Consider the following 49759-nt stretch of genomic DNA (forward strand, 5'->3'; position numbering starts at 1 on the left):
ATAATAGGCTAAACAATCTTCTGTATGATTTGCCGGTTGGAAAGGAATGCTCACGCAACCGCCGAAACTAATCAAGTTTAAGATTATAATGATTCGGATAAATTTTGGATACATGATCTAACAGCTTCTAAGTTTGTTTCTTCAATCATTCGATGGAAGTTTCTGACTTTATAGAGTCCATACAGGAATTCATGAGTTTCCCCTTTTTTTGTAATGGTCTCTTCTTTCAGAAGGGATTTGTTTTTAAAAAAACTATATTTAAATTCGACTTTATATTCTGCCTCTCTGTATTGGATGGGCCAAATTCCTGTGAATGGCCACAAAACTGGCCAAGTGTACCACCAATTGTATTTGTCATTATAATGAGTTTTCATTTCTATATCAATGGTGTAAAAATCGGATGTTGTTTTGGGATCAAGTTCCGTTACAACATTTGAAAATAAACCTGAAGATGTTAGGTGACCTTTCAGAGCCATTCGCCATGCGTCTGTATACACTCCACGGTCGGCAGAAATGATTTCAAATTTACCAATCACTAAAGGAAGGTTTGTTTGTGTTCGGTTTGTATTTCCATTAGGCGAAGGGGGTGGCACCTGGCGCAAATCGACAGCGCAATGAAATAACAAAAGAAAAGGTACGTAATAGGCAAAAGATCTCATTATTCAGTTGTTCAGTGTAAGGGTTTTTTTGAATGGATCAATCAATTTTCCTTATGTTTATAGATTTGGATATGGTTTTCTATCACCATTTCCCATTTATATTCCTTTGGAAGTGCTACGGGCGGAGACTGATTTTGAAATTGATAGAAAACAAAATAATCGGCTGAATAATCCCTATTTGGTAAATAAAATTGAACTTCACTCCGGTTGGAAAGATACTGCGGTACATTCGAAACGACCGATTTATTAGGAAACAAATTACGAAGGGTGGCCACATCTTTTGTAGAAACACCGGGGTTCATATATTCTTTTTTATAGGAAAAAGATTTGGAAAAAGGACCAAAACAAAAAAATAGAGCTGTTGATACGAGTAAGGTAGTTCCACCAAATAAAAGTTTTGATTTATAAGAAAGCCGATCCATAACTTCGAGGAAGCTCATTATGATGATGGGAACAGCAATAAAAATATGGTGCGTGAATGGAGTTTTGTTCACTTCATAGGATGATAAAAGAGAATACAAGAGATAGGGAGCTAAACATAGTATTAGTTTATTCTTAAATTGAATAAATAAAAACGGCAAGTTTAGAAATAAAAAAAGATAGGGAAACAAATGTAAGTTTTGTAAAGCAGTGATTGGATTTTGATAACGTTCCCAGTGGGCAGGAACTTGACTACTCAGTGTCGGACTTCTTAACTCACTGAGTAGAAAAATACAGAAGAGAAAGTAAACAAAAGATACAACTCCGATCCAAAGACTTTCTTTCTTTTGTGATTTCGATTTAACCAAGGAAAAAACAATCCAAACCAAAGCACATTCCTCTTTGGCAAATAAACTTAAAATAAAGAAAAGGATCCAAAAGGGAGATTTTTGTTTCCAGAAATAATCGAACAAAAAAAATAAAGGAATCCAAATGACTTCAGGATGGAAATCAAAAATTTGAATCCAGTAAATCGGTAAAAATAGACCATATAACAAAGGATAGGTCCATTGATGGAATGTATCTTTTTTATACAGAGGTAGAATTAGAATGGGAAGACTCAAAACAAAAGATTGGAAGAAGAGTAAGGTTTCCACAAATGGGAAGATTCCATACAACAGAGATAAGGGATAGATATACCAATTGATATGGTCGGCAAAGTAATGGTGTAAATTGCCATCAATCCCAATAGAAGTGACTGCTTCTGCCTTATGGACTAAATTATAAAAAAGATTTTCAAAGAGACCAAGATCCACTCCCGCACCGATATGTTGATAACGAAAGATAGATCTTTCTGATAAAAAATAAAATACAAACATCCACAAAAGAAAGGATGGCAAGTGGTGCGGAATACGTTTCATTTTTACTTTGTAAAACTACCAGTGAGTGCAGCTTCCGCACATTTCATTCCATCAATGGCTGCAGAGACAATCCCTCCCGCATAACCTGCACCTTCACCGCAAGGAAATAATCCTTTAATACGTATATGTTCCAATGTGTCTGGATCTCTCGGAATTTGGATGGGAGAAGAAGTGCGTGTTTCTGGTGCATGGATGATGGCTTCGTTAGTGAAGTATCCTTTCATTGAGGACTCAAATTCTTGAAATCCTTTTTTCAGAGAGTCAGAGATGAGTGGTGGAAGTAAATCAGAAAGTGATACGGAGACAAGACCTGGTGTATACGAAGTTTTTGGTAGATCAGTGGAGATTCTATCCTTTGTGAAATCAACCATTCGTTGAGCTGGGGCTTTTTGTGTTCCCCCATTCATTTGGAAAGCTTTCTGTTCGATTGCCGATTGGTATTTTAGAGCAGAAAAGACTCCAAAAGATTCAAATAGTTTGAAGTCGTCAAATCGAAGTTCTACGACAATGCCGGAATTTGCTGTAGGACGAGAACGTTCCGCACTCGACCAACCATTAGTGACAACTTCTCCTGGTTTGGTGGCGCAAGGTGCAATCACTCCACCAGGACACATACAAAAGCTATACACACCACGACCATTAATTTGTTTCACAAGAGAGTATTCTGAGGCAGGTAATAATGGATTTTTGACATCACAATGGTATTGAATGGAATCGATCAAACTTTGTGGGTGTTCCACTCGAACACCAATGGCCAGAGGTTTTGTTTGGATTTCGATTCCTTTTTCGTAGAGAAGTTCAAACATCTCTCTACCAGAGTGGCCTGTGGCAATGATGATATTTTTTGCCATCCACTTATCCCCTGTGAGAGATTTCACTCCCGTGATGGAATTTCCTGATAGAATTAAGTCGGTGATCCGTGTTTGAAAGTGGATTTCTCCACCAGACGAAAGAATACATTCTCTTATATTTTGAATGATCCGTGGGAGTTTGTTTGTCCCAATATGAGGATGTGCATCCACTAGTATCTGTTTGGTGGCCCCAAAGGTTACAAGATATTCTAAAACCTTACGGATATTTCCTCTTTTTTTGGATCTAGTATAAAGTTTTCCATCAGAATATGTACCGGCTCCGCCTTCTCCAAAACAATAATTCGAATCTTCGTTTACGATATGATGGACATTGATCCCTCGAAGGTCTTCAATACGATCTTTGACATTTTTTCCTCGTTCCAGGATGATCGGCTTTTTCCCTAATTCTAATACACGTAAGGCGGCAAATAATCCTGCAGGACCAGCACCGATGATAAGCACAGGTTCTTCTAAACTTACATTGGGAAAACTAGGAATTGTATATTCCAAAGGAATAAAATCTTCGTTTATATACACATCCAATCGCAATTGGAAGAGAACATTCCTTTGTCTCGCATCAATCGAACGTGATGTGCATTCAATATGTTTAATGGATGTTTTTGGAATTTTATTTTGTTTGGAAACAAATTGTAAGAGATGGTCTGGGTTTGTAGCAATCTCAGGAGTCACTCTGACATTTAATTCTAGTTTCACGGGAGATTTTTCCTAATTTAGAAATTCAAACCAAAACCAAACAAAGCGCAAAGCCCTACAATGACCCAGGAAGGAAGTTTCCAATACATAAGTAAAACAAACCCAAGCGCAAATACAACAAAATCATATCGATTGAAGATGGCTTCTGTCCAAACAGGAGAATACAATGCAGCAAAAAGTAAACCAACAACAACAGCATTGATTCCTGCCATGGATTGTTTTAACCAAGTTTCCTTTCGAAATCTTTCCCAAATAGGAAGGACTCCGATGATGAGTAAATATGCTGGTAAAAAAGCGGCAACCAAACAAAAGATCCCACCCCAGATCCCATTCGGTGTTATTTGAGATACCGTTCCAAGATAAGCAGTAAAAGTAAACAGTGGCCCAGGGATGGCTTGTGCTGCACCGTAACCCACCATAAACATTTGGTTCGATACCAAACCTGTTGTGACTACCTCTTCTTTGAGTAGCGGCAGTACAACATGTCCTCCACCAAACACTAAAGAACCTACACGAAAGAAACTATCAAAGATTCGTAAGGACTGATTTTGTAGAAAGTTGGAGAGAAAGGGAAGAAAAAATAAGATTAGGAAAAAAATGGTAAGCAATGTGTAAGAGTAGAGATGAGAAATTTTAAATCCAGAAGGGGAATGAGGGAGACCAGCTTCGTTTTTTAAAAAGAAAAATCCGAAAATACCACCTAACAAAATAGGAAGTATCTGGCCAAATGTTCCACCAATGGCAACAGATAAAACCAATGCGAGCAGTGCCAAACTGATCCTTTCTTTATCGGGACAAAGTTTTACACCCATAGACCAAACCGCATGAGAAACCACCACCACGGCAGCAATTTTGAATCCATGTAAAACACCTTGGTTCCAAAATTCGGGATACAAACCAACACCTAACCCAAAAAGAATCATAAGGACTGCGGAGGGAAGTGTGAAAGCAAACCAAGCAAGGATCCCACCTGTAATTCCTCCGCGAATTTGTCCAATGGCAATTCCCACTTGGCTACTGGCAGGGCCCGGTAAAAACTGAGAAAGAGCAACTAAGTCTGCATAGGCGGAATATGTAATCCATTTTCTCTTTTCTACAAATTCATGTTGGAAGTAACCCAAATGGGCGATAGGGCCTCCAAAGGAAGTACATCCCAAAATCAAAAAAGTTTTGAATAGATCCCAATATAGATTCATAGATTTTTTTCAACTATCCGATACTAAAGTGTTAAGAGTTTAATTCTTATTTCCTAACTCAACTTGTCTTTCATTAATTTGGCAATGGCTCTTTCATTTTCGCCAGGTAACAATTCCAATTCCTTGATGACTAAATTTCTGCGTTCCTCGGAATGGTTTTGGCTTAGTTTTTGTTTTCCTTCAATATGAGTGATTCTGATTTCAAAAGGAACAATTCCTTTTTTTAATCCTTCGATGTATTGAGTATCTACCTGGTCCATTTTGTATTTTGAATCTTTAGATTCAAATTTTTTGACGAGAGCCTGTAAACTTTTATGTATTTTTTCTGGGTCCTCCACAATGTTTAGAATCCCTTTAGCGTGCACTGCTATAAAATTCCAAGTGGGAACGGACCGATCAGTTTCATACCAAGCCGGCGAAATATAACAATGAGGTCCAGAAAAGATACAAAGTACTTCTTTCCCGAAACTATTTTTTTGTGGATTTGGTTTTGCAAAGTGACCAATTAACGATTGTTTATCATCGGAAAGAAGTAAGGGCAAATGAGTGGCAATCATCTCTCCATTATCCTCAGAAACCAATATAGAAAAAGAATTCTCTTCAATACATTGGTAAATGAACTCAGTTTCCATTTTAAAATGCTCGGGAATATACACAGTTACAAACTCCTCTAAAAAATATCTAAACAGACTTCCAAAAATAAGTCAAAAATTCTATTTCTTCTACGAAAGCTTCTTTTGCATACAAAGCACGGGCTTCTTTGTTGTGTGTAGAAGTGGAAAGTTCCAAACCTTTTCCCGAATTGGTTTTGGTAAAAGACTTCGCTTCGGTTATTAATTGTTTGGCGATTCCTTGTTTGCGGAATTCCTTTTTTACAAAAAGATCGTTTAAGAGGTAAGATCTCTGCATGGATATAGAAGAAAACACTGGATAAAGTTGTGTGAATCCAGCAATTTCTTCTGATTTTGAGTCTTCTGCCAAAAAAATAACAGATTGACCATGTTCCATCCTGTCTTGAAGAAAACGCATAGCACCTGCTACATCAGAAGTCTGTCCGTAAAATTGTCTATATGCATCAAAAATTTCGGAGAGTTTGGAAACGTCTTTATAGTTAGCTTGTCTAATTTTCATATTTTGGTACCAATGAGAAACAAATTACCGATAAAAATGCCGTTACCGGTGTAGCCAGTAAAGTTTCTAAATTGGTGATGGCAACTAGATTCCCAATTGTATTGAGTAAAAAAATAATTCCAATGAAACCAAACACAAGTCGGATCCAGATGGGCACCAAACCTTGGTTTATGTATCGTATATACCGAATACAAGCCCAAAGAAAAAATGCATTTACTACAAGTGAGACTGTTTCCATCACATACATTTCTTCTACACTGCTAAGCCTTCCGCCCCAAAGGTATTGGTAAGGAATGAGCTGGAGTAGAGCAACCCCATGAAAAACCATGGTAATAGAAAACAAAACGATTAAAATTTTACTTGCGATGGTTCTAGTTTTTTTAGATGGGTTCCACATGTTATTTTCCTATTGTTTGAAGGTAATATACAAAATCGATTTCGGGAGATTTGCCACCTAATTGTGTTATGGCGGCTGTGATCTGCCCTCTATGGTGGGTGCGGTGGTTGAAGTTATGTTGAACCACATCGCTGAAAATTAGTTCTGCTTCAAACCCTCGCATTGTTTTGTAACGAAAGAGAGTAGGCCAAATAGAATTGTCTAGGCCTTGTAACCAGGTGTCCCACTTCTCCAAGGTTTGGACCATTCGTATTTCTAATGTTTGGCGGTCTGGTTCAATTTCTTCTGCGAGAGAAGCCGGCACATACACTTCGCCGACAAGCCTAGAATACCAAACTTTCTCCACTAGTAACAAATGATTCAGCGTTCCATGGATAGATTTAAAAAATAAACCCACGTCTTTTTTGTAATTTTCTTCAGAAATGTTTCCCAGTGATTCATATAATAGTTTTGTGGCCCAAATATGATAAGCGTTGTTTCGCAAGAAAAAATCTTTCATACAGAATGGTTTTTATTGTTACCAATGGAAATCAATGACTTAAATTAGGGCGCCTCGAAATTGTTAGTTGAGACAAATTTTTTTATGACACGACCGCGCCCTACGTTCCAATCTTTCCCTTTGGGAAAGGATTTCCACTGCGGTCGCTGGCGCGGGAAAAAAACTTACTTTCATTCAAAATTTTAAACTAATTGAAAGAGGGTATTCTTTTTCGGATCAGACAACAGGAAGTTTTTTTCCGGAAAATGATTCCATTTTTCTTGGGTTTGTTTTTGTTCTGGAAAGTTTGTGTATAGGATGTCAAAGGAAAAACGGTTCGAACCATAATTCCCTTTGTGAATCAGATGAGCAGAAAACACCAAAAGATCACCGGGATTGTGTGGGACAAGGATTTGGCTTTCTATGTCTTCATGGTTTTTCTTTCCCTCAAGTTCCAAACGAACTTCCCTTTCTTTCTCTGTATCCCAACGAATGTGCGAACCGGGAACAAACCAAATCCCAGGATCATTTTCTAAGGGAATACGAAAATGCCAAACATGGTCTTTATAAATGCGTTTTTTTTGTTCCTCTTCTGAAATGCCCAGGTATTGGATGTCCCGATGCCAATAAGGGAGTTTATTTGGATCCATAGGATTAAAAAAAATTTGTGTGTTGAGAAAATAGAAAGTATCTTTGAATATCAAATCACAAATATTTAGTAACAAATCAGATCCTATAAATTCAAATAGAGTTTTTCTATCATTTTTATCTTTTGTATATTTTATGGAAGTAAGATAAGCACTATTGACATTTTTAGGATTTTGAAATTCTTGTAACCATTGTTCATTAGAACGAACAAGAATTTCTTTTAACAATTTTATTGTATCAAGAGGAATCAAATTGGGAAACAAATAGTAACCCAAGGTTTCTATTTGTGGTTTCGCATTTGAAAGAATCATCTCATTCATTTGAATCGACTATATTTCTTTTTCCATATAGTGGTGGGAAGGAATGATCCCCTCCCAACCCAAAGGATGTCTTGTTTTTTTGATTTGAAAACCTAACTTTTGATATAGGGCGATGGCAGCTTCGTTTTCTGCTGATACATCTAAAGAAGCAGTTTTATATTTTGTCTCTTTGGAGATCATATAACTGATCAGTTCTTTGGCGATCCCTTTGTTTCGTTCTGTTTCTAATACGGCAATATGACCTAAATACAAACATCCTGATTTTGGTGGTTGGATGATGGTTTCTGTTTTGAGACCACGTGCCATCACTTTCGGAGCTCGAAGGCCGTAGACAGATAAGATGCGAAGAGCTGTACCTAACGTGAGACCTAAAAAACTGGGTTGCGAGTAAGAAAGAATAGACCCGACGACCCGACCCTCTATCTCTGCTACAAAATGATTAGTATACGAAACTGTGTTTCCCCGGCGAACATACGATGCATTCAAAAAATCAAAGGCAGTTTTTTCCCCTTCTTGGAATACAAAAGTCCATGCTTTGGGTCCTGAAGAATAGATTAGCGGAATAATGAAATCCTTATCAGATGATTTTGCTTTACGAATGGTTAGGTGGGTATTGGTCATGGGATGTGATGAAAAGTGAATCCTGAAATTTAGATAGATAACTATCCAAATATTTTTTGGATTGCTTTGATTCGTCAATAGAGAATTCAATCTCCCTGCGCCCCGGATCACAGCGGAAATCCTTTCCCGAAGGGAAAGATTGTAGCGGAGAGCCGGAGATGTGCGCCCCAAAAAAAATAATATTTTTAAATATTAAAATGTAAACGATGCAAATACATTGATGAGTTCTCTTGTTCCCAGTTGTGGTCCGTTTAGATTTTGATGGAAGGGTTTACCATATTCAAATCCAAACCGTGCCCCCTGAAAAATTCCGCCTGTGACAAGAAAGTTAACACCTATGAGTAGGTCACTGCGCATTCCACCTTGACGGTAAGGATCATTTTGTGGATCCATTTTGGGATCTAAGGTCGCATCCATTCCCTGTAAGTTGAACCATCTTTGTTTTGCTATGCGAACAGAAAGTGACATGGTTTCATGCACAAGAAAGGACAACCATCCAGAGATTTCGTAGCGATTTCCAAACCTGTAGTTGTTGTCATTTTTTCCAATTCGTAAAGTGGCTTGCGATTGGGCTCCCCAGGAAATTCTCTTATAATTTCCGTTATACGACAATTGTGGTAACAAACTATAGGTGCCTGTCCCCGGTTGCATATTATAAGGAACTTTTTGTTTTCCCATCATAGGCATATTGTCTCTTTCATCAATAGAACCCGTAGGAAGAGAAAGACCCATCCCTGTGAAAAAATTCTGATGTTCTGTTTTTATTAACCTATAGGCTGTACTAAAACTTACATCCCCAATTCCTGCAGAACTCATAGGAGCACGGTCAAAATTACTCGATGCCATGGTCATTTTATTTTTTACTGCCGGAACCATAAACATAATCATCCACTTGTCCGAAATGGATGTCATTGCACTTACCATATTCATTTCCATAACCATATCTGTTGGAACAGACATGTAATTATATTTGTTAGGTGAAAGAACTGGGATTGTTGTTCCTAGAGGTGAACTTGTAATTAAACTTCCTGTTGGCATTTGCACCGTGGGGTCTGTGAAAGGAAAATACATAGTGCCAAGATCGGATAAACCACTAGTCCCTGACTGTAAACCCCACATCTTCATTCCCATATAACGATAATCAATCATCCACTTCCCTTTTTCATGGATATGTGGATTCATGATTCCAGCAGGTGCTAAAGCATCAGCTCGGTTGTGTTGTTCATGCCCCTCGTGACCTGAATGATCATGATTCGAATGGTCTTCGTTAGATGATTCATTTGAATCATAAGTTGACATATCCGTTTCATCTGTTCCGATCAAAGAAGAGGATTCGCTAGTTTTTTCTGCATGAGATGAAGGTTTCAAGTTAATTTCTTTGTTAGGTGAATTAGATTCCACAGGAATATAAATCTGAATCTCCGATCCATCGGAAAATAGAAAACGAAAAGGTATGGATTCTTTTAATTTGAGCGGGGATTTGATTCCGAAAAGCATGATATGATAACCCTTCGGAGTGAGATGTACAGAACTATTTTTGGGGATAGGAATTTCGGAAACAGGAATCATTTTTGTTCCCGATTCCGTTGGTTTCATTGTGAATAACTCTACTCGATCCGCTATGTCTGATTTAGTTTCAATGAGGGTTTTTTCTTTATTGGATGTATTGTTTAAAGTCAAATAAACGACAGAAGTTCGTGAGGAAGTGTATTTGATATAAGCATTCTCAAGTTTTACCTCTTTAGAGAGAAGAGGAGTGGTCATAAGAAGTATAATAGTTAGAATTTTAAGTTTCATTTCTTTCATGGGTCCTTTCCCAAAAAATCATACTGGCTACTAAATTCACCAGTATGACAAGTGTTTGGAGAGAGAATTTACATTTCTGTGTTAGATACTATGGAACCGACTGTGAAAGAAGTGATGGTCACTCCATTCAATACAAAGCCTAATCGATTGCCACCTGTATACACGGGAACGTTCATCATTTGCATGATCGGATAGTAGGACATAGAACCCCTTTCTGTTTCGGTAAGTTCCGAACATGGTTTGTTAAAACCATTTAAGAATCTGGATCCACCTGGTGTGGATTGGAAATCTAGACAAAATGTATAACTGCTCCCTGCTGCTGGTATGGGTGCAACCACAGATCCACCTTTACCGGTATTGCCAAAAACACCCGCCGCATTTTTATACTGTGTTTGTGCGCCTGCAATCAAACGATAAGTTGGGCCGCTAAGGGGGTTTCCTGTCCCATAGGCGATCACATCTAAACTGCTAGTCGATGAGTTCAATGTAAAAGATACTTCAATATTAGTTCCTCCTTTGTTCGTTGCAAGCATCACATCATTGTTTGTAAACAAGACAGAAGTTCCAGTGGTTCCCGTTGCACCTTTGGTTACCTCTGATTGTGTTAAATCCAAATTCCGAAATCCTCCTTCATCACATCCATAAATCGAATATTTGGTTCGAGGTTTACTTTCTACTTGTGTGAGATTACTTGTGATTGCTGTAGTAGAAGAAATGGAACAACCAGGATTGATGTTTGCTGCAACAATGAGGGCCAGTAGATTCGAAGTATTATTCGAATCTGTTTTTTTAGCCATACTACAATTGAAGATGAACAAACACACGAGAGAAATATGAAATAGATTCTTAAACATAAAATTACCTTTGTATAAAAGTCCAAGGACTAAACTTTGGATTCAGTTTGCCTAATTGATTTAGTTACGGCTCCTAATGAGAGGAGCGAATTTTAGTGCGTCTTAGGTAAGGGTATGTCTTGGTGGTTTGTCAGGTGGGTGGGAAAATCCTGTCAAGAGGTGGAAGTGTATCTGGAAAGGTAGAATGATTACATCATAGGCAATTAGGTTATTTAGTTTTGTTTCTGTCGTAAAATTAGGATTCATCGATTGAGATTGAAGAATTTTGGTCGCAGATTTTTTTTTCGCGCAGGAACATTGGTGAGGACCACTACCTTTAGTTAGGTGGCAGGTAATCCTATGTGAAGGAGGAGAGTCCTCTTCTTTATGGATTTCGTTTTTAGAGCCATGATTACAATGGCATACCATAGAGAGTCTATACATAGATTGGGCAAGCAGTCCTGTTTCCAGAAATAGGATTTTACCTATAAAGGGAAGGAGGATCAAAACCGAAGCTATTTGTAACCAACGTTTCATGGTAGTTGAATTTCATTCTACTAAATCCATGTTGATCTTTCCATGATCTAAATCAAGTGAATTCATTATTTGTATGTATTTGGAATAAAAATTAGAAATTTCGTTTTTGGAATCGTTTAAAAGAAATCCAAAGAGGAATATTTACCCACAAGGATAAAAACAAAATAGTAATCCCTAATACACCCAAGAGGCCTAATTGTTTTAATAACAATGCTCCTGAAAAACCAAGTAATGCAGAAGAGCTTGTTTGTAGAATCAGAAGGATTCTAATTAAATCAATGGGATTTAGCAAGATAACGATAAGAGACGGGATTTCAATCGGATAATCACCCAAGTACAAACTGAAGATAAAAACTAATGCATCAAAAAAGATAAAAAAGTACAACCAAACTAAAAGAGAAACTGTTAATACAATTTCTCCTCTACGGATAAAAGATGAAATCAAAAATGCAATCGCAACAAAAATAGCAGTTAAAAAGATTCCAAAAATCAATAGTTCAAAAAATAAAAATAGAAACTTGGGATCGTTCATAAAAAGGATGAGTCCCGGAATTCCCAGACCAAAGAGTAAACCAAGGGAGAGTGATATGGTGATTCCAAAATACTTTCCAAAAAACAAAGCATTACGACTGACTGATTTGGAAAGTAATACTTCGGCAAAGGGCATAGATTCTAAAAACGACATTCCAGAAAAGGTAATCGAAAAGAGTGGAATCACGATAAGAGTTAAATTCATTGTGCTAACGAGCAAACGGATTCCGTTTTGATCCCCAAAAAAACTTAAGATCATCATCACGAGAACGAGAAGGCCCGAGTAGATAAACACCCAACGGCTTCGAATATTTTCTTTAATTTCAAAAAGTAAAATTTCTTTCATGGTTTTGTTTTGTATTCCTCATTCCAGAAGTTCATCAAAGCCTGATCCAGATCAGTTTTGTTGTTTTTTCGGAGGAAATTATCTGGAGAATCGTCGATTAAAATGGATCCTTCTGATAAAAGTAAAAATCGATCGGCTAACTCTTGTAACTCGGCAAGTATATGTGTAGAAAAGATCACAAGGGAGCCTTCTTTTTTCTTTTCTACCAAAAGAGACTTTAGTAAATGAGAGATGTAGGGATCCAAACTGGCTGTAGGTTCATCAATGACATACAAATCCTTTTTGGAAGAAAAACATTGTAGGATGCTGATTTTTTGTTTGGTTCCCCCAGAGAGAGATCCAATTTTTTTATCCATGTGGTGGTCCAACTCTAAAATAGAAAGGAGGTTTTGAAATCTTTCTTCTTCAACAGGTTCTAGTTTTTTAAAAAAGGAAATCAGTTCTTTCACTTTGATGTTTGTTGGAAAACGAGGGGTTTGTGGCATATAACCGATCGTATGTGGTTCCTCATTTTTACTTGGAAACAGAATTTGTCCAGAACTGGGTTGAACGAGTCCAAGAATTCCTTTGATGAGAGAACTTTTTCCTGATCCATTGGGACCAATGATGGATACAATATTTCCCGATTCTGTTTGAAAGGTTACATCTCTCACGGCAACAGAGTTACCACCGTAATTGATGGTAAGATTTTTTACTTCTATCATATTCTTTCCTTCATCCTTGGATGTTGGTCTTCAAACTCGATTGGTGTTACAATGGGGAATGCTTTTTCAATTCCTTGTAAAAATAATACCACTGGGGATTCATAAAGTACCATCAGGAAAGGATACACGGCAATCCAGTAACCAAAAAAGTGAATGGTTTTGTGGGGAACATCTCCAATATGATCCTTGTTCAAATCATAACCTTCATAATGATCCCAGTAGTTATTTAGAAATTCATTGGTAGTAGATTTTGTATTGGTGCTGATATCAAAAACATTCTTTATAAAATTATTATTTATAATTTTGTTATAATCAGTATTTCCTAGGATTTTAATTCCCCAACCATTATTGATAAAATCATTACTTTGAAACTTTATATTGGTAATCCCATCCGCAAACACAGCAATTGTATTTCCTTCGAATCGATTTTTAGATAAAGTACTATCTGCAATATCTTTTAAAAGAATTCCATTCGAACTTTCTCCCCAGTTATCTAAAAACTCGTTTTCTTCCATGATGATGTCTTTACTATACATCACGGCAACACCGGCAGAATTATTTTTAAAAACATTTCGATTGAATTGGTTGTGGCTGGAAGACATAAAATGCATTCCGTAACGAATGTTTTCTTTGGCTTCATTACTTTGAATGTCTAGGTTTTCTGAAAATTCTAAATAAATTCCGTCCCGGTGTTTTTTTAGTTTGTTTCCAATGATTTTGTTGTGACTTGCAGACCAAAGATGGATTCCATTTCCACCGAGGACTTCATTTTCTGCGTTTCCTATGGAAACATTATTTTTAAGAGTGCAGTTGGTTGTTTCTGCGAGATAAAAACCATATACATTATCTTCTAAGTTTAAGTTTTCAAAATGGCAGTTTTTGACTTTATCAGCATAAACTCCTGCAAATTCGGTTAAATCAGAGATTCCACTTCCAATGATTTTTAAATTTTCGAGACGAACTCCATCGGAATATATTCCAAATACATGTTTTTCTTTGAGTCCGTCGATCACAACTCCCGCTTCGCCTACGATGGTAATGGATTTTGTAATGGGTAAAAATCCTTCTTTGTAGATTCCTGATTGGATTTGGATTTTGTCTCCATTTTGCGCAAGAGAGATGGCAGATTTAACTGATTTTACCGTACAGTTTGTACAAACTGAAATGGTTTTTGCTAACAAGGGATAATTTGGAAAAATGAAAAAAAGTATAAAGATAAGGATAAAAACGAACCTTTTCCATCTAAGAAGGATATGGTGGTGAATTTGATGATGTTTATGATTCAATTTGGTTCTTGGATCAACTCTTTTACTTTTGAAATGGGATAGAGTCTTCATGAGTTTTAAAAGCAGCAAGTCCTGCTCCCATCGGTGAACGGATTTTGTCTGAATGGATGATGATGGCCTCGTCTTTCGAGAGAAACTCTTTTGTATCTAAGTAGTTAGTGACCCATATTTTTTGTGTTTTTAAGTCTTTGTCTTTTTGAAATTGCTCCATACATTCAATGGCATCGAAGTGGTATCTTTTTCCTTTATAAGTGATGAGTTGTGTGTGAAATCGCATATCTACAATATTCATAGAACAATGACTGCATTTCATTTCCCCAACTGTCAATCGTTCGGGATGGACTTCCCCACAGTTGATAAGACCAACTGTGAGGAAGATACAAATTAGTTTTAAATTTTTAAACCACATTTGATTTTTTCCTGCGATTTTCATCCCAGAGAATATAGATCAATATGACGAGACTAAGTCCTAAAATCATACCACCATACGAAGGATAACTACAGGCAGTAATGTTTAACATTTCTTTACAGCCAAGTAGTGGCGGTTGGTAAGCCATACCTTCGACAATGATAGGAGCTTCTGGATTTAAGTTGTGTCCATAGTTATATTCCCATCTCCAAAAATCAGAAAGTCCCACAAGCCCTACAAGGATCAAGTTGATGATCCCAAGAATTGCCATCCCCACTTTGGGATAGAGTTCTGTGATAAATGCACCAAAGATCAAATAAGCAAGAACATACGGCATAAAAAGAAGTTCTGGAATGGATTCCGAAACTATCTCTTGCATACCTATGTAATGATTCAGAAGATTGATGTTTTTTAAATCATAGGGTGTGGCGCCTGTAATTTTACTAATCCAAATTTGCATTCCGAGTCCCTCTGGGTACTGCGGTGCTGAAATGGATATGGACCAAATGGGAATGAAATAAACTAATACCAGAACCAAACCGACCCCTAAGATTAGGAGTCGGTTTCTTTTACTTAACGTTTGGAAAAGTAAAGTTTTCATATAAGTTATGGACTAACTCGGATGTACTGTTGCATCTCTTGGTGTAGAGCAGAACAGAAATCTGTGCAGTAGAAAGGATACACTCCTGGTTTTGGAGCGACCCACTTAAAGGTTCTAGTTTCACCTGGCATGATTAGGAGGTTTGTCATGTTAGGTGCGCCACCGATTGCAAATCCGTGAGGAATATCGTAATCTTGTTCCAAGTTGGTTACGTGGAAGTATAAAGTTTCCCCAGTCCTTGCTTCAATGATGTCCGGTTTGAAGTGGGAACGAATCGCAGTCATGTAGATATGGACAGTACTTCCGAGTCTTACAATTTTTGCGTCATTCTCATTTTTGGTCGCGTAAGGATGTTTGTTTTCTTCCAAAGGAAAGAGTTTTACAGTTTTATCCATAAGCAGTTTCGCCGGAATCATCTGTGAATAGTGTGGTTCTCCCACTGTAGGGAAATCTGACAACAATTCGGCTTTACCAGAAGAGATATCATAGAGCTGCGCACTTTGCGGTAACTCCATACCAACTGGTAGATATCTGTCCTTAGTAATTTTGTTCATAGCAATCAGATACTTACCATAAGGTTCAGTGGAACTACCACCAACGATTGATAAGTGACCTACACTATAATAAGCAGGTAGATGTTGAACCACTTCCCATGTTCCGAGTTTCCATTTTACAACTTCCGAACTTACGAAACAAGATGTATAAGCATAACCTTTTCCGTCGAACTCAGTATGTAATGGACCAAGGCATGGTTTTTGTACTTCGCCAGCAAGTGTAGATTCGTATTTAAGAACTGGAATTCCTTCGATTTCGGTCGAGTGGTGTTCTTTTTTGTCTTTCACTTCCATCATTTTACTAAAGGAGTGAACTGGAATTACGGATGCTAATTTTCCACCACCAACAATGTATTCTCCTGTAGAGTCAACGTCAGTTCCATGTGGACTTTTTGGTGTTGGCATGTAATACATCATACCTGGACAATCCTTCGGATTTAACATCTTCACACCGCTTAACTTAGTTGAGACGGCTGGTTTGTTTTCATCGTGGAAGTTGTTTACGTATTCACCACCAAAGTTATAAGCTTTTCCTTGGTCTTTACATTCTTTAGCACGCACCCAGTTGAATGCTAAGATAAAGTCTTTATCTTTTTTGGAAGCACCAACTTCTAACATTTTGTGAGCTTGTTCCGAGTTGTAACTACTGAAGAAACACCAGTCATGGGATTTCTTTTTACCACAATGGGATAAGTCATAGTTAAACCCAGGAACAAGAACTTGCAATTCAATGGAAAGTCTTCCTGTGTTTTTATCCACTTTCACCATAGTGACAGTTCCTTTGAACCCACCTTTGGAGAAACTGTCGATAGCAACGCTTGCTTGCGGAACAGGAACCGAGAATCTAGTTGCTGCCATCAAATACTCTGTATTTTCTGTTGCAAACGGAGATGCGTGGTTACCGGCAGTGTTTGGGATTTCTAAAATCTCTTTGGTCTCAAAAGACTTTAGATCAATCCTTGCAAGCCTTGGTGTGTTGTTTGCATTTAAAAACATCCAACGACCATCTTGTTTTCCATCAGTCATAGATGCTTCTACGTGGTGGCTATCATCCCACGGCACATAACCATGAGTTGTTTTTAACATGTCTTTGGTTTCTTCATCAAACCCATATCCGTTTTCTGGAAACACAGAAAACACTGGAATGATCTTGAACAACCGTGCAGATGGAATTCCGTAAACGGACATCTGACCACTAAACCCACCAGATAAAAAGGCGTATACTTCGTCCTTTTCACCTGGAGCCACATACACTCTAGAAGCAGCATCGGAAGCAAGTGTTGCCGTAGCTGCACCCTTTTTGCAATTCGGAACGAATGCCATAAGGGTGATTCCAAGTGTAACGAGTATTAAATTTGATTTTTTTAACATATAGTTACCTATTTTAAATCCATCTTGCGGAAGTACTCGAGGATCTCTCGTGCTTCTTCTTCCTTAATATTTTGAAAAGTCATTTGAGTTAAGTGTTCACCGAGTAACTCTTGTCCGATGGGATCTTTTTGAGTCATCTCCACTGGATTTAGGATCATATTCATAATCCATTCGGGAGTTCTGCGGAGTGTAACATCTTGAAGAGCAGGTCCTACAACCTTTTCTTCGAATTTGTGACAAGCGGAACACTTGGCTTCAAATTGTTTTTTTCCACGATCTGCCATTGACTGGTCTAAAGCTCCCAAGGTGACAGATTTTACTGGTCCTATCCCTTTGGAACCCGCATTAGATGCTGGTGCTTCTTCTGTTTTGTCTCCTCCACAGGATATGATTGTCATACTGATTAAGAGTCCTACTATAAGTCCGAATTTGATTCGGTAGTGCACTCCGGTTAATATTGAAAGGTTCATCTTAAATACTCCTTAGTATTTTAGTATTTATCATTTCTTTGCAGGAGGTAGTAACACTGTGTCTACTACGTGGATGATCCCGTTAGTTGCAGGAATGGATGCGACAATGGTGGCACCATTGATCAAAACCTTTCCATTTTTTAAGGAAACTTTAGTGTGACCTCCATTTGCCATTCCGAGTTCGTCATCTTTACCTGTGAACTCAGACTTCAAAATGGATTCGGTTAAGTTACCCACTACAACATGGTATTCTAATATGTTCTTCAATGCATCTTTTTGGCTTGGCTTTAGAAGATCATCTACAGTTCCTGCAGGTAACTTTGCAAATGCATCGTTTGTTGGTGCGAACACAGTGAACGGTCCTTGGTTAGCAAGGGAATCCACGAGGCCCGCAGCTTGGACAGCTGCAACCAGGGTAGTATGGTCTTTTGAACCTACTGCAATTTTTAGTACATCTTGTTGTGATTTGTCATCGGCAACTGCAGAAATTCCTTTGCCGGCATCGGAATCATCCGATTTTCCGCAAGAAACACCAGCTAGCGAAAGACAGGTGACAATTGTAATCATGGTTAATTGAAAAATTTTTTTGTTCATTGGATACCGCCCACTCATTGGTTCACTTACCATTTAATGCCAGATCGTCTGAATATGTATTGATCTAAATCAAGATGGCAGGAATCATAAACATTGATTTTTATCAATACCTAGATCGGTTGTCAGTAACTTTTTGGGGTTTGGTTATCGAGAAAGCGGTTCAGACTGCTTTGAATCCCCAGAACGATTCGTTCTATAAATTAAATTATAATGATTCTAATTCTAATCATGACTTAGGGAAACCTTCACTTTCCTTGTTGTCGGGATTAATCACTTGTCCTCTTTGGGCGCTGCAAAATCCTGAAAGAACGAGGCTCTTATGATAGCGCATTGGGATTCGAAGTATGAAACGAATATTTCCGAGATTGATTCTCAACATAAAAAACTCTTTCGGTTGATTAACAATATCGAAACGGTTTACGAAGAAAACAAACACCACCTTTCAGGAAAATCGAAGGTGTTACTCGATGCAGTTTCTGAACTAGAGGATTATACTCTCAGTCATTTTTTGATTGAAGAACGTGTGATGGAACTCAACCAATATCCGAATCTAGAAGCACATATCAACCAACACAATAAGTTCACAGATAAAATATTGGATTTAAAAAATCGTTTGGGTCAGGGGAATTTACTTTCCAATGATGAATTATTGGATACTTTCTTTAAGGACTTAATTGATTTTTTACGGGCGTGGCTTACCAATCATATCTTGAAAGAAGATTTAGATTACAAACCTTTCATTAAGTTTAGTATATAATCATTTTCTTTTTGAATTTACTTTGTTCATTCAAAGTATAATGAATGTTTGGATATTTTTTCGATGAGTTCTGATTTTGCTTTTTTGGCCAAATCGATATCGTTTCCTTTCATTATACGCACTTCCTCTAATAATAAATTTATATAATTATGTAACTCTTCATGTCCTTGGCCTGACATTGTACAAGAGGATTGGATTTCATTGATAATGGATAAAATTTGATCAGCTTGTTTATGGTAGTCCTCTAGTGATTCAAGAGAATTAGCATGATGAAATTGTTCGTCCATCTTCTGAAATCCCAACCTTGTAGATTTATCTGCCACCCAAACTTTGCCATTGTTCAGTTCTGGAAGTTTTGAACCCGTATGTTCATGGCACGAGAACGTAATCGTTATTAGGAATAAAATAAAACCATGGAAAATAGACTTGGAAAACTTCATGATACAAATTACCACCCTTGTTTCAGGAAGGAATTGATCTAAATCAATAGAGAATTTTTTTCTGAAGGGATTTGGTTTTAAGTGTAGGAAATGATTCTCACCCAAGCGAGTCTCATAAATGTTAGTAAACCGAAAAAAATTAGGCATTTTCCGAGTAGAGCGAAGGAATCGATTGGGATAAAAAATTTTGTAATTAAATATAGAATCAAACCAAGATTGTAACTAGAAAACATCAACCATGCCTGCTTACTGGATCCCCGGGGATGTTCTGAAAGAAACTTGGGAAACATCCAATAAGCCGTTCCCATAATTAGTTGAATGAAAAATCCCCAAATTAGAATCGAATAATGCAGTGGTAGGAATTTCCAAATTTCAGGATTCCATCCAAAGGCTTTGTGAAACATAAGAAGAGACCCTAACAAGGATCCGAGGATTAAGTAAATTAAGGAAATTCGAATGAGCCAAACGGATTGAATGGGTAACATAGATTTTATTTTCTACTTTGCGGTTCTAATCTTGGCCAAATTTCCAATACAAAACAAAGGATTCCTGCAAATTGCAAAAAGATAGAAAAAGCAAAAGGTACAAGGGAAAGGTCTCTATTTAAATACAAAAAAGGTTCTGAACCAATGCGAAAGATAAGCCCTAAATTTAAACAAAAATAAGCCATCCAAGAAAGATTGGATCCATTTTTCGGAGCTGGATTTTTTCCCTTAGGATACATCCAAAGAGAAACTCCCATAATGATTTGAGTGATCCAACCAAGGGCTATCATGTGCCAGTAAACAGGCATTAGATGAATATCCCATCGAGATCCTGGAAATTCAGAGAAAGCATAAACTAAAATTCCAAACAACAAATACAACATTCCAGACTTAATAAAGTATCTTGAAATCTTTGGCATAAATAATCCAGTTTGTTATTAGATTATTTTTTTTCCAAGTCGAGTTCTATTTTGTAACTAGCATGGCAAACAACACAATTACGTGTGAGTTCATCCATTTCTTTTAGTAAGTTATGGATATCTTGTTTTTTGCGAATTTTTGCAGCAATTTCATCAAACTTTTCATGAGTACCAAATCCTAGTTTTTTGAATTCCACCGGTAGTTTTAAAAGGATTGTTTTTTCCTGGTGTTCTAAACTGGCAACAAGGCCCATACCGACTGCATCTGCAGCTTTTGCTGCACTTTCGTAGTCCTTGTCTGCAAGGCCGCCAAGCATGCCGTTGACTGCTGTGAGTAGGGCCCTCATTTCAGTTAACACCAATTGTCGTTCCGCAGGTGTTAGGTGAATGGCAGTTCGATTGTCAAGAGAACGGCTTGTACTTCCGAAATAAAAAAAATACCCAAGTGTGATGACAGTTACAAACCAGAGTCCGATAGCAATTTTTCCAATAGATTTTGAATTCATTTTTTTTCCCTTTTAAATATTTTGTTCCATTCCAAGATAAATACTAAATACACTCATCTGTTTGTTATAAGAAAATTGGAATGGATGAACTTCTTTACTAGAATAGATGGCATGGGATAACGTCCAGTCTGAAGTTTTTCCCCCATAAGTTTTTTTAGGAAATCCATATTCGCAAGCAATGTGTATTGTGGAATCATTCCAGGAGATACTTCCTCCCATCGAAAGATGATGTTCTATACTTGCTCCCAACATGGGGCTCACTCCACTAGCAGGAATTACATTATTTCCATAACTATATCCCATACGACTCATAAAACGATCATTCCACTTATACTCAGCTCCTATGGCAAATATGGTTTGGTTTTTCCAATTCAAATTGAATTGAAAGGCATTTGTCTCCACTCCAATGGGTGTCCTTACCCAAACATCCTCTAGGCGAAATTTACTAGAATTGAAACTTTCAGACCAAGGAATGTATTTGATATCGAAGTCGATGATAAACTTATCAGTGCGGTAGGAAATTCCTGCGATATGTTTGTCTGGCCAAATCATATACCGAGACACTCTTGTTCCGAAGGATCTTTCAGGTGCGTAACCATCTACCTTCATGGTTCCATCCATAGGTAAAAAATTTCTGGTAGTGTAGGAATAAGCAATTCGTATATTCTCTGTTAGATCATAGGAAACTCCGACTTTTCCTCCCATAGTATAGGCCGAATCACTTTGATAACGAATTCCACCAGGGATGGTAAGGCTTCTTGTTTCATCTTGGTAGGTTCTTTTTAATTCCATAAACCCGTAAACTAAGTCAAAACCCGCACCTACGGCAAAGTTTCCTTTTTTGAAACCGGCACCAAACGTAGATTTCATGGTCATAAATTTAAAATTTAAATCTTCTACTGCTTTTGTGCTTTCTCCAATAATGGGGATGTTTGTCCCAAAGGTTTCATTAAGTGTTCTACCATCAGGAGTATGTCGTTTGATATTTTTAAACTGTCCGCCCCCACCACCTTGTGCATACAAAGCAAAACCAATACTGATATTTTCCGATATAGGTTTGATGATCCCAATATAGGGTAAAACTGCTTTCGGATGTTCCATTGTGGAGTTGCGATAGGAACGACTAGGATCTGAATCAACGTACTCATCGTTATATTCGATAGTGGGCAAATGGATTGCAGAACCTAATTCCCATTTGGTGCGTTTAACTCGTGCCAGATGGGATGGATTCGATTCCAAATCCATCACCGAACCTCCCACTGCTTGGAAGGCACCTCCCATTCCTGCTTGTCTTGCCCCAAAAGCCGGCTGGAGGATCCCGTGAAAGGCCTCCAGAGTGGGGGAAAGCCTTGGATCCAAGATTAGAATTAGAATGAATAAAAATATGAAAATGCGACTCGAAATCATTTACTCCAGAGGAAGTGGAGCCCTTTCGAAGTCAAGGGGATAAAAATTCAGAAAAGGGAGAAGCCCCGGGACACAAGGATTCCCAAAATCGCAATCGAAACGGATACCAACAAATTGAACCTACCAAAAAAAGCAGAAGTTTTTCTGTAGCGTTCATATTGAACAGGATCGGTTGTTAAGTAGATAAATGTTTTGGGTCCAGTCACAAAGTCGTGATATAAAGAAGATAAAAATAAAATGGTAAATAATCCTATTTTCGATAAAAACATAAAACCTATGTTAGTTGAAAAAAGTGCTCCATTTGATTCAAAATAACCTTTGTTATACAAAAGTCCTATCCCTGAGAGAAGAAAAACTAAAAAAATAAAGTAAGATATATTTCTAAACTGGAGGGCCGTTAACTGGAGTAACCTTAATTTCTGATCTTTTAATTCTGGATTTCGTATGACAGGCATAACAACGATTACATAAAAAATCATTCCTCCCACCCAAATCATCGCAGAGAAAATATGTAAGATTAAAAGTATAAAGTAAAACATCATGATTTCTAAAGAGTTGCATCTATAGAATTCTTTGTCGTTTCCTTTTTTTATTTTAGAAACAATCTAAAAATCCATTATATATATTTTCCTTTTTAGAAAAAGGGATTCTTTTGGGATGGGTAAAGAGTATGTCCCAGATGAGAAAAATTCCAGAACTGTTACTTCCTGCGGGAAGTTTAGAAAAATTAGAAATTGCTTATCTATTTGGTGCGGATGCAGCCTATTGTGGTGTCCCTAGGTTTTCTTTGCGAGCCAGAGAAAACGATTTTACCATGGAGGCATTGGAAGCGGGTGTATCTCTTGCCCGGAAACTCGGTAAAAAAATCTATTTCACAGTGAATAACATTCCCAGAAATTCTAAGTTACCATCTTATCCAAAGTATTTAGATATGATGGCGGCTTTAAAGCCAGATGCATTGATTATGGCAGATCCTGGTTTGATACTCATTACCAAAGAAACTCATCCTGAAATTGACATTCATATTTCTGTCCAAGCCAATACAATGAATTATGCGGCAGTGAAATTTTGGAAAAAATTTGGTGCCACTCGTGTCATTTTGTCTCGTGAAGTTTCCATTTCTGAAATAACAGAAATCAAAAATGAAGTTCCTGATATGGAAATTGAAGTGTTTGTTCATGGATCCATTTGTATCGCCCATAGTGGTCGTTGTTTTATGAGTAATTATTTTAAAAAACGGGATGCCAACCAAGGTTCTTGTAATAACGCCTGTCGGGATTTGTATAAAGTATTTGTGACCAATCCGAAACAAAATGATGAACCTATGGAACTGATTACAGACGAGGAGGGAACATTTTTAATGAACTCCAAAGACCTACGAGCTATTGAATTCTTACAAGAGTTATGTGATGCGGGGGTGGATTCTTTAAAAGTGGAAGGTCGCACTAAAAACGATTATTATGTGGGAATGGTGGCTCGCAGTTACAGACACACCTTAGATAACATTGCACGAGGAGAAAGTTTTGACAGGAAGTGGTTACTAGAACTCGATAAAGTTTCTTCTAGAAAATACTTTTCTGGTTTTTTAACTCGTGGGATGGAAGATAGAGTTGCTGAGGAGGAAAGAGATTTCCAAAACAATGAATTTGGAACCAGTTTACAGATGAGTCAAAAGTATGCGGGGTTTGTAAAAGAGTATAAATCCGATACAAAACGAATTGTCATTGAAGTCAAAAATAAAATCCAAAAAGGGGATGTGATGGAAGTGATCACAACCACAGATCCGGATCCCTTAACGTTTACTGTAGATCAGATATTTTATAAAGAGAAACCCGTGGAAGTGATTAGTGGGGGAATGGGAACTGTTGAGTTAGAAGTTCCATTTCTGATTCCTTCGAAATCTTTTTTAAGTAAAAAACTATAAGACAGTTTTTCTCGTCGCAGATTTAAACCTCGTTTCCTTTGAGAATCTGTCTAAGGAGAGCTGTTAAGTAACAATAGAAATAGGTAACTAAGGATCTTTTGTGAGAAATACTTTAAAATGGATCATTTTCATTCTCTTTGTAATCACCCTGAACTGTGGCAAAGAATCTAACGGGGAAAGTACGGCGCCAGTCGAAGCCGAGATGCGTTCCTTGGATGTTGCGAGTGAGAAAAAAGTGGCTCCCAGTGCTCCGAGAGCCGAAGAGAGCGTTGAACAACCGTCAGTCGAAAACCAATTAGGACAAGTATTTGTTCCCATCCCCACTAGTTCCGAACGATTACTTGAATACCAAGTCCAATTAAGTTACCAAACGCAAAATTTGATTAAAACACGTAAGGATATTCTTGGTTTTATTACCAAATATGGTTATATCGAAAGTAGTTCTGCTGTGAATGCAGACTCTCCTTATATGAGCCTTCGCGTTCATATCCATTCCGAAAAATTATATGAAGCCTTAATAGAATTGGATACTTATGGAGTTTTACAGAGTGAGGATATTTCCACTGTAGATCATACCGAAGGAATGGTATGGCAAAAGATCAAATCAAACCGTGAAAAAATTCGTTTAGCTCGACGTTCCAATGCAAACAACCAAACTTCTGCCAATTCAAAAAATTGGCAAACGATCGAAGAAGCTGTAACCGATAGCGAAAATAATTTGGACAATTCGGAACATGAAATTTGGAAAATCAAAGATAAGGTAAAATGTGCCACCTTAAACGTAAATTTTTCAACACCCATCCCACCGGATAAAATCCAAGTCCCAACCTATAAAAATGCTTTCATTGGAATACTAAATGTATTTTTAGAATTAACATACTATCTAATTTGGATGATTCCTTTATTTATCCTTGCAGGTATTTTGTATTTTCCTGTGAAAAAGATTGGGAAGTATTTTAAAAAATAATACAGAAAAGGAAAGAGAGGCAAGTTTAGTAAAGGACTCCAACATTTAGTTGGAGTTTTTAACATCTTTAGTTTTCTATATAACTATTATATAAAAAGTCACCCCTCGTATAGAAGAATTTTACTACTTCGAAACGGAATAACTTCGTATCCATGATTCGGACTTTTCGGGATCATCAAAAAAATGTTCTGATTCTTTTCCAAATCGACTTTCGTATTTATTGATTTTATAACTATCGTGATGGCAATGGACAGCAGCCAAACATTCAATTTCGTTTTCCGAACTTAATTTTAAATCTTTTGCTTCTTCGAATAAATCCAAGTATCCGATTCTCCAATTGTATTGGCTTAATAGTAGAGGGATTATGTCCCGGTAAGATTTATGTGCAGAAACGGAAGCAGGGTTTAGGCCGTGAAGGTTTACAAAGATTTTAAATTTAGTGCCAGCAGGAATCTCAGCGAATGCTTTTTCCAAACTTTGTTTCCATTTGGATACTTCTGTTTCTGTCACAGATCCTGAGATTCTGGTAGTGATTAGAGATGACTGCTCTTCCCATTTTGTATAGATTTCATTATTCATATTGTTTGGACATGAGTAGTAATCCCTATTTCATAAAAAAAGATTTTTTAGTTAGAATGATTCTAGGTATGTTGCAAAAAAACAGCGATTTCAAATTCTGAACCAATGGACCTCGTGGTGGGTTCTTTAAGAATATTCTGATATTCAGAACCACGTTCAATAGAAAAAAATTGGGAAATATTTATGCAGCGTAATTCTATTAAATTCATTTTGTTACTGAGTGGTGCTTCGATTCTTTTCATCATCAGCTGTTCTGTAGGTGCAGTCGCTTACTACTTTGGGCAAAAAAAAATAAAAGAAGCTTATATTGGACAAATGCAAGGAATTGTAGAAGTTGTTGGTCAAGAGGTCGATGATTTTTTTGTAAACCATGTCAATGTCATTAAAACTGTAGCCAATGACCAAAGAACGATCACATCATTAAAAACTGGGAAACCCATTGCGCAGGCCTACTTTAAAGAGATGAATGATCGGTATGGAGTTTACGAAAATATCTACACACATACTTACGATAATGATCCCCGAGTCGTAGCGGATGCTACGGGCCAAGCCATCGGTTGGAAAATGAAACCAGAAGATATGGATCCAGAAGAACTGAAGGCTGGTAAAGAAAAAAGATACTTTGTCGGAAAACCCATTCTAAATCCTCTCACAAACAATCCAGTGGTTACTATTACCTATCCGGTGTATGACAACGGAAAATTAATCGGAAATGCGGGCATTGCACTTTCACTCATGAACTTAACCGATAAGGTGATCAATAAAATCAAAATTGGTCGCGACGGTTATGTTGTTGTTTCTACAAAAGCGGGACTCCTCATTGCCTTAAAAGAAAAAGCTCAAATTTTAAAATACGATTTATCTAAAGATGAATCAGGTGCACGTATGTTGTCTTTGAAAACAGGAGATGTACTTGAGTTTGAATATTTAGAAAGAGAACACCTTGCTGTGAGTCATCATTTAAAAGATTGGGGAATGGTGATCCTCGCCATCCAACCAAAAGAAGAAATCAAAGAAGCATTGTTTGAATTACTTGTGATGATTGGAATTTCTTCCGTAGTCATAGCCTGCATTTCCATCTGGTTGTTTTTTATTTTACTTAGCAAACGATTGAATCCGCTGGAAGAAGTGAGTCATATTTTTACAGAGATGTCAGATGGGAATTTAACTTCGACCATCAAAGTTGTTTATGATGATGAGATTGGACGTATGGGACAAGGACTCAATGTATTTATTGCTAGTTTAAGAAAGTCCTTTGAAGAGATCCAAAGGATTACCATTGAACTTGCAGCTTCATCGGAAGAATTAACTTCCTCATCTAATACTTTTGCTACAGGAGCGCAGTCCACTGCGGCTTCTTCTGAAGAGATGTCTGCCACGATTGAAGAAATGTCCGCAGGAATGGATCATATTGCTGCATCTACAGATAGGCAATTTGGAAACTTTACCAATTTCCATTCTAAAATTAGAGAACTATCGGAAAGTATCCGCAAAATTGGATCTGAAATTGAAAGCACATTGAAGTTAGCGGAATCTATTTCTAACCAAGCAAAAAAGGGAGAAGAGTCCATCCAAGGTATGAGCCAAATGATTGAGAATATCCTCCATTCCTCGGGAGAGATGACTGCCATCATTCAAATCATCAATGAAATCTCAGACCAAACACAGCTTTTGGCTTTGAATGCTGCGATAGAAGCAGCTAGAGCTGGTGAAGCAGGAAGAGGGTTTGCTGTTGTTGCTGATGAGATTTCCAAACTTTCAGAAAAAACTGCCTCCTCTATTAAATCGATTGGAAGTATGATTACTAAAAACAATCGGGAATTGGATTCCGGTGCCAATGCCATTCGTTCTTCCGCCGAAATGTTACACAACATCATCCAAAATGTGGAAACAGTAAATGCAGCGATGAACAAATTATACTCAGTCACTTCTGCCCAAGAGTCCATCAAACGAGAAGTAGATGAAGGTGCTGAACAAATGGGTTTTGATGCAGAGACAATCAAACTTTCTACCAATGAACAGAAGAGAGCAGTAAGAGAAATTTCGGAAGTTATCATCCAAATCAACGAACATACGTTAAGTACTGCTTCTGGTTCGGAAGAAATGTCCTCCTCTGCGCAAAATTTAGCGTCGACAGCAGAGATTTTGAGAGGGATCACAGAACGATTTAAATTGTAAAAATTGGTTCGACATAGAATCAAAATTTGCCATTGTTTTTATCAAATTGTAATTTGAGGATTTCATGGCAAATTTACTAAAGATTTTTTTCTCTCTGGCAGTTTCGATTTTTTTATTCCAATGTTTGGGAAGTCGTCGGCCACTTGTTCCTTCCTATGAGGATCCGCAAGGAAGTTTACGTGATGCTGCCGTTGGAAAAAAGTTTATGGTGTCCACTGGGAATCCATTGGCGACTAAGGCTGCGATCAAAGTTTTAGAAAGTGGTGGGAATGCTGTTGATGCGGCAGTTGCAGCCCTCCTTGTGTTAAATGTAACCAATGGAGAAGCTGCTAGTTTTCCTTCCGTTGCACCAACATTAGTTTATGATAAAAAATCAGGACAAGTCAAAAGTTACATAGGAGCAGGGACCGCACCCCAAAAAGCAAACATCGATTGGTTTAAAGAGAAAGGTTATGATGTGATGCCAAAAAATTCTATTTTGACTCAGTTGTTACCAGCTTCTCCCGATGTCATTATACGATTGTTACAAGATCATGGAACAAAATCTTTTTCGGAACTAGTGCAACCGGCCATTAGCGTAGCAGAAGAAGGATTTCCGGCAAATCGAATCCTAGTAAAAAACTTAGATTTACCTTTATATAAACGTTTAGGTTTTACATTGATTATGCCATACAACTCAGAAGTATACCTTGAAAAAAAATGGTGGTATGGAATTAGAGAAGGAGAACTTACCAAACGGTTGGATCTTGCGAAGACATGGAAGTCTATGGCCAATGAAGAAGTTCAAACCTTAAAAAGGGGAAAAACCAGAAAACAAGCGTTAGAGTCTGTAAGAGACTATTTTTATAAAGGACCTATTTCTGACGCCATTGTAAAACTACATACGGATAAAAATGGTCTGATTACGAAAGAAGATTTGGCAAACTATGTTGGTGGTTGGGAAAAACCAGTTTCCGGTGAGTTTAGAGATTATCAAATTTTATCAAACCAAACTTGGACACAAGGACCGGTCGTTCCCATGGTTTTGCAACTGTTAGATGGTATTGATCTTAAATCGATGGGTCATAACTCACCGGAATATATCCATACAGTTTCACAAGCGATTGAGCTTGTCATTGCGGATAGAGAAAAGTATTTTGGAGATCCAAAATTTGTAGAGGTTCCTATTGATGGTTTGCTTTCCAAAAAATATGCGACTCTCAGAAGAAAACTGATTCAAAAAGATGCCTTTGGGGTTACACCTCCTTCCGGAAATCCTTGGATGTTTGATGCAAAGAAACCAAACTCTGCTAACACAGAACCTAACGAAACTAAGGACGAAACTATCAGTGAAATTAAATATGGAAAAGACACCACTTATTTGAGTATTGTGGATGAAAGCGGGAATGCAGTCTCTCTCACACCGAGTGATTTTCCTCAATCCCCTATGGTTCCAGGTACAGGACTTACTTTAGGAATCCGTATGACACAGTTTCGTTTGGACCCAAATCATCCTTCTGCACTTGCTCCAGGAAAACGACCAAGGATCACACCGAATCCAGGAATGGTCTTAAAACAAGGAAAGTTGTGGATGAGTTTTGGAACACCTGGTGGCGATGTTCAAAGCCAAGCGATGATTCAATTTTTTCTAAATGTCATAGTGTTTGGAATGGATCCACAAAAAGCAGTGGAGGCACCTAGGTTTCGTTCGGTGAACTGGCCAGATAGTTTTTCTCCACATACTTACAGGCCTGGTGGAATAGAATTAGAAGAGACTTTGTATACAGCGGTCTCCGATTCTTTAGAAACGAAGGGTTACAAAGTTTATAAAAAAGGGCATCTGGATAATGATTTTGGCTCCGTCTGTTCAGTGTTAAATGATATTAAAAATGGGAAACTGATCGGAGTTGCCGATCCTAGAGAAGAGTCCTGGGCAGAAGGAAAATAATTTTTCATTTATGACCAAAATACTTCTGATAGAAGATGAACCAGGGATTCAGGAAACCATCCAAATCACTTTGGAGTCGGAAGGATTTTCTGTATCTTTGGCTTTCACTGGAAAAGAAGGGATTCAAAAAGTTTCCCATGATATCGCTCTCATTATTCTTGATATTGGACTACCTGACCAAAATGGATTTGAAGTTTTGAAAGAAATTCGAAAGTCATATCAAACACCTGTTATTTTTTTAACAGCACGAAATACCGAAATTGATAAAGTTTTGGGATTGGAGATTGGGGCAGACGATTATATTGTAAAACCATTTAGCCCCAGAGAACTTTTGGCAAGGATACGAGCCATTTTAAGAAGAACAACACAACCCCAACCAATGGAAGATCACAAATTTAGAATTTCATTGGATAAAAAATTGGTTTATTTGAATGGAAAAACTTTGAACCTTTCCCCTTACGAATACAAAACGATGGAATTGTTTTTTAAATGGCCCGGTCGTATATTTACTAGAGAAGAAATTATGGACAATGTGTGGACGGAACCAGAAGATAGTTTCGACCGCGCTGTGGATACAGTTATCAAAAACATCCGTGCCAGGTTCAAAGAAATTGAAAATGACTTCGACCCGATTGAAACAAGAAGGGGACAAGGTTATGGATTGAAGGAAAAAATATGAACCTTTGGATTCGAATCATCATTAGTTTTTTTTTATCTTAAGTATTGGCTTTTATTATTTAATCGATAAAACCGAAGATTCTATACGGCCTCGTTATATGGAAACTGTAGAGGAGTCGTTAAACGATACAGCTCATATTTTGTCTGCGATAGTGGAAGAAAAATTAGAACAAGATCCTCGTACCTACTTAAAGTTCCAAGAGACCCTTCATTCCCTATTTTCACCTGTTTTTGAAAATACAAACAAACGTTCTTTTAAAGCAAAGATCTATTCTCTTTTGAAAACCAATACAGACATTCAAGTTTATATCACCAATGAAAAAGGAATTGTGATATTTGATTCCGAAGGCTACAGAGAAGGACTCGACTATTCTAAGTTTAACGATGTGTATTTGACTCTTCAGGGAAAGTATGGAGCAAGATCAAGTAAACTTCTTGATACTGAAGGGGAAGGTGCTTTGTTTGTTGCCTCTCCCATCCAATACAAAAATCAAATCATTGGTGTTCTCACTGTCATTAAACCGAAAACGGGTGTGATTCCCTTTATTGATGAGGCAAAAAGAAAGTTTTGGAGAATTTCTCTCCTTGTTGCTTCTGCGATTGCCATTTTGTTTAGTGTGCTTGCTTATTTGATCTTTCGACCCATTTTAAGACTTTCACAGTATGTGAGTTCTCTTCGAAAAAAAGAAAAGGTTGTGTTTCCCAAAATTGGAATTCGTGAGTTGAACGAACTAGGTAAGGAAGTGGATTTACTTGTCGAAGAAATTGAAGGGAAAAAGTATATAGAATCTTATGTGCAAACTTTGACTCATGAAATCAAAAGTCCACTCTCTTCGATTTTAGCATCAGTTGAACTTTTACAAACCCATCCCAACGAATCGGAACGACTCACCAAAAATATACAGGAAGAAGCAAAACGAATTCAGAACATCATTGAACAACTGTTAGAGTTATCTTCATTGGAGGGAAAAAAATCGATCTCTTTAGATGATAAAGTTTTGATTTATGTGTTAGTCGAGGAAGTGCTTTCGAATTTCCAATCCGAATTACAATGGAAATCCATTTTTGTGGTGATTCGTTGTGCAGATACAACTTGGGAAGTAAAAGGAAACCGAAATTATTTGTATTTAGCCATAAAAAATCTGATCAGAAACTCGATCGATTTCGCGAGCGAAAACAATACCATAAACATAGAAATTCATAAAGAACCAGACAATTCTATAAAATTATCTGTGATGGACGAAGGTCATAAGATTCCTGATTATGCACTGACCAGGGTCACAGAAAAATTCTATTCTTTACCAAGACCAACGAACAACCGCAAAAGTTCTGGTTTGGGACTTAGCATTGTAAACCAAATTGTTGACCTTCATGGTGGTAAGTTGGAGATAAAGAACAGGGAACCCCGCGGAGTCACCGTATCTATCCAATTTCCAAAAATTTAAACCCTCACAGAATCCTCACATTCAGAACATAAAAAACTCACGATAAAGATCTATCCTTTAGATAGGAGATTTTTATGAGTAAACTACAAACATCTGTCAACCTTCGCCTCGCTATCCTTGGTGGAATGGTTTTATTATTTATCATCCCTTTGGTGATGATTGGTTCTTTAATCGAGGAAAGAAGTGCCGCAAGAAACGAAGTCGTAATCGAAGTGGGCGAAAAATGGGGGACAGAACAAAAGTTAGTTGGTCCTATTTTGATGGTTCCTTATAATGTAAGAATTCCAAAATCGGGTTCCACAAAGGAAAAGGACAAATGGGACTATATTACCGATTATGCCTATTTTTTACCTGAGGATTTGGATTCTGTCGTGGATATGAAAACAGAACTCCGAAAAAGAAGTATTTATGAAATTCCATTATACACAAGTAAGGTGAAGATGACTGGAAAATTTTCACCAATACAATCCTCTGATTTTCCTATTGATACAACTTATATCTACTGGGATGATGCGAGGTTAATTGTTTCTGTTTCTGATCTGAAGGGACTTGGAGGAGAAATGAAACTTTCTTGGTCCGGGAAGGATAAAAAGTTTTTACCAGGAACTAGGTCTTCCTATTTACCATCAGGGCTGAATGCCCCCGTTTTTATCACAGAAGCCGGCAACTCGATTTCCTTTGAAATCCAAATGGATGTCAAAGGATCCGAAACATTTTCAGTGATTCCCGTTGGAAAAAAATCTAAACTGATGATGAGTTCTGATTGGAAAGATCCTTCCTTTAACGGAAACCTTTTACCAAAAGATCGTTCGATTCATGAGAATGGATTTTCTGCCGTTTGGGAGTCATCTTACTTTGCGAGATCCTATCCCCAAGTAATTCATTCTATGGATGATTCGATTTTAAATTCCATTTTGAATTCTGGGTATGGAGTGAGTTTGGTGATTCCTGTGGATCATTATTTGAAGATGGAAAGGTCTGTAAAGTATGGACTCCTCTTTATTGTGACTAGTTTTGCTTTGTTTTTTTTGATGGAAGTGTTTGGTGGAGTTTTGTTACACCCGATCCAATACATCTTAATCGGATCGGCCATGGTATTGTTTTATATTCTGAACCTATCGTTTTCAGAACACTTTGGATTTTTGCCGGCATACATTTTGTCGAGTTCGGCAGTAACAGGACTTATTGGATACTATGCGATCAGTGTCTTGAAGAACAAAAGAAAAGGACTCATCACTGCTTTGTATTATTTGGGTCTGTATTCTTTTCTTTATGTAATTTTGGCATCCGAAGAACAAGCGTTACTTCTGGGATCTTTGGCCCTCTTTTCCGTTCTTGCAGCCGTGATGCATTTCACTCGCAAAGTGGATTGGTATCAGTTTGGGTTAAAGAAAGAAGGTTAGGAAGGGATTGTAAATTGAAAATGCCAAAATAAAAAATAATTAGAAATAAAAAAGACCTAACAGGAATGAGGTTCTCTGTTAGGTCTTTAACTTACTAGCCGAAGCCAAAGTTAGTTTTTGTAATCAGAAGGAGATTACTCTCCCCAAACTACCACACATTCTTTGTAAAAGAGTCCGAAAAGAATATACAAGGAATCTCTATCAACCAATGCAATTTTTTTGATGCCACCGTTTTTTGCTGCATCTGCAATTGAATGTCCAGCTCCATAAAAGAGATAGTTAGCAGGGAAAAACGAAAAACTGCAGGACTTTCCAGACTTCTCTACCTTAGCAGATGTTAAAGCATTTCCTGTAACATCTGCAGTAACGTGCTGGTCGGTCGATGTGACAAGAACACCAGGAATTGGAGCAGTCAAACAGTTTGTAAAAAATGCCAAACTAATAATTGAAAGTAAAATGTATTTCATGATTATTCTCCAGATACAAGTGTACAGTAGTTACGGAATAAACCGGTCAAAATGGAAAGTGACGAATGGTCGATGGTTGCAATTTTGCTGATTCCGTTTTTGTTAGCAACAGAACCTGCACCCGCATCACCCACGTTAATAAGATATAACAAAGTGAATTGGCATCCTTTTGCTTCTTTAGTCGCCTTCACATTGTTTTCTGGATTAAAAGTTCCAGCAAATTTTGTAGAGGAATAAACAAACCCGTGTGTCGGGCCAACAGCACAATTTGCGAATAAAAATACAGATAGAAGAGAAATAAATACTAATTTCATTTTCATTGGGTTACTCCGATTATGATCCTTTAACAATTGTACATACTCTATGGTATACAAAACCAGCAAGGATACCAAGCTGCTCATAATCTACAAAGGCAACTTTCGTAATGTTTGCAGATTTTTTAGCGGATTCAATAGAAGAATCTCCAAAAGAAATCAAATACAAAATGGCGTGGTTACAACCGCGACCTTCAGACGATGCATCTGCATTGATTCCGATAGGGCCAGGTACATTTGATTTGTGGAATAACAAACCACCTTTATAATATGAACCAATGGTTGCGTATTCCCTAGTAGGGTTTGTGTTTACACTTGGAAAGTACAATGCGTGGAGTGAGCCACCTGTACAGTTTTGCGTAAATAGTATGATTGTGAGTGAGATTGCAAAAAAAATGCTCTTTTTCACATGATCCTCCTGATTAATTTTTACCAAACATATTTGTTCTACAGTTATATGTCAATCGAGTTGAAAGATTTATTGTAAATACTAACAGAGAATTAGTGACCTTGTAGTGAAAAACCAGTATTTTAAATTATATGTTTTTCTATTGGGTAAACCAACCTTATCAATGTCTTGTGAAAGATGAATTATTACATCAATTTGCTTTTTTTTTTAAATGTAAATTTAGATCTCTAAAATGATTCACAATTAATAAACCGACCCTCGTTTGAGGGGGACGGATGGGGCACCTCGATTCTTTCGAAGGGTTCTAATCGGATTCTGTAGATATCGAAGAAAAAATTTGTAATTCTTGGCCATCTGGTTCGTCTCATTTATGTGAACTAAGTTCAAATTTTATTCATGCTTTCGGTGGGTCTGGGGACGTTTCTTGCCAAGTGGCCCCATTCCTAAAGTATGGTACTTAAATCAAACTACGTCATAAAGAAGGTTCTGTTTGTTCGCTAAATTTTTTGCCCCCAATAAGGTGATGACAATTTCCGATGATCTATTCACGGAAGTTATGTTACGAAACAACAAACGTATGTTCTTGTCGTTTCTTTCGATTCTTGCTCTTGCGAACGTGGCAACACTTTCGATCAAAGTGGCTGGAAAAGGTTCGGATTACCTCACTTATCAAAGTATTCTAATCGAATTTCTTTTAGCTACTTCGATACTGATTGTTGGTTTTTTACTTTCTACAAAATTAAAAACCCATTGGTCGTCTAGTTATATTTCCATCACCGGCGTAACTTTATGTTTACTTGTGTTTCAATACGTAATTTACGGAGCCACAGAACTTTCGGCAACGTTTTATATTTCGTTTGTCCTAAGTGTGTTGTGCTTCAATCGAAATGCATCCATATACAATTTTATTCTGATTATAGTTTCTGAAATTGTTTTGTTTTTGTTACGACCAGAACTCATACCTGGTGGTCCGAAAAGTAATATCATCGTAAGGTTTTTGATTTTTGTTTGGGTAGGGATTGGTGCGACAGTTGGGGCAACTGCTACAAGAACTCTTCTTAACTTAGCTGTAGAAAAACAAAAAGAAGCAAAGAAGGCTTTAGACAATATATTGAATGTGGCTAAAACCATTCTTCATACAATTGATGTCATGAAACAGCAGATCAAAAATCAAGATACCATTTCGGATGAATTAAAACAAATTTCTGAACACCAAGCATCCTCTCTTTCGGAAATATCTACTTCCTTAAGAGAGTTATCTTCAAAAGCAGACTCAAATAATAAAATCGCCAAATCCTTGTATAACGAATCAGAAGTATCGATTCAATCTGTAAATGATCTAAAAACAATCAACGAAACTGTCCAAACAGGTACAGGAAGAATTTATAAAAATTTAGATGTGGTTATGGGTTATTCAAATGATACATCAGAACACATCCATCTCTCAATCAATAAGTTCAATATCCTCCAAGAAAAAAGTACAGAAATTTCAGATTTTGTCTCTGTCATCAATGACATAGCTGACAAAGTAAACTTGTTATCTTTAAATGCTGCCATTGAAGCGGCAAGAGCAGGGGAACATGGCCGGGGATTTGCTGTGGTTGCTGAAGAGATTTCAAAGTTAGCAGATGCAACCACAAGGAACTCAAAAGAAATTTCAAAGATCATTCAAGAGAATCTTTCTCTCATTGGTGAGAGTAGTGAACTTATCAACAAGTCCTCTGATCTTATGGGAAAATTGGACACCGCAATTGGAATCATCAAAAATGAAATCACAGGTGTTGGTTCCAAAATTGTGGAAATTGACAAAGCGATTGAGACCATCGACAACCTAAACACCAGGATTTACGAAACCAGTAAAACCATCGAAAACTCTACGAATTTCCAAAAGATCGCAACGGAAGAGTCAACAAAAATCACCGCAAACATTTCGGAATATGCAACCAACATAGTCGAAATTTCCAAACAAATTTCAGAAAGTAGTAAATCCACGGGAGGGATCATTGTTCAGTTGGATTCGATGGCGAAAGGGATGACGAATTAACGATCCATTTGCTAAATTCCTCGCTCTGGAAACCAAACTATGTCGTAAGACTCTATCGTTAGAAAAAGTGAGTGGAAACTCATTTCCTGGTTGACCGATTCTTTTACGTACGTATTGTCCATGGGTTGTGTACGCTCACACGCCTATGAACCGAAATCTTAACCTTGTTCTTTTTTCCTTTGTCGTTTGGTTGATCATTGCCGTTCCGACTTCTCTCTCTGCACAGGAATACGTTCCCAGTGCTGGTTGTGAAAAAGATCCTCCGCCGAAAAATCTTCCCTTTCCTATGGATGAGAGCAAACAACTTTGCAAAAAGGACATAGAGGATAAAAAAGAAAGTTGGTATCCGACAGGTTTGCCGCTGATCAACTCTGATCCCAACGAAGGTATTGGGTATGGGGCTCGTGCTTATATCTACGAGAACGGAAAAAAAACAGACCCGCTTTTTTATTATACACCGTATCGCATGCGTGTGTTTGCTCAATACTTCAATACAAACAAAAATGCCCAATACCACCAAGTAAGTTTGGACATGCCTTTCATTGCAGACACACAATGGAGACTACGAGCTGACTTATTTTTGACCATCACTCCTACTACACTCTACTTTGGTATTGGTGAAGAAAGTATGAAACCTTTATCTTATTTGGATAGAAACCAACAAGATGGAAGGCATATTGTAAACGCAAGTTATATGGATCAGGAAAATAACCTGGCGTATTACCGGCCAGGAACTAGTTCCGATCCCATAAGTTTTGGAGGAAAATCCTATTCAGGATTTCCACAAACTCCAGGTTATGTTGTCACTGATAAAATGTACAACCGTTATGTGATAGAAACTCCAATGGCAACCACAAGTACAGAACGTTCCTTTGTCGGTGGAACAGTCAGGCTTGTGGCGGGTTTGAAATTTTCTAATAATATTGTCAGAACCTATGATGGTAAGTTGGCCCGCGGTGTAGATCCTATCCTCGGTGGTGAACACACGGCAGATGTTCCAAATGCTAAAACAAGACTTACAGAAGATTATGAAAGTAAAAAGATAATAGGGTATAATGGTGGTTATGTGAATGCTCTTCGTGTTGGTCTCGTCTACGACACAAGAGATTTTGAACCCGATCCAAACTCAGGAATTTTTGCGGAAGCAACTTATGAAAAACATACAAAGTCCATTGGGTCAGATTACGATTATCAAAAATACTTTGCTCAAACAAAACTATTTTGGAGTCCGTTCCCAAAGGTATTCGATAAGTTAGTCATCGCCAATCGATTTGGCTTGGGTGTGACAGATGGGGAAGCACCATTTTATGAATATAGAAATATGTGGGGAACAGAAGGTCTTGTTGGGGGACTAGGAGGCCTTCGAACCATTCGAGGTTTCAAACAGGATCGATTTGTGGGTCGTGCTATGGGTTGGGGGAACACAGAAGTTCGTTGGAAATTTGCAGAAGCTAAATTTGGGTCTGAGTTTTTTGCCTTCAACTTAGTTCCTTTTTTCGATTACGGTCGTGTATGGGACGACGAACATAAATTAGGTTGGAAAGGTTATGCGTATTCTCGAGGTATTGGTTTACGTATTGCCTGGAACCAAGCAACCATCATCATGATCGATTATGCAAAATCTAGAGAAGACGAACAACTTTTTGTGAATTTTAGCCACGTATTTTAAAACGTTTAGTTCTTTCCTTCTGATGGTTTTTATTTTGATTCAAATATCGTTTTTAAATATTCCTCGGGGCTTAGTCCAATTGTATTTTTAAAATCCTTTATAAAATGTGCCTGGTCATAATATCCCAGTTCGAGGGCCATCTCTGCATAAGGAATTGTTTTTTCCTTCTCCATTCGTTCTGCTACTTCTTGAATTCGAAATCGTTGGATCACCCATTTGGGACTGACTCCTACATACTCTCGAAACAGTCTTTGTAAACTACGAAGGTTGATAGAAAATAGTTTTGAAATTTGATCCACTGATTGGATAGTTCTATCTTCTTTCATTTTATCGATCATGGTATTGATTAAAGGAATTTTAGGATCACGTTCTGGAAGGATTTTTTCTAACCAAGTTTCAATGATATTGATTCTACTCTCTTCATCTTCTTTCTGAAAGATTGTTTTTTCGAGCGAAAGAATATTTTCTTTTGTAAATTCGGAAATAGGAATCGTTTTGTCTGTGAGGATAGATATATTTTTTTGAAAGAAGGGATAAAAACCCCCAGGCCGGAATTTGATTCCAAACACAGAACCTTTACCTTCCAAAAGAGTAGAAAACCTACCCTTGGTGACTCCAAAAATTTTGGAATTTCCTTTTTCAAAGACAATGTGTACGCTTGGATAAGGAAGAGTTTCTGCAAGATAAGGTTCTTTACCTGTCAAATCCCAACTAACAGTCCAATAGTGTTCAATAAAATAATCTAGTTTTGTATTGGCAAAAAAACGGTTGTGTTCTGTCGTCAAATTGGCTTTGGTTTGGCGTAAAACTCCTCTTGTTGGTATTCCTTTTTCTTTCGCCATACCACTTATTTATAGTTTTGTCGTGTTTTTACAATCCAAAACTTTGAATCTCTGGTAACTTAAATCCAGAGGTTACCAATGAATACGACAAATCAAATGAATCATAATCTAAGTTTAAATCTTACAAAAACCATTCGATCTAATCCAGAACGTGTTTGGGAAATTCTTACAACACCCAAATATATCAAAGAGTATTTATACGGATCCGATGCCATTTCTGAATGGAAGGAGGGATCTTCCCTGGTTTTTCAAGGAGTTTGGGAAGGAACACCATACAATGAAAAAGGAACGATACTTTCCTTCCAACCACCCCATACATTTACGTATTCCTATTTTAGTGCTTTTTTTGCTTTGCCTGACAGACCGGAAAACTATTCCATCATTGAAAACAAGCTAACATTTGCAGACGGACTTGTAACCATCCACTTAACCCAAACTGGATTTACCGCAGAGGACAGACGGGACCATTCTATTGAGAGTTGGAACCAATGTTTGGATATCGTAAAAGGGATTGCAGAGAACTTAAATTAGCATCTAGGTGATACAGAAAATGAATTGCAACTGAAATGGGAAGTAGTTAAATTTTCCCGACATGGACTCCAATCAAATCATTATTCAATCCACGATCAGCGCTGACACTAAAAAAGTATGGGACTACTATACCAATCCTATACACATCATCCATTGGAACTTTGCCTCTGACGATTGGCAATGTCCCTGGGCCAAAAATGATTTGCGAGTCGGAGGTAAATACAGTGCAAGAATGGAAGCCAAGGATGGAAGTTTTGGTTTTGAGTTTGAAGCAATCTATGACAGCATTATAGATCAAAAGTCATTTACCTATACAATGGAAGATGGCAGGAAAGCCTCTGTTGACTTAGAACCTTCGGGTAACAAAACACAGGTGACTGTAAGTTTTGATGCGGAGAAAGAAAATCCGGTGGAGATGCAAAGGGGAGGGTGGCAAGCCATATTGGATAACTTTAAAAAGTATGTGGAAACCAACTGAAAATCCCTATGGACGGCAGTTTGGGGGTCGGAATCGCCGAGGCGATCCAACTTTATATTGAAAAATAAATCCGTTTCTTATCGAAGTAGATTTGGTTTTATAACTTTTTCTAATGTTTTTTCTCGTCTTTAAGATTGTATGTCTGCCTGGAATGCATTGATCAAAAATTTCGTGCGAGAATTTGCCCTCCAGATTTTTGTATTCTTTCTTTATCTCATTGTAGGCAAACTGAGTCTTAACCTTTCCTCCATCGATGGATATAGTACTCCCGTCTGGCCCCCAGCGGGCATTGCTTTGGGATTTGTTTTAATCTTTGGCAATCGTGTTTGGCCGGCACTGTTTTTTGGTGCTTACTTTACCAACACAACCTATCTCCCCACTTCAGAAACATGGATTCAGTTTTTATTTTCCAATCCACAAAATATCACAATCTCTCTTGGGAATTCGACCTCTGCGATATTGGGATCCTATCTTTTAAAAAAGTATTCAAGCCCTAATTTGAATATTTTCCAAGCAAACGAGATCTTAATCTTTTTTATTTTAGCAGGTCCAATTACTGCAATTTTCTCTTCTGTCATCGGAAGTTTGTCTTTGTTTTATTTTAACATTATCTACTTCGAATTTCTTTTTCAAACATGGATTACTTGGTGGATGGGTGATTCTATCGGAATTATCATTTTTACTCCACTGCTTATATTAATCTGGAAATGGTATCGGGGTGAGGAAAAACTTTTAAGATTAATAATTTTTGCTTCTGCAACAATGAGTACTTTTGTTTTTACGTTATCTATTTTTTTCTTAACTAGAAATTGGGAAAAAGAATTTATTCAATATAGAATCAAATCAGATGGGCAAATTACCTCCACTGGAATCGAGAATCGAATACTGGAAAACTTAAGAGTTGTAAAAGGACTTGGTTCGTTTATATCGTTAACTGAAAAATTAAATCGTAGATACTTTGATGCGTTTTCAAAAGGGATTATGGAAGATTCGGATTGTGTAACTGCATTATCTTGGAATCCTTTGATTCGCCATTCATTACGTTCCGTAGCGGAAGCCAAGTTACGAACAGATTACCCCGGTTCGATTGGTATCTCTGTGCAGAAGGATAAAAAATTACAACCTTCACCTAAATATGAAGAGTATGTTTATATTAAATATATTTACCCATATATTGAAAATAAACAAGCAATCGGATTCAATTTACTTTCAGATTCAACGAGGATGGAAGCACTTTTCCGTGCAACAGAAAGACAAGGAATCGATATGACCGGTAAAATTAGCCTTGTACAAAGTTTGGATAACAATTTGGGTTTTTTGGTTTTATATCCTGTCACGAGATGGAACGGAGAATTTGGATTTGCCACAGCTGTGATTCGAATTGCGGCGATTATTGAAAAAGCACTTATCGGAAATGATCAAAATCATTTATGTATAAAAATTGAGGAAGTGAATACTTCATCTAACATAGGTATATTTTCAAAGGAATGTTCCCATGCGGAGGAAAAGATTTTTTCTGATTTTTATTATGAACGTCAAATGACGATTGGCTCGCATATATTAAATATAAAAACAACTGCGACTAAAGAATATTTCCAAATGAATCTAACGAATGCATCCCGTTTTTTGTTAATCATTTCTTCGCTTTTAACAGGACTACTCGGTATATTACTTCTTATCATAATGGGTAAAGAGAAGAGTATTCAGGATATAGTAGAAAAAAGAACTTTTGAACTTGAAAAAGCCAATCGAGTTAAGTCGGAATTTTTGGCTAATATGAGTCACGAAATCCGCACACCTATGAATGGAGTTCTTGGTATGTTAACCTTGTTAGAACAAACCAATATTGATGCTGAACAAAAGGATTACATTGAAAATGCGGAAAAATCCGTGTTATCTCTTTTGACAATCATCAATGACATATTGGATGTTTCTAAATTAGAAAATAAAAAATTAGAAATTGTTCCAAAGCCAACTAATTTAAATAAATTATGTAAAGATGTAACTCAGCTCTTTTTGGCTGATTTAAAGAAAAAGAATTTAGAGCTTCATGTGAATATAACAGGTTTGGATACAAACCTATATGTTTTAGTAGATGAAAACCGCCTTCGCCAAATATTGATTAATCTAATCGCAAATGCACTAAAATTTACAAATGTTGGATCGGTGTATTTTGATGTGAATTTAAGTGACGATCGAAACTATATTGTTTTTACAGTTAAGGACACTGGCATTGGAATTTCAGAAGAAAACATTTCTAAATTATTTAATCGATTTGTTCAGCTGGAAGACTCGCGCACAAAAAAATTCGAAGGTTCTGGCCTCGGTCTCTATATTTCAAAACAACTTATCGGCTTAATGGGTGGTGAAATAAAAGTTCAAAGTATCCTAAATGAAGGTTCTACGTTTCAATTTACCCTTCCATTTCAGGAAACAGACCAAAGGGAAGTTCCTTTAGGTAACATGAATTCAAAGTTAATTGGTAATAATAAAAATTTTCATATCTTAATTGCAGAAGACAATTTATTGAACCAAAAATTTATTTTAAAGATATTTCAAAAAGAAAAAATTAAGGTAAGCGTTGCCTCCAACGGCCTTGAAGTGATTCAGTTATTAGATAAATCATTAATTCATCTGGAAGATCGATTTGATATAATCCTGATGGACATTCAGATGCCTGTGTTAGATGGACTGGAAGCGACAAAACTCATTCGAAAGCGCAATGATTCGTATCGTGATATTCCAATTATTGCAATCACAGCAAATAGTATGGATTCTCAACTGAAGGAATATTTGGAAAATGGAATGAATGGTTATGTAAAAAAGCCTATCATACTTTCAGAACTCCTCTCCACTATCTATCAAAATTTGAGCTAACTAACTTTGTTTTGCAAAAACCTTTGTCTAATGCGCCGGTTATATTCCTCTTTCTACTAAATATGCCAACAGAGAGATGAAAAGGCAGAGAGGAGAATAAAGGATTGTATCCCAATAAGCAAATTCCTTGTTTTTAATCCGTTTAGTGAAACCAACATAGTTAAAATCTCCTATGGCACGAATCCCAAAAATCACGATGGTAAACCAACATCCAATTTGATAAACTTTGGAATCAAATAACAAAGGTACAAAACCTGTGAACGAAAAGTAGAAACCAGAAAGAAAACTGAGAGCCAGTCCAACTAAAAAACTCTCGATCCTTTTAGGATAAAATAGAAAACTCCCATCTTTTTTTCGTGGGAGTGCGGATTCAAATCCCCAAAGAATATTGAGGGACCAAAGAAAATGCAAAATAGCGAGAATGAAAAATATAAAAACCAAAGTTAGTGTGTAAAATTGATACATAAAGGAAATCTTTAGAAATTGGAATCAAAATGAATACTCATTATTTAAAATATATCGTTTGTCATTGTTAGGTTAGAGTTTCAGTCCTCTGGGCATTTTTTGATTTTTCTTTCGTTTTATTCCATTGACAAAATATGTCTCTTTGGATTTGTTTAGATTCTATTCCGGGAGGAATGAGGTGTAACTCCTCAACTGACGGCGCAACCGTAAATTCTTATCCAATCTAGGTAAGAAAAGTCGGATCTTCCCACAGATGAATCGCCCGTAAACGATCATCCGTACCGAAAATTTTTTCAGGGCCCCGGACTATTGCTACCGGGATACCCACACCTTTTCAAAAGTTAAGATGTTGTGTCCCGACTAACGGAGATTTAGTCATGGATTATCAATCAGAAGTATTACTCAAAGAAAACAAGGATCGTTTTGTGATCCTTCCCATAAAGTATCCTAACATCTGGGAAATGTATAAGAAACAACAGGCATCCTTTTGGACAGCGGAAGAAATTGATTTAAGTAGTGATTTGGATGATTGGAATTCACTCACAGACAAAGAACGATTTTTTTTAAGTAATATTTTAGCGTTTTTTGCTGCCAGTGATGGGATTGTGAATGAAAACTTGGCAGTCAATTTCATGAGAGAAGTGCAGCTTCCTGAAGTTAGGTGCTTTTATGGATTCCAAATTATGATGGAAAACATACACTCAGAAACTTATTCTCTTTTGATTGATACCTACATCAAAGATCCAAAGGAAAAAAACAGATTATTTCATTCCATAGAAACAATTCCTGCCGTACAAAAAAAATCCGAATGGGCATTACGTTGGATCGGTGAAGGAAATTTTGCAGAACGTCTACTTGCCTTTGCGGCTGTGGAAGGGATTTTTTTTAGCGGAAGTTTTTGTGCCATATTTTGGATGAAAAAAAGGGGCCTTCTTCCTGGTCTTAGTTTTTCCAATGAACTCATCAGTCGTGACGAAGCCTTACATTGTGAATTTGCTTGTATCCTCTTTAAAATGATCCAAAACAAACCTAGTGCCGAACGTGTGTATGAAATTTTCACTGATGCTGTAAATATCGAGAAAGAATTTATCACCGAATCTTTGTCAGTGGATCTTATCGGTATGAATGCAAAACTGATGCAACAATACATTGAATTTGTCGCTGACCGTTGGCTTATAGAACTTGGTTTTGAGAAACTCTATTATTCCTCCAATCCATTTGATTTTATGGAAATGATTTCTTTACAAGGAAAAACAAACTTCTTTGAGAAACGGGTGGGTGACTACCAGAAGGCTGGTGTTCTCAATTCGGAACAAAGTTTTACTTTTTCTCTCAATGAAGATTTTTAAATTCTAAAAAGGTAATTATATGTTTGTACTCAAAAGAAACGGAAAACAAGAATCGGTTAAGTTTGATAAAGTCACAGCTCGGATTGAAAAATTATCCTATGGCCTCAGTCGTTTGGTAAGTCCTATCGATGTGGCAAAAAAAGTAATCGAAGGCATTTATGACGGGGTGAGCACTTCTGAATTAGATAATTTGGCTTCAGAAATTGCCGCATCACTTACCACCAAACATCCAGACTATGCACTCCTTGCAAGTCGTATTGCTGTGAGTAATCTCCATAAAAATACTACAAAATCTTTTTCAGAAACGATGGAACGTTTGTATTCTTATAACGACTCAAAAACAGGGAAATGGATGCCTCTCATTGCGGAGGATGTTTGGGAGATCGTAAAAAAACATTCTGAATTATTGGATAGTTCGATTATTTACGACAGAGATTTTGGGTTTGATTATTTTGGATTTAGGACTTTAGAAAAATCTTATTTATTGAAGTTGGATGGGAAAATCGTAGAACGCCCGCAACACATGTACATGCGTGTGGCGATAGGAATCCACAAAGATCGCATTGATGAAGTCATCAAAACATACAATTTAATGAGCGAACGTTGGTTTACTCATGCAACTCCCACACTCTTTAATGCAGGCACTCCGAAACCACAAATGAGTAGTTGTTTTCTCTTAACCATGAAAGACGACAGCATTGATGGAATTTACGACACATTAAAACAAACGGCAAAAATTTCGCAAAGTGCTGGTGGAATCGGACTTTCCATTCATAATATTCGGGCCACAGGTTCTTATATTGGTGGAACCAATGGAACCAGTAATGGAATCATTCCCATGTTACGAGTGTTCAATGATACCGCACGTTACGTGGATCAAGGTGGTGGGAAACGGAAAGGTGCCTTTGCCATTTATTTAGAACCATGGCATGCCGATATATTCCCTTTTTTAGATCTAAAGAAAAATCATGGCAAAGAAGAAATGCGAGCTCGTGATTTATTCTACGCACTTTGGATCTCCGACTTATTTATGAAACGAGTGGAAGATGGTGGTGATTGGAGTTTATTTTGTCCCCATGAAGCTCCTGGTCTCTCTGATGTGTATGGCGATGATTTTGTCAAACTGTATGAAAAGTATGAAAGAGAAGGTCTCGCTCGTAACAAAGTCAAAGCCCAAGACCTTTGGTTTGCCATTGTAGAATCGCAGATAGAAACGGGAACTCCGTATTTGTTGTACAAAGATGCGGCCAATAACAAAAGTAATCAGAAAAATTTAGGAACCATCAAAAGTAGTAACCTTTGTACTGAAATTTTAGAATTTACTAGTCCCGACGAAGTGGCCGTTTGTAATTTGGCCTCAGTCGCCTTGCCAAAGTTTGTTTCCAATGGAAAATTTTTATTTGAAACATTGTATGAGATTGTTTACCAGATGACTCTCAATCTAAACCGAATCATTGATGAAAATTATTATCCAGTTCCTGAAGCACAAAATTCAAATTTAAAACACCGTCCCATTGGCATTGGTGTGCAAGGGCTTGCTGATGTTTTTATTCTATTACGAATGCCTTACGAAAGTGATGCCGCAAAACAACTCAACATCGAAATTTTTGAAACCATCTATTTTGCCGCAATGACCGCCAGTAAAGACATTGCAAAAGTTGATGGCCCTTATCCTAGTTTTGTCGGATCTCCTCTATCGAAGGGAATTTTCCAATTTGATTTTTGGAACGTAAAACCTACAGGACGTTGGGACTTCGAAACACTTCGTAAAGAAGTGATCCAATATGGTGCAAGAAATTCTCTCCTTGTGGCTCCCATGCCCACAGCTTCCACCTCACAGATTCTCGGAAACAACGAATGTTTTGAACCTTATACTTCCAATATTTATTCAAGACGAGTTCTGAGTGGAGAATTTATCATTGTCAATAAACATTTGTTAAATGATTTGATTGAACTCGGACTCTGGAATTCTGAAATGAAAAATCAAATCATCGCAGCGGGTGGTAGCATCCAATCCATCGTTTCCATACCTGATTCTATCAAAGAAATATACAAAACAGTTTGGGAAATGAAACAAAGATCGCTCATTGATATGGCACGGGACCGTGGTGCATTTATCTGCCAATCTCAGTCTTTAAACTTATTTGTCGAAAGTCCTACAGTTTCCAAATTATCCTCTATGCATTTTTATGCATGGAAACAAGGTTTAAAAACAGGTATGTATTATCTGCGAACCAAAGCTGCGACTCAAGCCATTCAATTCACCGTGGAAAAATCCCAGGACAAAATTATGAAGGATAACGGAGCTGCTTTGTCGGAGCAAGTTAACCAAGCAAAGCCGGAATCTGAATTTGTCGGAGAATCCTGTTCCATGGAAGACGGATGTTTGGTTTGTGGAAGTTGATCGAACCCACAGATTTGCCATTTTTGTAAAAACTTTGGGCGCCTCGAATTTCATCTAGTAACCCAGTCGTTTTCAGAAACGACCGGGCTTTCCGTTACAATCTCCGCTTCGCTTCGATTTTCACTGCAATCCCTGGCGCTAAAAGGGTTCAAAACAAAGAGTTTTTTACGAACGGTTCTATTTTTTTGGAATGACATTTTACCCAATTCGCTTTACTTATGTTTGTTGGTTTCTATGGAAACATTATTACTAAATCAAATTAGAAGAACAGGTTTCTCACAATTTCTGAGATCCTTGTATTTGATTGGATGTTTGTTTTCCTTTAATGCTTGTCTACTCAATCCTATCGTTCGAGATTTACTTTGTCCCGGAAAGGACCCTTCCTCCCAATCTTTGTTTTATCTCTGGGCCCTACTTGCCAATTCCAATTCTATGGTCGAACTAAGCCAAAGTTGGGCTGGCATCTATAAAGGGGACAGTTTGCAACTCAAAGCACAGTACTATTCGTACGGTTCCAAAACAGATTCTACTTTCCAGTGGTCTAGTAGCAACAATTCTGTGGCTACAGTCGATGCCAATGGTTTGGTCCAGAGTATTGGCAATGGAAAGGTTTGGATCACTGCTACCGCAGCCGATGGGAAGGCCGGTGCAAGCTCTGATATCACTGTATATACGGGTTATGTTTATACGAGTTTGGATATAAATCATTCTGTCGGTCATTTGACTATGGATCAATCTACTGGATTATTGACCTTCAATTCTAGTGTTCAAGTTGGTACTTTTACTCCAACGGGAATTGGCGTAGATCCCGCCGGTAAGTTTTTATTCACAGGTGATTTTGACGGTAGTAGTATTTCCCAATTTCTAATCAATCAGACTACGGGTGCTTTGTCTCTCAATACTCCTGCCACTGCACCCGCTGGGTTAAGCCCACGAAACTTAGTCATTACTCCGGACGGTAAGTATTTGTATTTAGCTTCTGAAGGAACTTCGGCCATTCGGGCTTACGCCATCAATGCCGACGGTACACTTACCTTTCTTGTCTCCTATCCAACTAACATCGGAAGCTCACAAATTCAAATTTCTCGAAATGGGAATTTTATTTTCTATATGGGAACATTGGTAACAGAAATTAGTTCGTATCGGATCAACTATGCAGATGGAAGTTTAACTCAAGCAGGAGTCAGTCCAACATTTTCCAGTGATGGTTCCGGTCATGTATCTACCCATCCGAATGGCGCCTATATATATGTTGGATCTATTCCTGCCGTAACCGTTTTAAGTTTTGATGGAGAAACAGGTAATATGAGTAATATGAGATCTGTTAACCACGCTATGAGTATTAATAGTACGGCCATTCATCCCAGTGGTCTCTTCTATTATTTAATACATATTAATGAAGGCATTATTTCTTGTTATGCGGTTGAACCAAAAACCGGAAATATTACTTACTCATCTAATGTGACAGGTTATATATCAAGTAATTTAAGATTTATGATTATCGATCCTACTGGTAGATTTGCTTATGTTGCAGATATAAATAATTCAAATTTGATACAATTTAGTATCAACCAAACCACCGGTGCACTAACATTTATTGGAAATGTCTCTCCAGGCGGGAATCCATGGAATTTGATTTTTTTGTAATGGATAGTTCGATTATAGGGATTGATCAGAATAGCTTGGATAGGGAATGCCCTTTAAACGAGATTTTCATAAACACCGATTATTTCTTCTTGAGCATTTAAATTAGTCATTTTGTAAAATGGCACAAGAAATCTTATTATTTTGATATTATATGGTAAATCCCTAATATTATATTTTCTGTTATAGGTAGAATCAAATTTTTAACGCAACACCGATAATCTAATGAATAAGGTGTTAATAAATGAATCATTATACAAGAATTAATTTGAAAGAAAGGGAAGTAATTGCTGAGATGCGATTTAAAGAGGAAAGTATTAGAAGTATAGCTAAGATACTGAATCGAAGTCCTTCAAGCATTTCCAGAGAATTATCTAAAGGTTATTCAAGAAATTCTTTCATTAATTATTCAGTATCAAATGCTCAAATCATTTCACAGAAGAATGAAAGTTCCAGAAATTCTGGTAAAATAAAGTTGCAAAAACATCCAAATTTACGAAAATTTATAAAATCTAAATTAGAACTTAAATGGTCACCAGAGCAAATAGAGATGTCTTTAAAAGAAAATCTGCCAAGCGGAATTACAGAATCAGTTTCCCATCAAACTATTTATACTTATATCTATCTTTTACCGAGAGGCGAACTAAAAAAGGAATTGCAAAGCTATCTACGCCGAAAGATGAAACCCTACAAAAAGTCGAAAAATAACTGATAATAGAGGTAAAATACCAGACATGATAAGCATTGAAGAACG

50 protein-coding genes and 1 pseudogene (1 of these 51 only partly in view) are annotated in these 49759 nt (G+C 37.3%); 17 read left to right on the forward strand and 34 right to left on the reverse strand.

Going from position 1 to position 49759, the window contains the following annotated elements; all coding sequences use genetic code 11:
• The 22 genes from LEP1GSC199_RS03315 to LEP1GSC199_RS03420 all read right to left on the reverse strand — a co-directional run.
• Positions 1-114, reverse strand: the start of a protein-coding gene (locus tag LEP1GSC199_RS03315; protein ID WP_002977231.1) for a hypothetical protein. Its footprint begins 249 nt before the window's first position; only the first 114 of its 363 coding nucleotides appear in the window; it begins with the start codon at positions 112-114; its stop codon lies beyond the left edge, outside the window.
• Positions 84-659 carry an LBF_2127 family putative lipoprotein gene (locus tag LEP1GSC199_RS03320; RefSeq protein WP_002976891.1) on the reverse strand — a complete coding sequence of 192 codons (576 nt, stop codon included), beginning with the start codon at positions 657-659 and terminating at the stop codon, positions 84-86. The genes LEP1GSC199_RS03315 and LEP1GSC199_RS03320 overlap by 31 nt, the downstream gene beginning before the upstream one ends.
• 41 nt (positions 660-700) lie before the next feature.
• Positions 701-1999, reverse strand: a complete 1299-nt coding sequence (locus LEP1GSC199_RS03325; protein ID WP_039925902.1) for a DUF2079 domain-containing protein — start codon at positions 1997-1999, stop codon at positions 701-703.
• Between the two features lie 2 nt (positions 2000-2001).
• Positions 2002-3564, reverse strand: a complete 1563-nt coding sequence (locus tag LEP1GSC199_RS03330) for an NAD(P)/FAD-dependent oxidoreductase (RefSeq protein ID WP_002976872.1) — start codon at positions 3562-3564, stop codon at positions 2002-2004.
• 17 nt (positions 3565-3581) lie between these two features.
• On the reverse strand, positions 3582-4760 hold the full coding sequence (chrA, locus tag LEP1GSC199_RS03335; RefSeq protein ID WP_002976968.1) for a chromate efflux transporter: 1179 nt from the start codon (positions 4758-4760) through the stop codon (positions 3582-3584).
• 53 nt (positions 4761-4813) lie between these two features.
• Complete coding sequence (locus tag LEP1GSC199_RS03340; RefSeq protein ID WP_039925903.1) at positions 4814-5416, reverse strand: FMN-binding negative transcriptional regulator; 603 nt, start codon at positions 5414-5416, stop codon at positions 4814-4816.
• Positions 5417-5441: 25 nt separating this feature from the next.
• Positions 5442-5891: a GNAT family N-acetyltransferase gene (locus LEP1GSC199_RS03345; protein ID WP_002977277.1), complete on the reverse strand. Its 450-nt coding sequence runs from the start codon at positions 5889-5891 to the stop codon at positions 5442-5444.
• Positions 5881-6288 (reverse strand): hypothetical protein, encoded by a 408-nt coding sequence (locus LEP1GSC199_RS03350; RefSeq protein WP_002977114.1) that lies wholly within the window; start codon positions 6286-6288, stop codon positions 5881-5883. Before LEP1GSC199_RS03350 ends, LEP1GSC199_RS03345 begins: the two co-directional genes overlap by 11 nt.
• A 1-nt stretch (position 6289) precedes the next feature.
• Positions 6290-6787, reverse strand: coding sequence for a DinB family protein (locus tag LEP1GSC199_RS03355; protein ID WP_002976928.1), 498 nt, complete (start codon positions 6785-6787; stop codon positions 6290-6292).
• Positions 6788-6969: 182 nt separating this feature from the next.
• Positions 6970-7734, reverse strand: coding sequence for a phytanoyl-CoA dioxygenase family protein (locus tag LEP1GSC199_RS03360; protein WP_002977064.1), 765 nt, complete (start codon positions 7732-7734; stop codon positions 6970-6972).
• Positions 7735-7743: 9 nt separating this feature from the next.
• A complete protein-coding gene (locus LEP1GSC199_RS03365; protein WP_002977111.1) occupies positions 7744-8355 on the reverse strand; it encodes a GNAT family N-acetyltransferase in 612 nt (203 codons plus the stop codon).
• A gap of 192 nt (positions 8356-8547) precedes the next feature.
• A complete protein-coding gene (locus tag LEP1GSC199_RS03370) occupies positions 8548-10161 on the reverse strand; it encodes a copper chaperone PCu(A)C domain-containing protein (protein ID WP_002976812.1) in 1614 nt (537 codons plus the stop codon).
• Between the two features lie 68 nt (positions 10162-10229).
• Positions 10230-11015 carry a hypothetical protein gene (locus LEP1GSC199_RS03375; protein WP_002977284.1) on the reverse strand — a complete coding sequence of 262 codons (786 nt, stop codon included), beginning with the start codon at positions 11013-11015 and terminating at the stop codon, positions 10230-10232.
• Between the two features lie 102 nt (positions 11016-11117).
• A complete protein-coding gene (locus tag LEP1GSC199_RS03380; RefSeq protein WP_002977247.1) occupies positions 11118-11531 on the reverse strand; it encodes an LIC_11090 family protein in 414 nt (137 codons plus the stop codon).
• A 91-nt stretch (positions 11532-11622) separates the two neighbouring features.
• Positions 11623-12408, reverse strand: coding sequence for an ABC transporter permease (locus tag LEP1GSC199_RS03385; protein WP_002977289.1), 786 nt, complete (start codon positions 12406-12408; stop codon positions 11623-11625).
• Positions 12405-13112 (reverse strand): ABC transporter ATP-binding protein, encoded by a 708-nt coding sequence (locus LEP1GSC199_RS03390; protein WP_002976964.1) that lies wholly within the window; start codon positions 13110-13112, stop codon positions 12405-12407. Before LEP1GSC199_RS03390 ends, LEP1GSC199_RS03385 begins: the two co-directional genes overlap by 4 nt.
• Positions 13109-14467: a nitrous oxide reductase family maturation protein NosD gene (locus LEP1GSC199_RS03395; RefSeq protein WP_002977004.1), complete on the reverse strand. Its 1359-nt coding sequence runs from the start codon at positions 14465-14467 to the stop codon at positions 13109-13111. Before LEP1GSC199_RS03395 ends, LEP1GSC199_RS03390 begins: the two co-directional genes overlap by 4 nt.
• Positions 14421-14807: a nitrous oxide reductase accessory protein NosL gene (locus LEP1GSC199_RS03400; protein ID WP_002976851.1), complete on the reverse strand. Its 387-nt coding sequence runs from the start codon at positions 14805-14807 to the stop codon at positions 14421-14423. Before LEP1GSC199_RS03400 ends, LEP1GSC199_RS03395 begins: the two co-directional genes overlap by 47 nt.
• Positions 14797-15408, reverse strand: coding sequence for a hypothetical protein (locus LEP1GSC199_RS03405; RefSeq protein WP_002977229.1), 612 nt, complete (start codon positions 15406-15408; stop codon positions 14797-14799). The genes LEP1GSC199_RS03400 and LEP1GSC199_RS03405 overlap by 11 nt, the downstream gene beginning before the upstream one ends.
• A gap of 5 nt (positions 15409-15413) precedes the next feature.
• Positions 15414-17333, reverse strand: a complete 1920-nt coding sequence (gene nosZ / locus LEP1GSC199_RS03410; RefSeq protein WP_002977125.1) for a Sec-dependent nitrous-oxide reductase — start codon at positions 17331-17333, stop codon at positions 15414-15416.
• Between the two features lie 8 nt (positions 17334-17341).
• Entirely contained in the window at positions 17342-17803 is a 462-nt protein-coding gene (locus LEP1GSC199_RS03415; RefSeq protein ID WP_039925906.1) for a c-type cytochrome, read from the reverse strand.
• 30 nt (positions 17804-17833) lie between these two features.
• Positions 17834-18397 carry a fasciclin domain-containing protein gene (locus tag LEP1GSC199_RS03420; RefSeq protein WP_232420610.1) on the reverse strand — a complete coding sequence of 188 codons (564 nt, stop codon included), beginning with the start codon at positions 18395-18397 and terminating at the stop codon, positions 17834-17836.
• A gap of 319 nt (positions 18398-18716) precedes the next feature.
• On the opposite strand from LEP1GSC199_RS03420, the gene LEP1GSC199_RS03430 reads away from it, so the two are divergent.
• Complete coding sequence (locus tag LEP1GSC199_RS03430) at positions 18717-19154, forward strand: bacteriohemerythrin (protein ID WP_002977190.1); 438 nt, start codon at positions 18717-18719, stop codon at positions 19152-19154.
• A gap of 26 nt (positions 19155-19180) precedes the next feature.
• On the opposite strand, the gene LEP1GSC199_RS03435 is transcribed toward LEP1GSC199_RS03430, so the two are convergent.
• The 6 genes from LEP1GSC199_RS03435 to LEP1GSC199_RS03460 all read right to left on the reverse strand — a co-directional run bounded on the left by LEP1GSC199_RS03435 (position 19181) and on the right by LEP1GSC199_RS03460 (position 22953).
• On the reverse strand, positions 19181-19594 hold the full coding sequence (locus LEP1GSC199_RS03435) for a hypothetical protein (protein ID WP_002976853.1): 414 nt from the start codon (positions 19592-19594) through the stop codon (positions 19181-19183).
• A gap of 77 nt (positions 19595-19671) precedes the next feature.
• Positions 19672-20079, reverse strand: a complete 408-nt coding sequence (locus LEP1GSC199_RS03440; protein WP_002977040.1) for a hypothetical protein — start codon at positions 20077-20079, stop codon at positions 19672-19674.
• Between the two features lie 5 nt (positions 20080-20084).
• Positions 20085-20498, reverse strand: coding sequence for a hypothetical protein (locus LEP1GSC199_RS03445; RefSeq protein WP_002977001.1), 414 nt, complete (start codon positions 20496-20498; stop codon positions 20085-20087).
• Between the two features lie 23 nt (positions 20499-20521).
• Positions 20522-21004, reverse strand: a complete 483-nt coding sequence (locus tag LEP1GSC199_RS03450; protein ID WP_002977220.1) for a hypothetical protein — start codon at positions 21002-21004, stop codon at positions 20522-20524.
• A 12-nt stretch (positions 21005-21016) separates the two neighbouring features.
• Entirely contained in the window at positions 21017-22411 is a 1395-nt protein-coding gene (locus LEP1GSC199_RS03455; protein WP_002977095.1) for an OmpP1/FadL family transporter, read from the reverse strand.
• Between the two features lie 47 nt (positions 22412-22458).
• The gene (locus tag LEP1GSC199_RS03460) at positions 22459-22953 is read right to left on the reverse strand and encodes a hypothetical protein (RefSeq protein ID WP_039925910.1); all 495 of its coding nucleotides are present in this window, start codon (positions 22951-22953) and stop codon (positions 22459-22461) included.
• Positions 22954-23081: 128 nt separating this feature from the next.
• Between LEP1GSC199_RS03460 and LEP1GSC199_RS03465 the strand changes: the two genes are divergently transcribed.
• Together LEP1GSC199_RS03465 and LEP1GSC199_RS03470 are read left to right on the forward strand one after the other, a co-directional pair.
• Positions 23082-24335 carry a U32 family peptidase C-terminal domain-containing protein gene (locus LEP1GSC199_RS03465; protein ID WP_002976845.1) on the forward strand — a complete coding sequence of 418 codons (1254 nt, stop codon included), beginning with the start codon at positions 23082-23084 and terminating at the stop codon, positions 24333-24335.
• 100 nt (positions 24336-24435) lie between these two features.
• On the forward strand, positions 24436-25302 hold the full coding sequence (locus tag LEP1GSC199_RS03470) for a DUF4349 domain-containing protein (RefSeq protein WP_002977246.1): 867 nt from the start codon (positions 24436-24438) through the stop codon (positions 25300-25302).
• Between the two features lie 123 nt (positions 25303-25425).
• On the opposite strand, the gene LEP1GSC199_RS03475 is transcribed toward LEP1GSC199_RS03470, so the two are convergent.
• Positions 25426-25881 (reverse strand): hypothetical protein, encoded by a 456-nt coding sequence (locus tag LEP1GSC199_RS03475; protein WP_002977134.1) that lies wholly within the window; start codon positions 25879-25881, stop codon positions 25426-25428.
• Between the two features lie 183 nt (positions 25882-26064).
• Between LEP1GSC199_RS03475 and LEP1GSC199_RS03480 the strand changes: the two genes are divergently transcribed.
• The 5 genes from LEP1GSC199_RS03480 to creD all read left to right on the forward strand — a co-directional run bounded on the left by LEP1GSC199_RS03480 (position 26065) and on the right by creD (position 33512).
• Positions 26065-28059 (forward strand): methyl-accepting chemotaxis protein, encoded by a 1995-nt coding sequence (locus LEP1GSC199_RS03480; protein ID WP_002977014.1) that lies wholly within the window; start codon positions 26065-26067, stop codon positions 28057-28059.
• A 64-nt stretch (positions 28060-28123) separates the two neighbouring features.
• A complete protein-coding gene (locus LEP1GSC199_RS03485; protein WP_002977167.1) occupies positions 28124-29986 on the forward strand; it encodes a gamma-glutamyltransferase family protein in 1863 nt (620 codons plus the stop codon).
• A gap of 10 nt (positions 29987-29996) precedes the next feature.
• Positions 29997-30665: a response regulator gene (locus tag LEP1GSC199_RS03490; RefSeq protein ID WP_002977051.1), complete on the forward strand. Its 669-nt coding sequence runs from the start codon at positions 29997-29999 to the stop codon at positions 30663-30665.
• Between the two features lie 61 nt (positions 30666-30726).
• Positions 30727-32109 carry a two-component system sensor histidine kinase CreC gene (gene creC, locus LEP1GSC199_RS03495; protein WP_415857900.1) on the forward strand — a complete coding sequence of 461 codons (1383 nt, stop codon included), beginning with the start codon at positions 30727-30729 and terminating at the stop codon, positions 32107-32109.
• A gap of 74 nt (positions 32110-32183) precedes the next feature.
• Positions 32184-33512, forward strand: a complete 1329-nt coding sequence (creD, locus tag LEP1GSC199_RS03500; RefSeq protein WP_002977287.1) for a cell envelope integrity protein CreD — start codon at positions 32184-32186, stop codon at positions 33510-33512.
• Between the two features lie 134 nt (positions 33513-33646).
• On the opposite strand, the gene LEP1GSC199_RS03505 is transcribed toward creD, so the two are convergent.
• From LEP1GSC199_RS03505 to lsa14, 3 genes are read right to left on the reverse strand one after another with little or no spacing between them, the layout of a single operon-like run.
• Positions 33647-33979: a TRL domain-containing protein gene (locus LEP1GSC199_RS03505; protein ID WP_002976901.1), complete on the reverse strand. Its 333-nt coding sequence runs from the start codon at positions 33977-33979 to the stop codon at positions 33647-33649.
• Between the two features lie 2 nt (positions 33980-33981).
• Positions 33982-34299 carry a TRL-like family protein gene (locus LEP1GSC199_RS03510; RefSeq protein ID WP_002976979.1) on the reverse strand — a complete coding sequence of 106 codons (318 nt, stop codon included), beginning with the start codon at positions 34297-34299 and terminating at the stop codon, positions 33982-33984.
• A 13-nt stretch (positions 34300-34312) separates the two neighbouring features.
• Positions 34313-34702 (reverse strand): adhesin Lsa14, encoded by a 390-nt coding sequence (lsa14, locus tag LEP1GSC199_RS03515; RefSeq protein ID WP_002976819.1) that lies wholly within the window; start codon positions 34700-34702, stop codon positions 34313-34315.
• Positions 34703-35192: 490 nt separating this feature from the next.
• On the opposite strand from lsa14, the gene LEP1GSC199_RS03520 reads away from it, so the two are divergent.
• Positions 35193-36746 (forward strand): methyl-accepting chemotaxis protein, encoded by a 1554-nt coding sequence (locus LEP1GSC199_RS03520; protein ID WP_002977255.1) that lies wholly within the window; start codon positions 35193-35195, stop codon positions 36744-36746.
• Between the two features lie 145 nt (positions 36747-36891).
• Positions 36892-38415, forward strand: a complete 1524-nt coding sequence (gene omp85 / locus LEP1GSC199_RS03525; protein ID WP_002977047.1) for an Omp85 family outer membrane protein — start codon at positions 36892-36894, stop codon at positions 38413-38415.
• A 29-nt stretch (positions 38416-38444) separates the two neighbouring features.
• On the opposite strand, the gene LEP1GSC199_RS03530 is transcribed toward omp85, so the two are convergent.
• Positions 38445-39257 (reverse strand): AraC family transcriptional regulator, encoded by an 813-nt coding sequence (locus LEP1GSC199_RS03530; protein WP_002977292.1) that lies wholly within the window; start codon positions 39255-39257, stop codon positions 38445-38447.
• A gap of 78 nt (positions 39258-39335) precedes the next feature.
• On the opposite strand from LEP1GSC199_RS03530, the gene LEP1GSC199_RS03535 reads away from it, so the two are divergent.
• From LEP1GSC199_RS03535 to LEP1GSC199_RS03545, 3 genes are all read left to right on the forward strand, one after another.
• On the forward strand, positions 39336-39788 hold the full coding sequence (locus LEP1GSC199_RS03535) for an SRPBCC family protein (RefSeq protein WP_002977084.1): 453 nt from the start codon (positions 39336-39338) through the stop codon (positions 39786-39788).
• 61 nt (positions 39789-39849) lie between these two features.
• Complete coding sequence (locus LEP1GSC199_RS03540) at positions 39850-40266, forward strand: SRPBCC family protein (protein WP_002976936.1); 417 nt, start codon at positions 39850-39852, stop codon at positions 40264-40266.
• 138 nt (positions 40267-40404) lie between these two features.
• Positions 40405-43143: an ATP-binding protein gene (locus LEP1GSC199_RS03545; protein ID WP_002976838.1), complete on the forward strand. Its 2739-nt coding sequence runs from the start codon at positions 40405-40407 to the stop codon at positions 43141-43143.
• 39 nt (positions 43144-43182) lie between these two features.
• Here the strand turns inward: LEP1GSC199_RS03545 and LEP1GSC199_RS03550 are convergent, their stop codons facing one another.
• The gene (locus LEP1GSC199_RS03550; RefSeq protein WP_002977208.1) at positions 43183-43608 is read right to left on the reverse strand and encodes a DUF3995 domain-containing protein; all 426 of its coding nucleotides are present in this window, start codon (positions 43606-43608) and stop codon (positions 43183-43185) included.
• A 377-nt stretch (positions 43609-43985) separates the two neighbouring features.
• Between LEP1GSC199_RS03550 and LEP1GSC199_RS03555 the strand changes: the two genes are divergently transcribed.
• From LEP1GSC199_RS03555 to LEP1GSC199_RS03570, 4 genes and pseudogenes are all read left to right on the forward strand, one after another.
• Positions 43986-44957, forward strand: a complete 972-nt coding sequence (locus tag LEP1GSC199_RS03555; protein ID WP_002977171.1) for a ribonucleotide-diphosphate reductase subunit beta — start codon at positions 43986-43988, stop codon at positions 44955-44957.
• A 19-nt stretch (positions 44958-44976) separates the two neighbouring features.
• Complete coding sequence (locus LEP1GSC199_RS03560) at positions 44977-47361, forward strand: ribonucleoside-diphosphate reductase subunit alpha (RefSeq protein WP_002976817.1); 2385 nt, start codon at positions 44977-44979, stop codon at positions 47359-47361.
• A gap of 234 nt (positions 47362-47595) precedes the next feature.
• Positions 47596-49008, forward strand: coding sequence for a beta-propeller fold lactonase family protein (locus LEP1GSC199_RS03565; RefSeq protein ID WP_002977046.1), 1413 nt, complete (start codon positions 47596-47598; stop codon positions 49006-49008).
• A 241-nt stretch (positions 49009-49249) separates the two neighbouring features.
• A pseudogene (locus LEP1GSC199_RS03570) lies at positions 49250-49759 on the forward strand (transposase); the annotation flags it as partial.

Source organism: Leptospira vanthielii serovar Holland str. Waz Holland = ATCC 700522, assembly GCF_000332455.1.
GTDB lineage: Bacteria > Spirochaetota > Leptospiria > Leptospirales > Leptospiraceae > Leptospira_A > Leptospira_A vanthielii.

Excerpts from the sequence above, each read along its gene's own strand:
- LEP1GSC199_RS03320 (WP_002976891.1), bottom strand. The coding sequence starts at position 659 with ATGAGATCTTTTGCCTATTACGTACCTTTTCTTTTGTTATTTCATTGC.
- LEP1GSC199_RS03325 (WP_039925902.1), bottom strand. The coding sequence starts at position 1,999 with ATGAAACGTATTCCGCACCACTTGCCATCCTTTCTTTTGTGGATGTTT.
- chrA (WP_002976968.1), bottom strand. The coding sequence starts at position 4,760 with ATGAATCTATATTGGGATCTATTCAAAACTTTTTTGATTTTGGGATGT.
- LEP1GSC199_RS03345 (WP_002977277.1), bottom strand. The coding sequence starts at position 5,891 with ATGAAAATTAGACAAGCTAACTATAAAGACGTTTCCAAACTCTCCGAA.
- LEP1GSC199_RS03350 (WP_002977114.1), bottom strand. The coding sequence starts at position 6,288 with ATGTGGAACCCATCTAAAAAAACTAGAACCATCGCAAGTAAAATTTTA.
- LEP1GSC199_RS03355 (WP_002976928.1), bottom strand. The coding sequence starts at position 6,787 with ATGAAAGATTTTTTCTTGCGAAACAACGCTTATCATATTTGGGCCACA.
- LEP1GSC199_RS03360 (WP_002977064.1), bottom strand. The coding sequence starts at position 7,734 with ATGAATGAGATGATTCTTTCAAATGCGAAACCACAAATAGAAACCTTG.
- LEP1GSC199_RS03365 (WP_002977111.1), bottom strand. The coding sequence starts at position 8,355 with ATGACCAATACCCACCTAACCATTCGTAAAGCAAAATCATCTGATAAG.
- LEP1GSC199_RS03370 (WP_002976812.1), bottom strand. The coding sequence starts at position 10,161 with ATGAAAGAAATGAAACTTAAAATTCTAACTATTATACTTCTTATGACC.
- LEP1GSC199_RS03375 (WP_002977284.1), bottom strand. The coding sequence starts at position 11,015 with ATGTTTAAGAATCTATTTCATATTTCTCTCGTGTGTTTGTTCATCTTC.
- LEP1GSC199_RS03380 (WP_002977247.1), bottom strand. The coding sequence starts at position 11,531 with ATGAAACGTTGGTTACAAATAGCTTCGGTTTTGATCCTCCTTCCCTTT.
- LEP1GSC199_RS03385 (WP_002977289.1), bottom strand. The coding sequence starts at position 12,408 with ATGAAAGAAATTTTACTTTTTGAAATTAAAGAAAATATTCGAAGCCGT.
- LEP1GSC199_RS03390 (WP_002976964.1), bottom strand. The coding sequence starts at position 13,112 with ATGATAGAAGTAAAAAATCTTACCATCAATTACGGTGGTAACTCTGTT.
- LEP1GSC199_RS03400 (WP_002976851.1), bottom strand. The coding sequence starts at position 14,807 with ATGTGGTTTAAAAATTTAAAACTAATTTGTATCTTCCTCACAGTTGGT.
- LEP1GSC199_RS03405 (WP_002977229.1), bottom strand. The coding sequence starts at position 15,408 with ATGAAAACTTTACTTTTCCAAACGTTAAGTAAAAGAAACCGACTCCTA.
- nosZ (WP_002977125.1), bottom strand. The coding sequence starts at position 17,333 with ATGTTAAAAAAATCAAATTTAATACTCGTTACACTTGGAATCACCCTT.
- LEP1GSC199_RS03415 (WP_039925906.1), bottom strand. The coding sequence starts at position 17,803 with ATGAACCTTTCAATATTAACCGGAGTGCACTACCGAATCAAATTCGGA.
- LEP1GSC199_RS03420 (WP_232420610.1), bottom strand. The coding sequence starts at position 18,397 with ATGAACAAAAAAATTTTTCAATTAACCATGATTACAATTGTCACCTGT.
- LEP1GSC199_RS03430 (WP_002977190.1), top strand. The coding sequence starts at position 18,717 with ATGATAGCGCATTGGGATTCGAAGTATGAAACGAATATTTCCGAGATT.
- LEP1GSC199_RS03435 (WP_002976853.1), bottom strand. The coding sequence starts at position 19,594 with ATGAAGTTTTCCAAGTCTATTTTCCATGGTTTTATTTTATTCCTAATA.
- LEP1GSC199_RS03440 (WP_002977040.1), bottom strand. The coding sequence starts at position 20,079 with ATGTTACCCATTCAATCCGTTTGGCTCATTCGAATTTCCTTAATTTAC.
- LEP1GSC199_RS03445 (WP_002977001.1), bottom strand. The coding sequence starts at position 20,498 with ATGCCAAAGATTTCAAGATACTTTATTAAGTCTGGAATGTTGTATTTG.
- LEP1GSC199_RS03450 (WP_002977220.1), bottom strand. The coding sequence starts at position 21,004 with ATGAATTCAAAATCTATTGGAAAAATTGCTATCGGACTCTGGTTTGTA.
- LEP1GSC199_RS03455 (WP_002977095.1), bottom strand. The coding sequence starts at position 22,411 with ATGATTTCGAGTCGCATTTTCATATTTTTATTCATTCTAATTCTAATC.
- LEP1GSC199_RS03460 (WP_039925910.1), bottom strand. The coding sequence starts at position 22,953 with ATGATGTTTTACTTTATACTTTTAATCTTACATATTTTCTCTGCGATG.
- LEP1GSC199_RS03465 (WP_002976845.1), top strand. The coding sequence starts at position 23,082 with ATGTCCCAGATGAGAAAAATTCCAGAACTGTTACTTCCTGCGGGAAGT.
- LEP1GSC199_RS03475 (WP_002977134.1), bottom strand. The coding sequence starts at position 25,881 with ATGAATAATGAAATCTATACAAAATGGGAAGAGCAGTCATCTCTAATC.
- LEP1GSC199_RS03480 (WP_002977014.1), top strand. The coding sequence starts at position 26,065 with ATGCAGCGTAATTCTATTAAATTCATTTTGTTACTGAGTGGTGCTTCG.
- LEP1GSC199_RS03485 (WP_002977167.1), top strand. The coding sequence starts at position 28,124 with ATGGCAAATTTACTAAAGATTTTTTTCTCTCTGGCAGTTTCGATTTTT.
- LEP1GSC199_RS03490 (WP_002977051.1), top strand. The coding sequence starts at position 29,997 with ATGACCAAAATACTTCTGATAGAAGATGAACCAGGGATTCAGGAAACC.
- creD (WP_002977287.1), top strand. The coding sequence starts at position 32,184 with ATGAGTAAACTACAAACATCTGTCAACCTTCGCCTCGCTATCCTTGGT.
- LEP1GSC199_RS03505 (WP_002976901.1), bottom strand. The coding sequence starts at position 33,979 with ATGAAATACATTTTACTTTCAATTATTAGTTTGGCATTTTTTACAAAC.
- LEP1GSC199_RS03510 (WP_002976979.1), bottom strand. The coding sequence starts at position 34,299 with ATGAAAATGAAATTAGTATTTATTTCTCTTCTATCTGTATTTTTATTC.
- omp85 (WP_002977047.1), top strand. The coding sequence starts at position 36,892 with ATGAACCGAAATCTTAACCTTGTTCTTTTTTCCTTTGTCGTTTGGTTG.
- LEP1GSC199_RS03530 (WP_002977292.1), bottom strand. The coding sequence starts at position 39,257 with ATGGCGAAAGAAAAAGGAATACCAACAAGAGGAGTTTTACGCCAAACC.
- LEP1GSC199_RS03535 (WP_002977084.1), top strand. The coding sequence starts at position 39,336 with ATGAATACGACAAATCAAATGAATCATAATCTAAGTTTAAATCTTACA.
- LEP1GSC199_RS03540 (WP_002976936.1), top strand. The coding sequence starts at position 39,850 with ATGGACTCCAATCAAATCATTATTCAATCCACGATCAGCGCTGACACT.
- LEP1GSC199_RS03545 (WP_002976838.1), top strand. The coding sequence starts at position 40,405 with ATGTCTGCCTGGAATGCATTGATCAAAAATTTCGTGCGAGAATTTGCC.
- LEP1GSC199_RS03550 (WP_002977208.1), bottom strand. The coding sequence starts at position 43,608 with ATGTATCAATTTTACACACTAACTTTGGTTTTTATATTTTTCATTCTC.
- LEP1GSC199_RS03555 (WP_002977171.1), top strand. The coding sequence starts at position 43,986 with ATGGATTATCAATCAGAAGTATTACTCAAAGAAAACAAGGATCGTTTT.
- LEP1GSC199_RS03560 (WP_002976817.1), top strand. The coding sequence starts at position 44,977 with ATGTTTGTACTCAAAAGAAACGGAAAACAAGAATCGGTTAAGTTTGAT.
- LEP1GSC199_RS03565 (WP_002977046.1), top strand. The coding sequence starts at position 47,596 with ATGGAAACATTATTACTAAATCAAATTAGAAGAACAGGTTTCTCACAA.